Source organism: Streptomyces anulatus (assembly GCF_014650675.1).
Classification (GTDB): Bacteria; Actinomycetota; Actinomycetes; order Streptomycetales; family Streptomycetaceae; genus Streptomyces; species Streptomyces anulatus.
The window spans coordinates 523,537-581,207 of sequence record NZ_BMVK01000002.1 but is presented as its reverse complement, the minus strand read 5'-3'; the positions used below and the strand labels follow the sequence as shown (position 1 = coordinate 581,207).

Genomic DNA, 57,671 nt, shown 5'->3' with positions numbered 1-57,671 from the left:
AAGCGGTTGGTCTTGGTGAGTACCTCGAACATCGCCTGCGCCGCTGGGTCGGCGGCGATCGCGACGCGCAGGTCGGCCGGCACCTCCGCTTCCGATGACGGCGCATAGGCGGCCGTCCACCGCCCGTCGGCCTTCGCGGCGTCCACCGCGGCGCGGCCGGCGGGCAGCATCAGGCCGGCCGCCTCCAACCGGGCCACGTTGGCGACGTTGCGCTGGGACCAGACGCTGCGCGGTCGGCGCGGGGTGAACCGCCGCCAGGAACTCCCCTCGTCGCGCTTGCGGGCCTGCCCGTCGATCCAGCCGAAGCACAGTGCCTCGTCGACCGCCTGCTGCCAGGTCAGCGTCGTAACGGAGCCGCCCTTCCTGGTCAGGGCGAGCCACACGCCAGGAGAGGTGGTGTGGTTGTCCAGCAGCCACGCGCGCAGCGCCGCGCCGTCAGCAACGATCAACTCATCCAGCTCGGTTCCGGTCACCCACCGCAGGTTAGTGGCTGCTCACGCGTGGTGGGACAGGCAGGGCCGCCCGGACTTCGAGCGGTTCGGTCTGACCGTGAGTCGTCAGGGGCAACGAGCGTGGCTCGACTCCCCGGACAACTCAGTCCCCCTCGTGCGGTGACCACCCCGGCATATCCCGTCCGGTCAGTCGGCGTGGTCGGGCATCGGACATGCCGAGCCCCCGGCCCGGCCTCGGAGACGGCAGCCTGCGGCCGGGCCCGCGCGCCCATACCCGGGGCACGCGGGCCCGGCCCCGCCGCTCACCCCTCGCCCGAGGAGACGGAAGGGCACAGATCGAACTCAGATCGAGAACCGCTCCTTCGCCAGCAGCGGCCGCACCCGGCTCCGGAAGCCGCCCGTCCGGAACGGCTGCTGGAGCAGGCCGGGGCGCAGCTCCTGGGCGAGGGCCGCGACGATCATTCCCTGGTCGAGCGCGAGCATGAAGTCGCTGACCCGGCCCGTGGACACGTTCACCGAGTCGCGGAAGCCGAGCCCGTCCTCGTACGCGCCGAAGTCCCGCTCCAGCGCCCGCAGGTTGGCCATCGCCTCCCGGCCGGCGTACGGCAGGGCCAGGAAGGAGGCGTGCGGGGTGACGACGCCATTGGTGAACGCCGACGGCGGCGGCAGGGGTTCGCCGTCCGTGGTGTGCGTGCGGTCGGTGTTGGAGGCGTATCCGTCGACCGCCATGCCGAGCGCGTCGACCCCGTACTCCTGGTAGCCGTCCTCGGGGACGTTGGAGGGGGAGAAGCCCCAGTAGCCGTACTCCGCCTCCCGCAGACCGTGGTCGATCTGGCCGCGTACGTAGCGGTGGTGGGTTACACCCCAGGCGCGCGGCGACCACTGCTGCTCCGGCACGAACAGCGGCACCATCAGCGCCTCGAACATCGAGCCGCCCCAGGTGGGGACCACCTTGCGGCCGCGGTGGGTGTAGTGCCCGTTCCAGACGCGTACGCCGTCGACCGTGACGTATCCGCCGCCGGGCTTCTGCTCCTGCTCGTGCTCCGGCAGCATCGTCCGCAGCAGGTGCCAGTAGTGGTCGCCGGGCAGCGAGCCGTCCGCGATGCCGAGGTAACTGGCCATGCGCGGCTCGGTGTTGAGCGCTCCGTAGTGGTGCGGTGTCGGCTCGTCCGTGTCGGTCCAGACGCCGCCGCGCAGTTGGCCGGGGCCCGCGACCGGGTCGGCGGGGTCGTAGGGGGTGTAGAAGTACGACCAGTCCGCCGTGGCCAGGATGCGGTGGATGCGGGGGCGCAGCGAGGGTGCGGCGTCGGCGGCTATCCGCAGGCCCGTCACCAGCCAGGCGTTGTCGACGGAGGACAGGAACGGGCGGACCGGATCGCCGGTGCCCGGCCACTGGGTGAGTACCGAACCGTCGTGCGCGTCGTACCAGTTGAGCCAGAAGCCGTGATGGCGCTCCAGCTTCTCGACGGCGGCGACCGTACGGGTCAGGGCCCGGATCATCGCGCTCTCGCGGATCACGCCGAGGCCCGCGGCGGCGACCGTCGACCACAGGCCGCAGCCGATGTTGGTCGGCGAGGTCTGGGCGGACTGGGCGGGGGCGCCCGGGCCGCTGAGGTCGATCTTGTCGGTGACGAGGCCGAAGTCGGTCGTCATCGCCTCGATCGAGCGGTACGTGTCACGGAACCAGGTCTTCAGAAGGCGTGGGTCGGTGGGGGCGGCGACAGCCGCCGGGGCGGTTACGGCTCCGAGCGACAGGGCCGCGGCCCCGGTCCCTGCGGCGGTGAGAAACGTGCGACGGTCCATCGTTCCGGCTCCTGGTGGCAGAAGGGGGAGGGGGAGGGCAAGTCGTGGTGTTCGGCCGTGCGGGGTCGTGCGGGGCGTGCGGGGCATGCAGGCATGCAGGCATGCAGGCATGCGGGGTCGTGCAGGGCGTGCGGGGTAGTGCAGGCATGCGCGGTAGTGCAGGGCGTGCCAGGTTGCGCGATGGCGCGTGGGGGCTTGGTGGGGTGGGCCGGGGCCGGCGGTCGTCAGGATCCGCCGGCCCCGGCCCACCCGAGGGAGCCGTCAGGAGGCTCCCCGTACAGGGGGGCAGCCCCGAGGGTGAATCAGGCTGCTGTGCGCGGGAGTTCGCGGGTGCGGCCGAGCGAGCCCAGCCATTTCGCCGAGTCGCGCGGGGTGCGCTCGAAAGTCTCCCAGTCGATGGCGATCAGGCCGAACGTGGCCTTGTACGTGCCCCACTCGTAGTTGTCCAGGGCGCTCCACGCCAGGTAGCCCCGGATGTCGATGCCGTCGGCCAGCGCGGAGGCGACTTCGTCCAGCGCGCCCGCGTAGTAGTCGACGCGGCGGCTGTCGTCGTCGGTGGCGATGCCGTTCTCCGTGACGATCAGCGGGACGTCGCCCACCACAGCGGCCGTGTGGCGCAGCGCCTCGCCGACCGCCCTCGGGTAGTACTCCCACGACGTCAGCGTCCGCTCGACGTCGTCGGCCGCCGGGATCGGTCCGTCGGGGCCGATCCGCGTACGGGTGTAGGACTGCACGCCGATCCAGTCGTCGCCGCGCGCCGCCTCGATGAAGACGTCCTCGCGCGGGTGGCGGTAGGCGGCGGTGACGTTCTCCGCACCGGGGAGGGCCTGGTAGACCTGGTTGGCGATGGTCCAGCCGACCTGGATGCCCGCGTCCAGGGCCCGGACCTCCTTGACGGCCGCGTGGTGGGCGGCGATGACGGCCTCGGTCGTCTCGTCGTCGGGGGTGGGCAGACCGGCGGGCGGGAAGCTGTTGTCGCCGCGCTTGGCCTGACCCGCCATCACGGCGATCATGTTCGGCTCGTTGATCGTGCAGACGTGGCTGACGCCCTCGGAGATGACGGGGGCGCACGCCGCCACGTACCGCGCGAACAGCTCCACCGCGCCCTCGGCCGTCCAGCCGCCGCGCGCCTCGAACCACTGCGGGACGGTGAAGTGGTGCAGGGTCACCATCGGGCGCAGGCCGCGCTCGATCGCTCCCTCCACCATCCGCCGGTAGTGGGCGAGCTGGGCGCGGGAGAAGCGGCCTTCGACCGGCTCGATGCGGGCCCACTCGATGGAGAAGCGGTAGTCGGTGAAGCCGAGGGAGGCCAGCAGGTCCATGTCCTCGGACCAGCGGTGGTAGCTGTCGCAGGCGTCCAGGCTCGGCTCCGCGATGTGGGTGCCGGCGGCGTGCTCCTTGACCCACCAGTCGCTGTCGGTGTTGTTGCCCTCGATCTGGTGGGCGGCCGTGGACGCGCCCCAGAGGAAGCCTTCGGGGAACGGTACGGGGGTCTTCTGGTCCGGAGCAGGGGTGTGGGTCATCGCGACATGTCTTTCTGGTGGTGGTGAGGGGTGTGGCCGCGCTCGGTCACGGGGTGGGGTGCGGCCTCGTACGTGGAGTGCCCCGGCGGAGGCGTTACTTCATGCCCGCCGTGGCGATGCCCTGCGTGAAGTGCCGTTGCAGCGCGATGAAGACGACCAGCACCGGCAGCACGATCAGGAAGGCCCCGGCCATCAGCATCCCGTTGGAGCCCCCGGCCTTGTTGGGGTCGGTGGCGAAGGTGGCCAGGGCCACCGGGAGGGTGTACTTGTCGGGGTCGTTGGTCGCGATCAGCGGCCAGACGAAGTTGTTCCAGGAACCCAGGAACGTGAAGATCGACAGGGTCGCGAGGGCGGGCTTCACCAGCGGCATCACGATCCGCCAGAAGATGTACCACTCGCTCGCGCCGTCCATCCGGGCCGCTTCCAGCAGCTCGTCCGGGATCGACTGCATGAACTGGCGCATCAGGAAGACCCCGAAGGCCCCGGCGGCGAACGGCAGCACCAGACCGGCGTAGCTGTCGATCAGCTGGAGCTTGCTCATCAGCACGAACAGCGGCAGCAGCATCAGGTTGCCGGGCACCATCAGCGCGCCGAGCACCAGGCCGAAGATCTTGTTGCGGCCGACGAAGTTCAGCTTGGCCAGGGCGTAGCCGAGCATCGAGCAGAAGATCAGGTTCGAGACGGTCACCAGGACCGCCACGATCACCGAGTTCATGAAGTACAGCGGCAGGTCCAGCTTGTCGAGCAGCTGCCGGAAGTTCTCCAGGGTCCACTCGGTGGGGATCCACACGGGCGGGCTGGCCGACAGCTCGCTCTGCGTCTTGAAGGCGGAGAGCCCCATCCAGAGGAAGGGCGCCGACATGACCAGCAGGCCGAGCGAGAGCAGGACGTAGACCAGGGGGCGGGAGACGTTCCGCTTCCCGCCGTTGCCCTTCTTCCCGCCGTCGCCCTTCTTCCCCGAGGTGTTCTTCAGGGGCTCGACCGCCGCGGTGCTGCTGTTGGCGCTCATTTCGTGTTGTCCTTCAGCAGTCGGAGCTGGAGCACCGTGATGCCCATGATCACCACGAAGAGGACGTACGCCATGGCGCTCGCGTAGCCCATGTGGAAGAAGTTGAACCCTTCGCGGTACATGTTCAGCGAGACCGTGAGGGTCGAGTCGGACGGGCCGCCCTGGGTCATCACGAACGGCTCCTCGAACACGTTGAGGTAGCCGATCGTCGTGATCACCGTGGCGTAGAGGAGGGTCGGTCGCAGGAGCGGGACCGTGATGCCCCGGAACTCCTGCCAGACGCTCGCGCCGTCGAGCTTCGCGGCCTCCCGCACCTCGGTGGGGATCGCCTGGAGGCCCGCGATGAACAGCACCATCACCGTGCCGACGTTCCGCCAGACCGCCATGACGATCAGCGACGGCATCGCCAGCGTCTCGGAGCCGAGGAAGTCCGGGGCCGTCCAGCCCACTTCGGAGAAGAGGCCGGCGATCAGCCCGTCGCTCGGATCGAGGACGAACCGCCAGACGACGGCCACCGCGACGATGGTGGTGACCACCGGGGCGTAGAAGCCGACCCGGAAGAAGGTCCGCGCCCGGTCGATGCCGTTGTTCAGCAGAACGGCGACGACCAGCCCGATGCCGATGGTCAGCGGCACGCCGACGACGACGAAGTACCCCGTGTTGAAGAGGGACTTGAGGAACTTCTCGTCGCCGAAGAGGTTGACGTAGTTCTCGAACCCGATGAAGTTCGCTTCCCACGGGCGCGTCACGTTGCGCAGCCCGAAGTCCGTGAAGCTCATCACCAGCGTGGCGAGGATCGGGAACGCCATGAAGACGGTGAACAGGACGAGGAACGGGGTGGAGAACAGCCAGCCCGCCGCGTTCTGCACGCCCATCGACGGCTTACGGCCTCGGCTGCCCCCGGGGGCCGGGGACGGTGCGGCCCCGGCTTTCCGGGGCCCTCGGGCCTTCTCGGTCGTGGTGCTCATGGCTACTGCTTCACGAGACCTTCGATCTCGGACTGCGCGGTCTTCAGCGCGTCCTCGGCGGAAGCCTTGCCCTGCGTCACCTTGGCGATGGCCTGGTCCACCTTGTCGGTGATCTCGGTCCAGTTGGCCAGGGACGGCGAGGACTTGGCGGTGTCCATCTGCTTCTTGAAGGTCTGCAGGTCGGCGTCGTCGGCGAGCGTCCCGGACTCCCACGCGGAGGTGTTGGCGGGCAGGTCCTTCGTCCGCTCGTACCAGTCGGCCTGGCCCTTCGTGTCGGTCAGGTACTTGATGAACTCGGTCGCCGCGGCCTTGTGCTCGCTGTCCTTGGAGACGACGAGGGAGGAGCCGCCGGCCATGGAGGTGGAGGAGGCGTCCGCCGGAACGTTCGCGATGGCCCACTTGCCCTTGATCTGCGGCTGGCCCTCGTTGAGCAGCGTCACGTGCCAGGGGCCGCCGAAGAACATCGGGACCCGGCCGTTGCCGAAGTCCTTCACCACGTCGTAGCCGGGCTGCACGGACTTGTTGGAGAGGCCCTTGTCGAAGTACGAGCCGTACTCCTTCAGCGCCTTGACGGCCTCCGGGCTGTCGATGACGGCCTCGCCCTTGTCGTTGACGATCTCGCCGCCCGCCGAGTACAGGAAGGAGTAGAAGTTCTGCACGGTGTCCAGGCCGCTGGGCTGGATGGACAGCCCCCACTTCGTACCGGCCTTCTCCTGGTACGCGGTCGCCAGGTCCTTCAGGCCCTTCCAGTCGGTCGGAGCCTCGGTGACGCCGGCCTTCTCGGCCAGGTCCGTGCGGTAGTAGAGGACCCGGGTGTCGACGTACCACGGCACGCCGTAGGCGGTGCCGTCCACCTCGCCCTGCTCCCAGCCGGCCGGGAAGAAGTCCTTCTTGTCGAAGACCTTGGTGTCCACCGGCTCCAGCACGCCGAGCTCGGAGAACTCGCCCAGGTAACTGCCGCCCATCTGCGCCACGTCGGGCAGGGTGCCCGCCGCCGCTGCCGAGACGAGCTTCTGGTGGGCGACGTCCCAGCCGATCGGGGTCACTTTGACGGTGATGTTCGGGTTGGCCTTCTCGTAGACCTCGGCCACGTCGGCGAGCTTCTCGCCCTCGGCCCCCATGGCCCACACGGTGAGCGTCTGCTTCTCGTCCGCCGCGACGTCGCCGCCGCCGGAGGAGCCGCAGGCGGAAAGGGTCACGGCGAGCGCGAGCGCTATGCCGGCGGGAGCGGTTCTGGCGATGCGGGACATGGGAGGGCTCCTCCTTGAGCAATCCGGATGCTGCGCTATGTATGCGCTGCCTGTAAGCGCATACATCACTCTGCGCCAGTCATTCGGGAATCCGCAAGAGGGTGCTGGGTCACACTCGTGCAACGTGCTCGACATCCTGGCGCCTTGTAGTTGAACCGTAAACGCACTGTTTGTGGAACAACAGGCGATGTGACCGATTCGTCTTGAGGGGCCCGGGTCCGGGCTCGGGGTCGGGGTCTCGCACGGCGGGGCCGCGGTCGGCGTCTACCCTCGCGGCATGGCCCCATCCGTCGCGTTCCCGCACGACTTCGCGTTCGATCCCGCCTACGGGTACGACGCGCCGGAAGCCCTGCTGGGCATCCCCGCCCCGCCCGCCCCCGACGGGTTCGACGCCTTCTGGCAGGACCGCTGCGCGCGGGCCCGCGCGGTCGACACGCGCCCGGTCCTCGGCCCGGTCGAGGAGGAGCGCGACGGCGTCCGGATCCACGGCGTGACCTACACCTCCGTGGGCGGCGTCCGGCTCGGCGGCTGGCTCGCCCTGCCCGCCGAGGGGCCCGTGCGGTACGGATTCGTCGTCGGGCACGGCTACGGCGGCCGCCAGGAGCCCGGCCGCGACCTTCCGGCGCCGCTGCCCGGGGCCGCCGTGATCCTGCCGTGCGTCCGGGGCATGGGGGAGCGGGGCCGGGTCGACGGCATCCCGGACCTGGCCGCCGAGCACGTCCTGCACGGCATCGGCTCCCGCGACACCTACGTCATCGGCGACTGCGCGGCCGACCTGTGGTGCGCCGCCTCCGCCCTCACGGCACTCGTCCCGGAACTGGCGGAGGCCGGCCTCCCGGGCGGGCCCCGCCTCGGCTACCTGGGCGAGAGCTTCGGCGGCGGACTCGGGGCCCTCGCGCTGCCCTGGGACGACCGCTTCGGCGCGGCCCAGCTCACGGTCCCCACCTTCGGCAACCACCCGCTGCGCCTGACCCTGCCCTGCGCGGGCAGCGGCGAGGCGGTCCGGGCGCACCACCGCGAGCACCCCGAGGTCACGGATGTCCTCGGCTTCTTCGACGCGGCGACGGCGGCGACCCGGCTGACCCTGCCCACGCTGGTCGCGGCCGCGCTGTTCGACCCGTCCGTGCCGCCGCCGGGCCAGTTCGCGGTGCACAACGCGCTGGCCGGCGAGCGCGAACTCCAGGTGCTGACGGCGGGGCACTTCGCGTACCGGGGCATGGTGGCCGAGGCGGCGGAGCTGCACGCGAACCGGACGCGGTTCTTCGGGGAGCGGCTGCGGGCCGTCTGACGAGGGCGTCGGCGCGGCCGTGGCGGGAGCACCGGTCCGACGCCGTCGCCGGGCCGGCGGTCTGCCGGACGGCTCAGCCGCAGCCGCAGCTCGCGCGGCGGGTCACCGAGACCGGCAGCTCCAGCGAGACCGGGGCGCGGCCCGGGTCCGCCAGGCGCTGCACCAGCAGCTCCACCGCCTGTTCGCCCAGCCGTCGGATCGGCTGCCGGACGGTCGTCAGGGGCGGGCGGACGATCCGGCTCAGCGGGATTCCGTCGAACCCGGTCACGGCGATGTCATCGGGCACCCGCACCCCGCGCCGCTCCAGTGCCTGGAGTGCGCCGACCGCCATCTGGTCGTTGGCGAACAGCATCGCCTCCGGCCGCTCCACCCCCGTACCCTCCGACCGGTCCAGCAGGGCGCCCGCCGCCAGCGCGCCCTCGGCCTGCGTCATCATCCCGGCGCGCAGCTCCGGCCGGGAGGGCACCGGAAGGCCCGCGTCCCGGCACCCCGCCTGGAAGCCCCGGAACCGGGCCTGGGCGTCCGGCGAGTTCTCCTCGCCGCCGATGAACGCCAGTCTGCGCAGCCCGTGGTCCTCGATCAGGTGGCGGGTCAGTTCGCGTTCGCCCTCGGCGTTGGCCACCACGATGTGGTCCAGGTGGTCGATCTCGCGCGGTCCCGCGAGCATCACCACGGGCAGCCGGCGCGATATCACTTCCAGGTCCTCGGTCGGAACGGTCTGCGCCAGTACGGCGAACCCGTCGACCCGCCCCGCGACCTTCGCCACCAGGCTCTCCGGCCCGCCGTCCAGCGAGGCGGCGATCAGCAGGGCGTAGCCGTGCCGCCGGGCCGCCCGTTCCATGCCCCGGATGATCTGGTCGGAGTAGAGCATGACGGCCTGGTCGTCGTCCGCGTCGCTCGCGGCGGCGGCGGTCTCGGCGTCCGGGTCCGCGTAGTCGGGGAAGCACAGCCCGAGCACGCCCGTCGTCCGGCTGGCCAGGCCCCGGGCGCTGCCGGACGGCACGTACCCCAGCTCGCGGGCCGCCTCCATGACCTTCTCGCGGGTCTGGGCACGTACGGAATCGGGGTTCCGGTAGACCCGGGAGACCGTGGCAATGGAGACGCCCGACCGCTCGGCGACGTCGTACACCGTGGGGGCGCTCACTCGACCGACCGTCCGCTTCTTCTTTCGTAGCGCCGCGCCTGGCGCGTGTGCTGATACCGGGCCGGCGGCTCGCTCGCCTGCCGATGCGATCACGAGGCTCGTGAAAGCGCATTCACCCTAGATCGTGGGCCGCAGGGGGAGCAAGGCCATCCGGAGTCGCGCGGAACGTGCGCCGGATGTCACGGGGCCCGCAGGAGCGAAACGTTCCTCCGGCCGGGTGAGCTTGCGGCTCCCGCCCGCCGTGTCTGCGCCCCCTCGCGCGAGGGGGCGCTTTCAGTGGGCGGAAGGAATCAGTGTGATCAACTGCAAATGCCACCACATACGCACTATCCGGTCCATTCCGGTACGGGGTGGTCCGGGCCGGCCCCGGAGGTATCAGCCATGTCCCACGTCGGCGTCCCGCGCGGGACGGTTCGAAAGCGCCGATCGCTCGCGCTCCTCACGACGGGGGTGCTCACGATCCCGGTGCTGGCGGGCTGCAGCTCCGGCAGTGAGGAGACCTCCCGGGGCGTGCCCCAGGACATCGCACCCGCCGCCCGCCAGGCGGTCTCCGACGGTTCGACGGTGAACTGGGCGGTCGACGCGCTGCCCGCCACCTTCAACGCCTTCCAGGCGGACGCGGACAGCGCCACCACCCGGATCACCGGAGCCCTGCTCCCGGCCCTCTTCCCGATGGACGCGTCCGGGCAGCCGAAGCTCAACCCGGACTACCTGGAGTCCGCGAAGATCATCGAGCGCGAGCCGAAGCAGGTCGTGCTCTACAAGCTCAACCAGCAGGCGGTGTGGAGCGACGGACGGGAGATCGGGGCCCCCGACTTCGTCGCCCAGTGGCGGGCGCTCAGGGGCAAGGACTCCGCGTTCTGGACCGCCCGCAACTCCGGCTACGAGCGGATCGAGAAGATCGAGCGGGGCGCGGACGACCTCCAGGTGCGGGTCACGTTCTCCAAGCCGTACGCGGACTGGCGCTCCCTGTTCTCGCCGCTCTACCCGAAGGAGATCACCGGCTCGCCGGACGCCTTCAACGACGGGGCGCGCACCACCCTGAAGAACACCGCAGGGCCCTTCGTCCTGCGCAGCGTCAGCAAGGCCAAGGGCACCGTCACCCTGGCCCGCAACCCGCGCTGGTGGGGCGACAAGGCCAAGCTGGACACCCTCGTCTTCCGGGCGGTCGCCGCCGGGGACCGCACCCAGGCGCTCGCCGACGGCACGGTGGACGTCGCCGACATCGACGCGTCCACCGCCGACCGCATCGCGCTCGCCCGCCGCGACCGGGGCAACAACGGCCAGCCGCTCGCGCACGGCCCGGGCTCCGAGACCACGCCCGCCGCGGCCCTGCGCTCCTGGGCCCTGGCGCACGGCTCCGACGAGGAGGCCGCGGAGATCGCGCAGGCCGCCCGGGAGAAGAACCGCAAGGCCGTCGTCGCGTACACGGCAGAGCAGAAGGGCCTGCGCGACTTCGCGGTCCGCAAGTCCCTGGAACCCGCCTACACCCAGCTCGCGCTGAACGGCGAATCCGGCCCCCTCGCCGACGACCGGGTCCGGCGGGCGGTGGCCCGCGCCCTGGACCGCGAGGAGCTGGCCCGGACGGTGCTGGGGCCGCTGGGCCTCCCGGCGAAGCCGCTCGGCAGCCACCTCGCCCTCGCGGGGCAGCCCGGCTACAAGGACGGCAGTGGGGCGCTCGGCGACCAGAACACCAAGGAGGCCCAGGCCCTGCTGGCGGACGCGGGCTGGACCCGGGGCGGCGCGGTTCAGCCGCCCAAGGACACCAAGGCCGGCAGCGAGGCGGAGAAGAAGGGCGCCAAGGGCGACGCCCCGGGCACGGAGGAAGACGCGGAGAAGGAAGCCGCCGAGGGCACGAAGGACGACAAGGAAGCGAAGAGCGAGAAGGCGGAGAACGAGAAGAAGGCCGGACAGGCCGGCGAGGAGGAGAAGGCCGGGAAGAAGACCGAGCAGGACGGCGAGGGCTCCACGACCGAGGACTCCACGACCGAGGACTCCACGGCCGAGGGCGAGAAGGCCGACAGGGCCTCCGCCGACCGGGCCTCCGAGGACAGCGCCGCCTCCCGCGACGAGGGCCTCTACATCGTCGGCGAGGACAACAAGCCCGGCGCCCACGCCCCCGCCCAGGCCGTCTCCACCGGCGGCGTCTCCGCCGTCCACGTCCTGGCTCCCGCCCGGACGGCCGCCGCCCAGAGCGCCGCCCTGCTCCGCCAGGCGGGCGCCCTCGGCGAGGACGGCGCCGTCGCCGCCCAGGACAAGCAGCCCGGGGGAGCCGCCGGAGCGTACGCCCCCGTCGGCACCGCCGCCCCCGCTCCCGCCGCGGCCAAGGGGCAGCTCGGCAAGGACGGCAAGGCGCTGACCCTGCGCTTCGTGCTCCCCTCCGGGCCCGGCTCCCAGTCGCTGCGCAGCGTCGGCGACAAGATCGCGGTGATGCTGGAGAAGATCGGCATCGGCACGGAGATCATCAAGGTCCCCGACGAGAGCTACTTCAAGGACCACGTCGCCTCCGGCGCGTACGACCTGGCGCTCTACTCGTGGCCCGCCACCGCCTACCCGGCCACCGACGGACGCCCGATCTACGCCAAGCCGGAGCCCGCCACCGACGGGTCGCTCCTCGTGGAGCAGAACTACACCCGGGTCGGCACCGACCACATCGACCAGCTCTTCGACCAGGCCGCCGCCGAACTCGACGAGAAGGCCGCACGGGAGCTGATGAAGCAGGCGGACGCCCGGATCTGGGCCGCCGCCGGATCGATTCCGCTCTTCCAGCGCCCGCAGCTGGTCGCGGTCGACAAGAAGCTCGCGAACGTCGGGGCGTTCGGTTTCGCGGCCCCCCGGTACCAGGACATCGGGTTCAAGAACCGGCAAGCGGCAGGTTCCCCCGCAGACCGCAAGAAGTAGCGGTCAAATACCACACCCTCGCTCCGCCAAGCTCAGATGCACCTCAAAACCCTTGCCCGCCGGTTCCGCCGGCGGGCAGTGTGGTGTCTGCCCTTGACCCGGGCCGTTCATCGCTTCACCGCTCCTCACCCCCCACAGCTCCGCCTGGATCCGGCCACTCCCATGGCCCGGCAGCACCTTGACACCGGCTGAATATCGCCTGAATCACACGGGAAGACCGCGTCCGCGGATCGGTCCGGGAAGCCCGGTGGGCCCCGGGCCCGTACGATGGGACGAGCCGTGGCGTGCCGCCCGGCGGGCGTACGAGGACTCGAAGACCGACTGAGACGCCTGATCCCACGATCCGAGAGAAGCGCAAGCCACCCATGCCCACGCGCCACGACATCCGTAACGTAGCCATCGTCGCCCACGTCGACCACGGCAAGACCACGCTGGTCGACGCCATGCTCAAGCAGGCCGGAGCGTTCGCCGCCCACGCCGCCGAGCACCTCGACGACCGCATGATGGACTCGAACGACCTGGAGCGTGAGAAGGGCATCACGATCCTCGCCAAGAACACGGCGGTGAAGTATCACCCCAAGGACGGCGGGGACCCGATCACGATCAACATCATCGACACCCCCGGCCACGCCGACTTCGGCGGCGAGGTCGAGCGCGGTCTGTCGATGGTGGACGCGGTCGTGCTGCTCGTCGACGCCTCCGAGGGCCCGCTGCCCCAGACCCGCTTCGTGCTGCGCAAGGCGCTGGCCGCGAAGATGCCGGTCATCCTGTGCATCAACAAGACGGACCGCCCCGACTCCCGGATCGCCGAGGTCGTCGACGAGACGTACGACCTGTTCCTGGACCTGGACGCGGACGAGGACCAGATCGAGTTCCCGATCGTCTACGCCTGCGCCCGTGACGGCGTCGCCTCGCTGACCAAGCCCGAGGACGGCACCGTCCCGCCGGACAGCGAGAACCTGGAGCCGTTCTTCAACACCATCCTGTCGCACGTCCCGGCCCCGGAGTTCGACGCGGACGCGCCGCTCCAGGCCCACGTCACCAACCTGGACGCCGACAACTTCCTCGGCCGTATCGCGCTCTGCCGCGTCGAGCAGGGCGAGCTGCGCAAGGGCCAGACGGTCACCTGGATCAAGCGCGACGGCACCATGTCCAACGTCCGCATCACCGAGCTGATGATGACCGAGGCGCTCACCCGCAAGCCGGCCGAGGTGGCGGGCCCGGGCGACATCTGCGCCGTCGCCGGATTCCCGGACATCATGATCGGCGAGACCCTGGCCGACCCCGAGAACCCGATCGCGCTCCCGCTGATCACGGTCGACGAGCCGGCCATCTCGATGACCATCGGCACCAACACCTCGCCGCTCGTCGGCAAGGGCGGCAAGGGCCACAAGGTCACCGCCCGCCAGGTGAAGGACCGCCTCGACCGCGAGCTGATCGGTAACGTCTCGCTCCGCGTCCTGGACACCGAGCGTCCCGACGCCTGGGAGGTCCAGGGCCGAGGTGAGCTCGCGCTCGCCATCCTGGTCGAGCAGATGCGCCGCGAGGGCTTCGAGCTGACCGTCGGCAAGCCCGAGGTCGTCACCAAGCAGATCAACGGCAAGACCCACGAGCCGATCGAGCGCATGACGATCGACTCGCCGGAGGAGCACCTCGGCGCCATCACGCAGCTCATGGCGACCCGCAAGGGCCGTATGGAGACCATGACGAACCACGGTTCGGGCTGGGTCCGCATGGAGTGGATCGTGCCCTCCCGCGGCCTCATCGGCTTCCGTACGGAGTTCCTGACGCAGACCCGCGGCACCGGCATCGCGCACTCGATCTTCGAGGGCCACGAGCCGTGGTTCGGCGAGCTGCGCACCCGTCACAACGGCTCGCTGGTGGCGGACCGTTCGGGCTCCGTCACGCCGTTCGCGATGGTCAACCTCCAGGAGCGCGGTGTCATCTTCACCGAGGCCGGCACCGAGGTCTACGAGGGCATGATCGTCGGCGAGAACTCCCGCGCCGACGACATGGACGTGAACATCACCAAGGAGAAGAAGCTCACCAACATGCGTGCGGCCTCCGCGGACACCACGGAGAACGTGGTCCCGGCCCGCAAGCTGTCGCTGGAGCAGTCCCTGGAGTTCTGCCGCGAGGACGAGTGCATCGAGGTGACCCCGGAGACCGTGCGCATCCGCAAGGTCGTCCTGGACGCCAAGCAGCGTGGCCGCACGGCCTCGCGCGCCAAGAACGGCTGACACCGGGGCCCGTACACGGCTGACGCCAGGCCCGTACACGGCTGACACGTGGCCCCACGGGCCCGAGGACCGCCCGGACGCCCCCCTGGGGGCTTCCGGGCGGTCCTGTGCGTCCGGCCGGAGGGCCGGGAAACCCAGGAGTCCCGGGAGCCCCGTAGGAACCCCGCGCTCCCCGGAACCGCGCACTCCGTATGGGGAGACGCTCCGCACCCCCCGGGAGTCCGTCGGACGGTCCGTCAGTACAGGCATTGACAGAAGGTCCGGCCCACCACGGACACTGTGGTGGGCCGGACCTTCGTCAATCTCTTTTTCTGACCAGGGTGTCCGGATATCGGGGGTCGCTCTCCGGAAAATGTGTTAACAGTCCGTTTCGGGCGTGTCTGTCTGGGATCGCTTTGTCCGGATTTCGGGCACGCAGAGGGTGCTGATGTTGTCAAACCGAGACCCTTTAAGTGTGGTTTACAGCCCGCCCGTACTCAATAGTTGGCTCCATTGAGCTCGGGTCAATGGGTCACGCACTGTGGGGAGTGCCGACTCACGAGCACACTCGGGGCACTGAACGATCACCGTCAGGGGTGTCGGTGAATCTCTCCAGTGCCCCTCTTGTAGTCAAAAGTGGACTCATGAGGAGGAAACCCATGCGCGGTGCCAAGAGCGCCAAGTGGGTCGCGGGAGCGGCCGTCATCGCCCTGGCCGCGACTGCCTGTGGCGGAAGCGACAGCGGTGACGAGGGCAAGAAGAACACGTCGGGCCAGCCCGCCGGTTACGTCTCGATCGACGTCGGTGAGCCCCAGAAGCCTCTGATGCCGGCCGACACGAACGAGAGCAACGGCTCCTACGTCATCCAGTCGCTGTTCACCCAGCTGCTGGACTTCGACGACAAGGGCGAGATCGTTCTCACGAACGCCGAGTCCGTCGAGACCGAGGACTCCAAGACGTGGACCGTCAAGCTCAAGGCCGGCTGGAAGTTCCACAACGGTGAGGCCGTGACCGCGCAGTCGTACATCGACGCGTGGAACTGGTACGCCAACGTCGAGAACAAGCAGCAGAACGCGTTCTGGTTCTCCGACATCAAGGGCTACGAGGACGTCCACCCCGAGAAGGGTGCGCCCAAGGCCAAGGAGATGTCCGGCCTGAAGGCCGTGGACGACACCACGTTCACCATCGAGCTGGCCAACAAGGTCCCGTACTTCAACTACAAGCTCGGCTACGCGACGTTCGCGCCGCTGCCCAAGGTCTTCTACGACGACCCGAAGGCGTTCGGTCAGAAGCCGATCGGCAACGGCCCGTACACGTTCGAGAAGTGGACCCACAAGAAGCTCATCCAGGTCAAGGCCTGGGACGAGTACCAGGGCCCGAACAAGGCTGCCAACAAGGGCATCCAGTTCAAGAACTACTCGACCGTCGAGGCCGCGTACTCGGACGTCATCTCCGGCAACCTGGACATGATCCGTCAGGTCGGCCCGCGTGACCTCCCGAAGTACAAGACGGACCTCGGTGACGGCGCGATCGAGCAGCCCTACGCCGCGATCCAGTCGCTGAACCCGGCGTTCTACTCGAAGACGTTCAAGGACATCGACCCCAAGGTCCTCCAGGGTCTGTCCATGGCGATCGACCGTGACACCATCACGAAGACCGTCCTGAACGGCACCCGCACCCCGGCGACGAGCTTCACGCCCCCGCAGGTCAAGGGCAACCAGACGCTCGACTCCGACATCCTGAAGTTCAACCCGGCCAAGGCCAAGGAGCTCATCAAGGAGGGCGGCGGTGTTCCGGAGAACAAGATCTCGATCCAGTACAACGCCGACGGTGGGCACAAGGAGTGGGTGACCGCTGTCTGCGAGTCCATCCGCAACGCCACCGGGGTCGACTGCGTCGGCGACGCCAAGCCGGACTTCCCGACCGACCTCGAAGCGCGTGACAACAACGAGGTCAAGGGCTTCTACCGCGGTGGCTGGGTGGCCGACTACCCCGTCAACGTGAACTTCCTCAAGGAGCTCTACCACTCCAAGGCTGAGTCGAACAACGGTCGGTTCGCCGACAAGGAGATCGACGAGCTGATGGCGAAGGGTGACAAGGCCGACTCGCTCGAGGCCTCCGTCGCCGCCTACCAGGAGGTCGAGAAGGCCCTGGTGGACAAGATGCCCGCCATCCCGCTCTGGTACTACGCGATCAACGGCGGCCACGGCAAGAACGTCGACAACGTCAAGGTCGACTTCCACGGTGACCTCGAACTGACCGGCGTCACCACCAAGTAACGCCTGCGGGTCATTCCCCAACTGGCCGTCATCCGCCCGTGCTGCCCCTCAGCACGGCCGGAGGCGCGGGGGTCGTCTCTGCGAAGAGGCGGCCCCCGCGCCGCAGTTATCCCCACACGGAGGCACCCATGGGGCGCTATGTCGCACGACGACTGCTCCAGATGATCCCGGTCTTCATCGGGTCGACCTTGCTGGTCTTCCTGATGATGTACGCACTGCCCGGCGACCCCGTCAGAGCACTTGCCGGTGAACAGCACGTAGATGCTACGCAGATCGCCGCACTGAAGGCGGATCTGGGACTGGACCAGCCGATCTGGCAGCAGTATTTGAACTACCTGGGCAATCTGTTCCAGGGCGACCTCGGCACGCAGATCGGGACGCAGCGTCCGGTCGCCGAAGTCATCGCCGATGCCTACCCGATCACCGTCAGACTGGCGATCTTCGCCTTCGTCTTCACGGTCGTCGCCGGGATCTCGCTCGGCATCGTCGCGGGCCTCAAGGCCGAGTCCCTCCGGGACCGCGGTCTGCTCGGTCTGACCCTGGTGCTGATCTCCATGCCGTCCTTCGTGCTGGGCTTCCTCGTTCAGTACTTCTTCGCGTTCCAGCTCGGCATCGCCAAGCCCAACGTGAGCATCGAGCCGACGAACACCGAATTGATCATGCCGGCCATCGTGCTGGCATCCCTGTCGCTCGCGTACGTGGCCCGCCTCACCCGTACCTCGGTCGCCGAGAACATGCGCGCCGACTACATGCGTACGGCTGTCGCCAAGGGCCTGCCGCGCCGCCGCGTCATCGGCGTCCACCTGATGCGCAACTCGCTCATCCCGGTCGTCACCTTCCTCGGCACCGACATCGGCGCCCTGATGGGCGGCGCGATCGTGACCGAGGGCATCTTCAACATCAAGGGCGTCGGATCGCTCGTCTTCGAGGCTCTCGCCAAGCGTGAGGGTGCCACCGTCGTCGGCGTCGTGACGCTGCTCGTCGTCGTCTATCTCGTCTGCAGCCTGCTCGTCGACCTGCTCTACGCGGTCCTGGACCCGAGGATCCGGTATGCCTGACACCACCGCACTCAAGGGCACCGACGCTCCGGCCACCGCCGTCGACGCGCCGCCCGCCACGGACGCCGGGCCCGCGCCCGGCAAGCCGCGCAGCCTCTGGTCGGACGCCTGGCACGATCTGCGCCGCAACCCGCTCTTCATCATCTCGATGGTGCTGATCCTGTTGCTCGCCGTCATGGCGATCTTCCCGAGCCTGTTCACCAGCGCCTCGCCGCGGGACGCCAACCTGGCCGAGCACTACCTCCAGCACCCGAAGTGGGGCAACTTCTTCGCCCCCGACTGGCTCGGATACGACGTCCAGGGACGCTCGATCTACGCGCGTGTCGTCTACGGCGCCCGCGCCTCGATCACCGTCGGTGTGGTCGTGACCATCGCGGTCACCATCACCGGACTGGTGATCGGCATGATCGCCGGTTACTTCGGCGGCTGGATCGACACGATCCTGTCCCGCATCACCGACGTCTTCTTCGGTGTCCCCTTCATCGTCGGCGCCATGGTCATCCTGACCAGCTTCGAGGAGCGCTCCGTCTGGGTCGTCATCCTGTCGATGGCCTTCCTCGGCTGGACGTCGATCGCCCGAGTCGCCCGTGGCTCGGTCATCACGATCAAGCAGGCCGACTACGTCGTCGCCGCCAAGGCGCTCGGCGCCTCCACCACCCGGATCCTGACGCGGCACATCCTGCCGAACGCCATCGCTCCGGTGATCGTGGTCGCCACCATCGCGCTCGGCGGCTACATCGCCGCCGAGGCCACCCTGTCGTTCCTCGGCATCGGCCTCGCCGAGCCGACGGTCTCGTGGGGCATCGATGTGTCCGCTGCGAAGGACCAGCTCCGCAACGCGCCGTACGTCCTGGTCATCCCCTCGGTGATGGTCTCGATCACGGTGCTGTCCTTCCTGATGTTCGGCGATGCGGTCCGCAACGCCCTCGACCCCAAGATGCGCTGAGGGAGGCGTTCGTGACCACCATCGACAAGACGGCTCACGTCCCCGCACCGCGGGAGTCCGTGAGTGGCGACGGTCCACTGCTCGACGTCCGTGACCTGCACGTGGAGTTCCACACCCGCGACGGTGTGGCCAAGGCGGTCAACGGTGTGAACTACACCGTCAGCGCCGGCGAGACGCTCGCCGTGCTCGGCGAGTCCGGCTCCGGCAAGTCCGTGACCGCGCAGACCATCATGGGCATCCTCGACATGCCGCCGGGGAAGATCACGCAGGGCGAGATCCTCTTCCGCGGCCAGGACATGCTGAAGATGTCCAACGAGGAGCGCCGGAAGATCCGCGGCCAGAAGATCGCGATGATCTTCCAGGACGCGCTCTCCTCGCTGAACCCGGTCCTCTCCGTCGGCTACCAGCTCGGCGAGATGTTCCGCGTGCACCAGGGCCTGTCCAAGAAGGCGGCCAAGGCCAAGTCCATCGAGCTGATGGACCAGGTCAAGATCCCGGCGGCGGCGGCCCGTATCTCGGACTTCCCGCACCAGTTCTCCGGCGGTATGCGCCAGCGCATCATGATCGCCATGGCGCTGGCCCTGGAGCCGGACCTGATCATCGCGGACGAGCCGACCACCGCGCTCGACGTGACGGTGCAGGCCCAGGTCATGGACCTGCTGGCCGAGCTCCAGCGCGAGTACAACATGGGTCTGATCCTGATCACCCACGACCTCGGCGTCGTCGCCGACGTCGCGGACAAGATCGCCGTGATGTACGCGGGCCGCATCGTGGAGACGGCCCCGGTGGACGAGCTGTACAGCCGCCCGGCGCACCCGTACACCAAGGGTCTGCTGGACTCGATCCCGCGCCTGGACCAGAAGGGCCAGGAGCTCTACGCGATCAAGGGCCTGCCGCCCAACCTCACGCGTATCCCCGCGGGCTGTGCCTTCAGCCCGCGCTGCCCCAAGGCACAGGACATCTGCCGTACGGACGTCCCGCCGCTCGCCCCGGTGACCGAGCAGGACGGCCTTGAGCTCGTCGGCCGCGGCAGCGCGTGCCACTTCTGGAAGGAGACGATCCATGGCTGAGCTCAAGAAGGAGCCCGTGGACGCCACCCCGAACGTCTCCGACGTGGAGACCGTGGACGTCGCGACCGAGGCGGAGGCCGTAGCCGCCATCGACGCGCCCGTCAGCCAGGGCGAGCCGATCCTCCAGGTGCGGAACCTCGTCAAGCACTTCCCGCTCACCCAGGGCGTGCTCTTCAAGAAGCAGATCGGCGCGGTCAAGGCCGTCGACGGGATCTCCTTCGACCTGTACGCCGGTGAGACCCTCGGCATCGTGGGGGAGTCCGGCTGTGGCAAGTCCACGGTCGCCAAGCTCCTGATGACGCTGGAGCGGGCCACCGCCGGCGAGGTCTTCTACAAGGGCCAGGACATCACCAAGCTGTCCGGCCGCGCGCTGAAGGCCGTGCGCCGCAACATCCAGATGGTGTTCCAGGACCCGTACACCTCGCTGAACCCGCGTATGACGGTCGGCGACATCATCGGGGAGACCTTCGAGATCCACCCCGAGGTGGCCCCGAAGGGCGACCGGCGCCGCCGCGTCCAGGAGCTCCTGGACGTCGTCGGGCTGAACCCGGAGTACATCAACCGGTACCCGCACCAGTTCTCCGGCGGTCAGCGCCAGCGCATCGGCATCGCCCGCGGCCTCGCGCTCAACCCGGAGATCATCATCTGCGACGAGCCGGTCTCCGCGCTCGACGTGTCGGTGCAGGCGCAGGTCATCAACCTGATGGAGAAGCTCCAGGACGAGTTCAACCTCTCCTACCTCTTCATCGCGCACGACCTGTCCATCGTCCGGCACATCTCCGACCGGGTCGGCGTGATGTACCTCGGCAAGATGGCCGAGATCGGCACGGACACGCAGATCTACGACCACCCGACGCACCCCTACACCCAGGCGCTGCTGTCGGCGGTCCCGGTCCCCGACCCGTCGGCCCGCGAGGGACGCGACCGGATCATCCTCACCGGTGACGTTCCGTCACCGGCGAACCCGCCCTCGGGCTGCCGCTTCCGCACCCGGTGCTGGAAGGCGGAGGAGCGCTGCGCGACGGAGGAGCCCCTGCTGGCGATCCCCGAGCGCTTCGTCGCGGGAGCCACGCCCGCCACGCACGAGTCGGCGTGCCACTTCGCAGAGGAGCGTGACGTCGTGCACGCGGCGTAGTCGCTCGACGTTCCTGAACGGCAGATGCCCGGTTCCCCGCAGGGGACCGGGCATCGTCGCGTCTGCCCGCGCCCCCGCCCGTACGGGGTAAGCCCACATGCGGTACATGGCGTTATGGGGTGATATGAGGCATTGAGCTACTCGATGACTCTAGGAGGCACTTCATGCGCGGAGCCACACAGGTCAGGTGGGCCGCATGTGCGGTGGCCGTCGCCCTGGCAGCGACGGCCTGCGGCGGCGGTGACGGTGACGGCGGCGGCAGCAGCGGCGCCGACGGCATCGTCAGCTCCTCCTGGGGAGACCCGCAGAACCCCCTGGAACCCGCCAACACCAACGAGGTCCAGGGCGGCAAGGTCCTCGACATGGTCTTCCGCGGACTGATCCGCTACGACCCGAAGACCGGCGAGGCCAAGAACATGATCGCCGAGTCCATCGACTCGACGGACTCCCAGAACTTCACGATCAAACTCAAGGACGGCTGGACGTTCTCCAACGGCGAGAAGGTCACCGCCAAGTCCTTCGTCGACGCCTGGAACTACGGCGCCGCACTGAAGAACAACCAGAAGAACGCCTACTTCTTCCAGTACATCGAGGGCTACGACAAGGTCCACCCGGAGTCCGGCTCCGCCTCCGCCGAGACCCTGTCCGGCCTGAAGGTCGTCGACGACCTGACCTTCACCGCCAAGCTCACCCAGAAGTTCTCCCTGTGGCCCGACACCCTCGGCTACTCCGCCTTCGTCCCCCTGCCCAAGGCGTTCTACGACGACCACGACGCCTGGCTCTCCAAGCCCGTCGGCAACGGCCCGTACACCATCGAGTCGTACGCCAAGGGCTCCTCGATGAACCTGCGCAAGTGGGACGACTACCCGGGCGACGACAAGGCGAAGAACGGCGGCGTCGACCTCAAGGTCTTCACCGACAACAACACCGCCTACACCGACCTGACGTCGGGCAACCTCGACCTCGTCGACGACGTGCCCGCCTCCCAGCTCCGCAACGTCGAGGCGGACCTCGGCAACCGGTACATCAACACGCCCGCCGGCATCATCCAGACCCTGGCCTTCCCCTTCTACGACGCGGAGTGGGACACCGACGACGCCCGCAAGGTCCGCCAGGGCCTCTCCATGGCGATCAACCGGCCGCAGATCACCGACCAGATCTTCCAGAAGACCCGCACCCCCGCCTCCGACTGGACCTCCCCGGTCCTCGGCGACGACGGCGGCTTCAAGAAGGGCCTCTGCGGCAAGGAGTGCACGTACGACAAGGCCGCGGCCAAGAAGCTGATCGACGAGGGCGGCGGCATCCCCGGCGGCCAGCTGAAGATCTCGTACAACGCGGACACCGGCTCCCACAAGGAATGGGTCGACGCCGTCTGCAACAGCATCAACAACGTCATGGGCAACAACAAGGCCTGCGTCGGCGGCCCCGTCGGCACCTTCGCCGACTTCCGCGCCCAGGTCTCCACCCAGAAGCTCACCGGCGCCTGGCGCGCGGGCTGGCAGATGGACTACCCGCTGATCCAGAACTTCCTCCAGCCGCTCTACTACACCAACGCCCCGTCCAACGACGGGAAGTGGAGCAACCAGGAGTTCGACGACCTGATCGACAAGGCCAACGCCGAGAGCGACAAGGCGAAGGCCGTCACCACCTTCCAGGACGCGGAGAAGATCCTCGTCACGGAGATGCCGGTCATCCCGCTCTGGTACCAGAACGGCAGCGCCGGCTACTCGGACCGGGTGGACAACGTCGCGCTGAACCCGTTCAGCGTCCCGGTCTACGAAGAGATCACCGTCAAGTGACGCGCTGAGACGCGCACGGCCGGGACGCCCGACACGCGCCCCGGCCGTCCGCGCACCACCACCCGCCCGGAACTGCTGGACCCGACCCCCGGAGCCCCTCATGGGACGTTATGTGATCCGGCGGCTGCTGCAGATGATCCCCGTCTTCTTCGGCACCACGCTGTTGATCTTCCTCATGGTGAACGTGATGGGCGACCCGATCGCGGGCCTCTGCGGCGACCGCCAGTGCGACCCGGCCACCGCCGCCCAGCTGCGCTCGGAGTTCGGCCTCGACAAGCCGGTCTGGCAGCAATACCTCACCTACATGGGCAACGTGTTCACCGGCGACTTCGGCACCGCGTTCAACGGGCAGAAGGTCACCGAGCTGATGGCCACGGCCTTCCCCATCACGATCCGGCTCACCGTCGTCGCGATCGTCTTCGAGGTCGTCATCGGCATCAGCCTCGGCGTCGTCACCGGCCTGCGGCGCGGCCGCCCCGTCGACACCACCGTCCTCATCCTGACCCTGGTCGTCATCGCCATCCCGACCTTCGTCACCGGCCTGCTGCTCCAGCTCCTCCTGGGCGTCAAGTGGGGCATCATCAAGCCCTCCGTCTCCGCCGACCCCACCTTCGACGAGCTGCTCGTCCCCGGACTGGTCCTCGCCTCCGTCTCGCTCGCCTACGTCACCCGGCTCACCCGGACCTCGATCGCCGAGAACGCCCGCGCCGACTACGTACGCACCGCCGTGGCCAAGGGCCTGCCCCGCCGCCGGGTCGTCGTACGGCACCTGCTGCGCAACTCGCTGATCCCCGTCGTCACCTTCATCGGCACCGACGTGGGAGCCCTGATGGGCGGGGCCATCGTCACCGAACGGATCTTCAACATCCACGGCGTCGGCTACCAGCTCTACCAGGGGATCCTGCGCCAGAACTCCCAGACCGTCGTCGGGTTCGTCACGATCCTCGTCCTCGTCTTCCTGGCCGCCAACCTGATCGTCGACCTCCTGTACGCCGTACTCGACCCGAGGATCCGCTATGCCTGAGCCGCAGTCATCGGACGGAGCGATCTCCCCGGCGGGAGCCGGCGGCCCCATGGACCTCGCCCTGGAGGAGGGCGCCAGCCTGGAGAAGAACCCGGCCGGCCCCGACGGCACGGGCCCGGCAGGCAAGCCGCGCAGCCTCTGGTCGGACGCCTGGCGGGACCTGCGGCGCAACCCGGTCTTCATCATCTCCGCCCTGGTCATCACCTTTCTGGTGATCATCTCGATCTGGCCCTCGCTCATCGCCAGCGGCGACCCCCTCCAGGCCAATCTCGACGACGCGCAGAAGGGCTCCGAGCCCGGCCACCCCTTCGGCTTCGACCCGCAGGGCCGCGACGTCTACACCCGGGTCGTCTACGGCACCCGGACCTCGGTGACCGTCGGCGTCTGCGCCACCCTCGGCGTCGCGATCCTCGGCAGCCTGTTCGGCGGACTCGCGGGCTTCTTCGGCGGCTGGTGGGACTCGATCCTCTCCCGCCTCACCGACGTCTTCTTCGGCATCCCCGTCGTCCTCGGCGGCCTGGTCTTCCTCTCCGTCGTCACCAGCTCCACCGTCTGGCCCGTCGTCGGCTTCATCGTCCTGCTCGGCTGGCCCCAGATCGCCCGCATCGCCCGAGGCTCGGTCATCACCGCCAAACAGAACGACTACGTCCAGGCGGCCCGCGCGCTCGGCGCCTCCAACTCCCGCATGATGCTGCGCCACATCACCCCGAACGCCATCGCCCCGGTCATCGTCGTGGCGACCATCGCGCTCGGCACGTACATCTCGCTGGAGGCGACCCTCTCCTACCTCGGGGTCGGCCTGAAGGACCCGGCCGTCTCCTGGGGCATCGACATCTCCGCCGCCTCCAACTACATCCGCAACGCCCCGCACATGCTGCTCTGGCCCGCCGGAGCGCTGGCGATCACCGTGCTCGCGTTCATCATGCTCGGCGACGCGGTGCGCGACGCCCTCGACCCCAAGCTGCGCTGAGGAGCCGGTTGCCATGTTGCTCGAAGTGCGCGATCTGCACGTGGAGTTCCACACCCGCGAAGGCGTCGCCAAGGCCGTCAACGGGGTCAACTACTCGGTGGCCGAGGGCGAGACGCTCGCCGTCCTCGGCGAGTCCGGCTCCGGCAAGTCCGTCACCGCCCAGGCGATCATGGGCATCCTGGACATGCCGCCCGGGAAGATCGCCGGCGGGGAGATCCTCTTCAAGGACCAGGACCTGCTGAAGCTCAAGCCGGAGGAGCGGCGGAAGATCCGCGGCCAGGAGATGGCCATGATCTTCCAGGACGCCCTGTCCTCGCTCAACCCGGTCCTCACCGTCGGCCAGCAGCTCGGCGAGATGTTCGTCGTGCACCGCGGCATGTCCCGCAAGGACGCGAAGGCCAAGTCGGTCGAGCTGATGGACCGGGTCCGCATCCCGGCCGCCAAGGAGCGGGTCGGCAACTACCCGCACCAGTTCTCCGGCGGAATGCGCCAGCGCATCATGATCGCCATGGCGATGGCCCTGGAACCGTCCCTGATCATCGCCGACGAGCCGACCACCGCCCTCGACGTCACCGTCCAGGCCCAGGTCATGGAACTCCTCGCCGAACTCCAGCGCGAGCTGAACATGGGCCTCATCCTGATCACCCACGACCTCGGCGTCGTCGCCGACGTCGCCGACAAGATCGCCGTCATGTACGCGGGCCGCATCGTCGAGACCGCCCCCGTGCACGACATCTACAAGGCCCCCGCCCACCCGTACACCAAGGGCCTCCTCCAGTCGATCCCGCGCCTGGACCAGAAGGGCCGGGAGCTCTACGCGATCAAGGGCCTGCCGCCCAACCTCACGCGCATTCCGCCCGGCTGCGCCTTCAACCCCCGCTGCCCGATGGCCCAGGACGTGTGCCGCAGCGATGTGCCGCCGCTCTACGAGGTGGACGAGCAGCGCCGGAGCGCCTGCCACTTCTGGAAGGAGACGCTCGATGCACGCTGACCGCGACGAGAGTGCGGGGACCGGCGGTGGCGCGGCCGGTTCCACCCTGCTGTCCAAGGCGCGGGAGGACGCCGTCACCCCGTACACGGAGGGCGACCCGATCCTTCAGGTCCGCGACCTCGCCAAGCACTACCCGCTGACCCAGGGCATCCTCCTCAAGCGGCAGATCGGCGCGGTCAGGGCCGTCGACGGCGTCGATTTCGACCTGTACGCGGGCGAGACGCTGGGCATCGTGGGGGAGTCGGGCTGCGGCAAGTCGACCGTCGCCAAGATGCTCGTCCACCTGGAACGCCCCACCGCCGGCGCGATCCGCTACAAGGGCGAGGACATCGCGAAGCTGTCCGGCCGGGCGCTGAAGGCCGTGCGCCGCAACATCCAGATGGTGTTCCAGGACCCGTACACCTCGCTGAACCCCCGCATGACGGTCGGCGACATCATTGGGGAGCCGTACGAGATCCACCCCGAGGTCGCCCCGAAGGGCAGCCGGCGGCAGAAGGTGCAGGACCTCCTGGACGTCGTCGGGCTCAACCCGGAGTACATCAACCGCTATCCGCACCAGTTCTCCGGCGGCCAGCGTCAGCGCATCGGCATCGCCCGCGGCCTCGCCCTCAACCCGGAGATCATCGTCGCCGACGAACCGGTCTCCGCGCTCGACGTGTCCGTCCAGGCCCAGGTCGTCAACCTGCTGGACCGGCTCCAGGCGGAGTTCAGCCTCAGCTTCGTCTTCATCGCGCACGACCTCTCCATCGTCCGGCACATCTCCGACCGGGTCGGCGTGATGTACCTCGGCCGGATCGTGGAGATCGGCTCCGACGCGGAGATCTACGACCACCCCACCCACCCGTACACCCAGGCGCTGCTCTCCGCCGTCCCCGTACCGGACCCGACGGCCCGCGCCCACCGGGAGCGGATCATCCTGCACGGCGACGTGCCCTCGCCCGCCAACATCCCCTCGGGCTGCCGCTTCCGCACCCGGTGCTGGAAGGCGCAGGAGCGGTGCGCGCTGGAGGTCCCGCTGCTGGCGGTCCCCGCGGAGTTCCGGCTCGTCGACACCCCGGCCCGGCACGACTCCGCGTGCCACTTCGCGGAGGAGAAGCGCGTGGTGCCGCCGGAGGGCGAGCTGGAGGTCCCGGGCCCGACGGAGCCGGCGCCCGAGAAGCCGGGGCGCACGGGGCCGGAGACCGAGGAGAAGCCGGGGACCACCGAGGGCGAAACGTCATGAATCAGCGTCAGATTCGTTAACAAGCAGGCAACTTCACCGTCGCCGCACCGATATACGAACGTTCCATGCTGGACAGCGTACGGCCGTGCGGGTGCCGTGGTCCGGCCGGAGCGTCGTCCTGGCGCTCCGGCCGGTCGCCCGCCGCCACGGCCCCACCCCCGAGGGCACTTGTTCATCCGTTCGGGGCAATGGAGTATCGCCGGGTGACACTTACACGGGGAGCAAGAATCACCGGCGCCGTTCTGTGCGCGGTGCTGGCACTGATGGCCGTCGCCTGGATCGTGCGGGACATACGGGCCGCCGACGGACCGGGGCCGGTCTGGGAGTACTGGTCGGGCACCGCGAGCCTCCGGGACATGGTGCGGCCCACCACCACCTCCACCAGCCTCGTCCTGCTGCTGGCCTATGCCGCCGCCGTTGTGGCGGCACTCCGCTCGGCCTCCGCCGCCTCGGTCCTGATCGTGACCGGCGTCGTGACCTTCGTCCTGCGACTGCCCGGCGTCTGGACCGTCGCCGACACCCCGGCCCCGGAGGAGCTCCGTGACCGGGCGCTGCTCACCACGTACGCCGCGCTGGTGGCCGGGCTCGCCCTGATCGTCGTGGGGGCGGCGGGCCGCCGCCCCGTGCCGCAGGGCGAGGAGCGCCCGGCGGGTCCGGGGCGGGGTGCGGGGGTGGCCGTCTTCCTGCTCCTCGGTCTTCAGGCGGTGATCTTCACTGCCTGGGAGATCCGGCAGCCGTTCGTCTTCCCGTCCGGGTTCTATCCCGAGTGGTTCATCGGCGGGGCGCCCCTGAGCACCCCGCTCATCGAGGGGCCGCCCGGCTGGGTCACCGTGGCCATCATCCTGATGTCCCTGGTGGCGGCCCTCGGCGCGGTCGGCGGGGCGGCCCTCGCGCGACCGCTCGGCCTGATCGCGGGCGGGTTCATTCTCGCCACCGGCGCGCTGGGCCTGGCGCGCATCATCCACTTCGAGCTGTACGAGCGGTTCACCGACCTCGACATCGAGGGGCAGCTCACCCTGGTGAGCCAGATCTGCTCGCTCCTCATCGGGCCCGTCGTGATCGTCCTGCTTGCCCGCAAGGGCGTCGCACGGACCCCCGCCGCAGGCCCCTGGGGCGGCGGCGGCCCGTGGGACGGCGGCGGGCCGTGGGGCGCCCAGCAGCCCGGCTACCCGCCTCCGCAGGCGGCGCCCGGCCAGCAGCCGCCGGCCCCCGGCTTCGGGCCCCCGCCCTCCTCCCCGCCGCCCCGCTGGTGAGCGGGTGACGGGGAGGACGGACCGGGGCTGCCGGGCGCCGCTCAGGCCCCGGTCATCCCCAGCGACCGCTTGAGGAAGTCCACCTGGAGCAGGAGCAGGTTCTCCGCGACCTGCTCCTGCGGCGTCATGTGGGTCACCCCGCTCAGCGGCAGCACCTCGTGCGGACGCCCGGCCGCCAGCAGTGCCGAGGACAGCCGCAGGGCGTGGGCGACCACCACGTTGTCGTCGGCCAGGCCGTGCACGATCATCATCGGCCGGACCTCGTCGGCGGGCTCGGAGAGACCGTCGTCGGTGAGCAGCGAGTTGTACGCGTACACCTCGGGCTGCGTCGCCGGGTCGCCGAGATAGCGCTCGGTGTAGTGGGTGTCGTACAGCCGCTGGTCCGTCACCGGCGCGCCCACGACCGCCGCGTGGAAGACGTCGGGCCGCCGCAGCACGGCGAGCCCCGCCAGGTAGCCGCCGTAGGACCAGCCGCGGATCGCCACCCGGGACAGGTCGAGCGGGAACCGCCCGGCGAGCCCGTGCAACGCCTCGACCTGGTCCTCCATGGTCAGCACGAGGTTGTCCCGCACCGCCTTCTCCCAGGCCGGCGAGCGGCCCGGCGCGCCCCGCCCGTCCGCCACGACCACCGCGAAGCCCTGGTCCGCGAACCACTGCGAGGTCAGATGCGCGTTGTGGGCGGCGACCACCCGGCGGCCGTGCGGACCGCCGTACGGATCCATCAGGACCGGAAGGGGACCATCCGCCTCCTGGTAGTCCGAGGGGAGCAGCACGGCGCACGGAATTCGGTGTGCGCCCCCCTCGGTGAGCGTCACGCGGGGGGAGAGCACCGGCTCCTGGGCGAAGGTCGGGATCCGGGTCAGCCGCTTGCCGTCCCGCACCACCCACGCGGCGGCTCCGGGCTCCTCGGGGACGGCCGAGACCACCACCGAGAGATCGCCCGAGCGGACCGCGGAGTGCACACCCACCCCTTCGGAAATCCGCTCGATTCCCAGCTCGTTCACCCGGTACACATGGATCTGCCCGATCTCCGGCTCGACCGCGTCCTCACCTGCCACCGCCGAGACCAGGATGTCGGACTCCCCGATGTCCAGCACCGACTGGACCTGCAGCTGCGACCCGGTGAGCAGCCGGTCCCCGACCGCCAGCACCCGCGCGCCGCCCTCGTCGACGATCCGCACCAGCCGCCCGTCCGGCGCCCACGCGGGCACCCCGGGGAAAAGATCCAGCCACACCGGGTCCTCGTCGACATGCACGATCCGGGTCGCACCGGTCTCGGTGTCCACCGCCAGATACTGCTGGCTGCGCTGGTCCCGGGCCTGCACCAGCAGCAGCGGAGCACCCGCGGAGGACCAGTGCACCTGGGCGAGGTACGGGAACGCGGCCCGGTCCCAGACCACTTCCCGGCGGGCGCCCTCCAGGTCCATGACGAAGAGCCGCACCTCGGCGTTGGGCGTGCCCGCCGCCGGGTAGGCGATCTCGGCGGGCTTGCGCTCGGGGTGCGCGGGATCCGCGATGTACCACCGCTGTACGGGGCTGTCGTCGGCCCGCGCGACCAGCAGCCTGTCCGACTCCGGCGACCACCAGAAACCCCGGTAGCGGTGCAGCTCCTCGGCCGCGATGAACTCGGCCAGACCGTAGGTGACATGGGAGTTCTCCGGCTCGGCCAGCGCCCGGTCGCCCTCGCCCCCCGCGCCCACGACCCGCAGCGCGCCCTTGGCCACGTACGCGACGTGGCGGCCGTCGGGGGACGGCCGGGGGTCGATCACCGGGCCCGGCACCGGCAGCGCCCGCGCGGTCCCGGCCCGCAGTTCGGCCACGTACACCTTTCCGGACAGGGCGAACGCGGCCAACTCCGCCGCCGCGTCGACCGCGTACGAGACGATGCCCGACGAACCTTCCCGGGTCCGTTCGCGCCGGGCCCGCTCCTGCGCCGACAGCTTCTCCGCCGAACCGCCCAGCAGGACTTCGGGATCGGCGGCGATGCGCTCCTCACCGGTCGCCGGGTCGAGCACCCAGAGCCGGGTGGTGCGGTCCGTTCCGGACATCGACCGGAGGAAGATCACACGCGTCTCATCCGGTGAGACGGTGAAGGCGCGAGGTGCGCCGAGAGTGAAGCGCTGGGTCCGTGCTTGCTGGCGGGGAAAGGACAGCTTCTGCGAGGTCATGACCCCGAACTTAGCCGCGAACTCGGCCGCGCCGCACGGTTCGTGCGCCCCTCGTGCTGCTGTGCCCCGACCAATGCGTTGGCACGGATAGTTATGATCCGTAGCGCTCGGTGGGTAGGAACCTGCTGGCTCCGCGTGTGCTCCTGTCCCGACCGTACTGATGGAGGTGAACCGCCGTGGCGCTCTCGATTTCGGCGGTAGTGCTGCTGGCGATCATCGTCTTCCTGCTGATCCGGAAATCCGGGTTGAAGGGAGGACACGCGGTGGTCTGCATGCTGCTCGGGTTCTACATCGCGAGCTCGTCCATCGCGCCGACCATCTCCGATCTGACGACCAACGTGGCGGGGATGATCAGCAGCATCAAGTTCTGACCCCGCACCCGGGAGCCCGAGGAGGCGCGGGGCACGGGGGCGCGGAGGCACGGGGGGCCTCCGGGCTCGTAGGGTGGTCCCCATGAAGGACCTCCCCGCCCGTCGTCTGCTGCTGGTGCACGCGCACCCCGACGACGAGTCGATCAACAACGGCGCCACCATGGCCAGGTATGCGGCCGAGGGCGCCCACGTCACCCTGGTCACGTGCACGCTCGGCGAGGAGGGCGAGGTCATCCCGCCCTCGCTCGCCCGCCTCACCGCCGACCGGGACGACGCGCTGGGACCCCATCGGGTCGGCGAGCTGGCCGCGGCGATGAAGGAACTCGGCGTCGCCGACCACCGCTTCCTCGGCGGCGCGGGCCGCTACCGGGACTCCGGAATGATGGGCGCCGAGCAGAACGGCCGCCCCGGCTCCTTCTGGTCCACCCCGGTGGACGAGGCCGCGGCCCACCTCGTCGAGGTGATCCGCGAGGTCCGCCCCCAGGTCCTGGTCACCTACGACCCGGACGGCGGCTACGGCCACCCCGACCACATCCAGGCCCACCGCGTCGCGATGCGCGCCGCCGACCTGGCCGCCGACCCGGCGTACGGCTCCGGCGCACCGCACGCCGTCGCGAAGATCTACTGGAACCGGGTGGAGCGGGCCGTGGCCGAGGCCGGCTTCGAGCGGCTGCGCACCACCGCCCCCGGCGCCTTCCCCGGCATCGCCGCCGTGGACGACGTCCCGGGCGTGACCGACGGGGAGCGGATCACCGCGGAGATCGACGGATCGGCGTACGCCGGGGCCAAGTCGGCGGCGATGCGCGCCCACGCCACGCAGATCGCGGTCGACGGCCCGTTCTTCGCCCTCTCCAACGACCTCGGCCAGCCCCTGCTGACGACCGAGTACTACCAACTGGTGCGCGGCGTACCGGGCGTGCCCGGGGGGACCCGCGAGAGCGACCTCTTCGCGGGCCTGCGGGCCACCGAGGACGGTACGGGCGCCGCGGGAGGCACGGCATGAGCGCGAACCCCGGAAAGGGCCGCGGCCGCGCGGGCTCGTCCCACGCGCCGCGGCGGAACGCGCCGCCCAGGGAGCCCGAGCCCACCGGTTTCGCGGCCCGGCCGAACGCGGCCCGGATCGCCGCCCACTCGGGCTTCGCCGTGCTCGGCGTCCTGGTCGCGATCGCCGGAACCCTCGTCCAAGCGGCGTGGTTCCCGGGCGGGTTGATCATCGCGCTGGCGGCCTCCGCGGGTCTCTTCTACGGCGGCCGGATTCTGACCGGCACCCAGATCGGCGCGCTCGCCCCGGCGGCCGGCTGGTTCATCACGGTGTTCCTCCTGCTGAGCGGGCGGCCGGAGGGCGACTACGTCTTCGGCGACGAACTCGGCCTGGTGCTGTTCATGCTCGGCGGGACGGCCGCCGCTGTGATGTGTGCCACCACGTCCAAAGTGCCGCAATCAGCCATCCGCAGCGGCCGGTCCGGTACGTGAAGTGCCAAGTACGGGTCCGCAGAGACCCCCACAGGTGTGATGCGCGGGTGGAGGTTTCACCCGGTCGCGGAGTGTCCGACGGCGGCGGCCAGTATGGTGGTGCGCGCGCCGAGCCGTCCCCTGGCCTGCGGCATGGGGGAAGTACGGGCGGCGGAGCCAATCGGGAGAACCTGCTTTGAGTCGTGAAACTGACAGTTCGTCCTCCGGCCCCCAGGGCCGCGGCGGAGCCGCGTACCCCTCGGGTACGCCGCCGTACGGATCCCGCCAGTATCCGTCGCTCCACCCGTCGCAGGACGGCTCTGACGAGAACCCGGAATCCGTGGCTCCGCCCCGGCCCGAGGAACCGAAGACCGAGACGACGCTGACGACGCGCATCCGGATCAACATCCCCGGGTCGCGTCCCATCCCGCCGGTCGTGATGCGTACGCCGATGGCGGAGAGCGACATCGCCGGCGGCCGCTCCGACGCGGAGCGGACCGGCGGCACCCCGCGCCCCGGCACACCGCCGCCCGCACCCGGAGCCGGACCTTCGGACCGCTCCGCGGGCCCGAACGGCGCGGCGCCCGCGGACCGGCCCCGGGACGGCGGCCCGGCCGCCGACCCGACGCCCGCGGACAAGCCGGGCCGGGAGAAGAGCGGCAGCGACTGGTTCGCCCCGCGCAAGACCCCGGCCACCGGGCCGGGAGCAGCCGCCCAGGGCACCGGTGCGCCCGGCGCCCCCGGCGGCGCTCCTTCCGGTCCCGGCGGCGCCCAGGGCCCCGGCACGGGCGGCCCGAGTGCGGGCGGCCCCGGTGGTCCCGGTGGCGGGTCCGACGGCGATGCGGGCCGCTCACGCCCCGACCTGCCGTACTTCTCGGACGCCCCGCAGTCCGGCGGCGGACCGGGCGCGCCCGGCCCCGGCCGCAGCGCGCTCGACGGCTACGGCACCGAGCCCCCGGGCGGAGGCCCCCGTTCCACCCCCGGCCTCGGGGTGCGCCCGCCCGGCCCGTCCGGTCCGTCCGGCCCCACCACGGGACCGGTCACCGGCAGTTCCTCGCTGACCCCGAACCTCGACGGCGTCCCGGGCCTCGACGGTGTTCCCGGCCTCGGTGGCCCCGGACCGATGGTCCCGGGCGTCCCCGGCGGCGTACCGCCCCGGATGTCCGACGACACCGCGATCCTCACGCCGCAGGCCCCGGCGCCCGAGCCCGGCCATGTCTCGGGCGACACGCTGACCAGCGGCATCCCCGTGGTGCCCAGCGAGCCCCGCGCCGCGTTCCCGGGCGGTCCGGGCATCCCCGGCGGCCCGGTGGCCGGCGGACCTCAGGGCGGCCCCGGCGGCCCGGGTGGACCCGGCGTTCCCACGCCCGGCCCCGCAGCCCCGCGCCCCGCGTCCCAGGCAGCCGCCCCCGCCCCCGCGAAGAAGGGCCGCTCCAAGCTGGTCCTCCTCGGGGTGGCCGCGGTCGTGCTGCTCGGCATCGCGTACGGGGCGGGTCTCCTGCTGAACCACTCCGAGGTCCCCAAGGGCACCACGGTGCTCGGCGTCGACATCGGCGGCGGCACGAAGGAGGAGGCGGTCACCAAGCTCGAAGCCGCCCTCGGGGAGCGGGCCAAGACGCCCCTCCAGCTGTCGGTGGACGGCAAGGAGGAGAAGCTCGACCCCGAGAAGGCCGGTCTCACCCTGGACAGCCAGGAGACCGTGCGCGGCGCGGCGGGCAGCGACTACAACCCCGTCTCGGTGATCGGTTCGCTGTTCGGCGGGGAGCGCCCCGCCGACCCGGTGATCCCGGTCGACGAGGAGAAGCTCGGCGTGGCGCTGACCGACCTGGCGGGCGTCTCCGGCTCGTCCAACGACGGCACGATCCGCTTCGAGCCGAACAAGGCCGTGGCGGTGCCGGGCAAGCCGGGCAAGACGCTGGACGCCGGCCAGTCCCTGATCTCGGTCCGGGACGCCTACCGCGCCCAGGTGCAGACCGGGCAGGCCCGGCTGGTCGAACTCCCCGTCACCACCAGCGAGCCCACCATCACCAAGACCGAACTGGACCGGGCGATGAAGGAGTTCGCCGAGCCCGCGATGTCCGGCCTGATCACCATCAAGGCCGGTCCCAAGGAGATCCAGTTCGGCCCGGCCCGGTCGCTGCCGCAGATCCTCTCCATGAAGCCCGTGGACGGCCGACTCGTCGACGTCTACGACAAGCAGGCGATCGACAAGCTCCTGGACGGCGTCTTCGACGGCATCATGGCGGTCAAGGGCGACGGCAAGAAGCACCAGGTCGGCGCGGACGACGTGGCCCAGGCGATGAAGACCGCCCTGGCCGGGAAGACCCCCGCCGAGCGCACGGTCACCATCGACCTGACCGGCCAGGGCTGACGCCCGACCGGACAGCAGCTCCACCCCTCCGCCCCCGCCCGGGAACGCATCCGGCCGGGGGCGGAGCCGTCGGCGGGCGGGTTCCGGGCCGGTTCCCCGCCGGTTCCGGGCGGGGCTTCTCCCCAACTTCCCCATCTCGTAAGAACTTTCAGAAACAACCTGGAAACCGTTGCAGACGTCTTGACGTGTCCATCCCCGAGCGGCAGGCTCCGAACTCCCCCCACGGCAGCCAGGCGCGTGGCTGCCCACGCCGGGCACGGGCGAACGCCCCGTACCCGCGACCGAAGGAGCCGCAATTGAGTTCCCGCGCCGCACGCGCAACCCTGGCGGGCCTGCTCGCCGCCGGTGGCCTCACGGTCCTCGCCCCCTGGCCCTCCCAGGCGACCCCACCGGGCGAGAAGGCCGTCACCGCCACCCTCTTCGAGTGGAAGTACGACGCGGTGGCCACCGCCTGCACCGACACCCTGGGCCCGGCCGGCTACGGCTACGTCGAGGTCTCGCCCGCCACCGAGCACATCCAGGGCGACCAGTGGTGGACCTCGTACCAGCCGGTCAGCTACCGGATCGCGGGCCGTCTCGGTGACCGGGACTCCTTCGCCGCGATGGTGGAGAGCTGCCACGCGGCCGGGGTCAAGGTCGTGGCGGACGCCGTGATCAACCACATGGCCGCCGGCTCCGGCACCGGGACGGGCGGCACGTCGTACACCAAGTACGACTACCCCGGCACGTTCCAGGACCAGGACTTCCACACCTGCCGCAAGGACATCGCGAACTACGGCGACCGCGGCGACGTCCAGAACTGCGAACTGGTCGGCCTCGCGGACCTGGACACCGGCAGCGACGCCGTACGCACGACGATCGCCGCCTACCTCTCCGACCTCCGCTCCCTGGGCGTCGACGGCTTCCGCATCGACGCCGCCAAGCACATGTCCGCCGACGACGTCGCCGCGATCAAGGGGAAGATGAGCGACCCGGGGTTCTGGGTCACCGAGGTCATCCACGGCGGGGGAGAGGCGGTCCAGCCGGAGGAGTACACCTCGATCGGGGACGTCGACGAGTTCCGTTACGGCGGCCACCTCAAGTCCGCCTTCCAGGGCGGCGGCCTGCCCGGCCTGAAGTCGATCGCCGACGGCAAACTGGCCGGCGCCTCCGCCCGTACGTTCGTCGACAACTGGGACACCGAGCGCAACGGCTCCACCCTCACCCACAAGGACGGCGCCGCCTACACCCTGGCCAACGTCTTCATGCTGGCCTCGCCCTACGGCTCCCCGAACGTCTTCTCCGGCTACACCTGGACCGACAAGGACGCCGGCCCGCCGAACGGCGGCGCGGCCGACTGCGGCTCCGGCGCGTGGACCTGCACGCACGCCCAGCAGGCGGTCACCGGCATGGTCGGCTTCCACAACGCCGTCGCGGGCGCGGAGCTGACCGACTGGTGGGACGACGGCTCCTCCGCCCTCGCCTTCGCCCGCGCGGGCAAGGGCTTTGTCGCCGTCAACAACGGCGACGCGGAGCTGAACCGCACCTTCACGACGACGCTGCCGGCGGGCACGTACTGCAATGTGGTCGCCGCGGCCCCCGACTCCTGCGACGGCAACGGGACCACGGTCGCGGACGACGGCACGGCGACGATCACGGTCCCGGCGCGCGGAGCGGTGGCGCTGCACACCTAGGGGGTGTCTGACAATTCCGCGCGGGCGGGCGGCGTCAGGCGCCCCCTAGGCCGTGGACAGCGGAGCGGGGCCCGGCGCTCAACAGCAGCCGGGCCCCGCTCCCGTACGACTCCCGCGTCGGGGACTACGGGAAGTTCACGACCTGGGAGGGGATCGTGTCCGGGCCGGACGTGGGGGATCCGACGTCGTTGATGACGTGCTCGTACTGGCCGTTGCCGCCGAGCGAGACGACGATCAGGCTGTGGAACTTCACGCCGGGCTTCACCGGCGCCTTGAAGCCGTGTTCCTGGATGATCGTCGGGTCGACGTTGTAGTAGCAGTAGCTGCCCATGCCCCAGCCCTCGTGCTGTTCGACCGAGTCGTCGACGCGGTAGGCGGCGTAGCCCTTCGTGTCGCCGTTCTGGATCGCGGCCTGGTTCGGGGCGTCGTACGCCTTCTCGTTCTGGAAGAAGATCGTGCGGCCGCGCTCGCCGTACCACTCCACGTCGTACTTGTTGAAGTGCTCGACGAACAGGCCGGTGGCCAGGACGTCGTCGCCGTTGACGCGGACGCCGTAGTCGGCCCGGTTGGTCTCCCAGCCCCAGCCCTCGCCGTGGTCGGCCCGCCACACCCAGGTGTGGTCGATGATCGTGTCGTCGCTGTTGACGACGATGCTCGTGGTCGCCTTGCCGGGACCCGCGCCGCCGATCCGCACGAACACGTCCTGCAGCGAGGTCGGGTTCGCCGAGTGGTCCGCCGAGGCGTTCTCCGGGCCGACCTCGATCAGGGTCTCCGAGTTCACCGGACCCGCGTCGACCAGGAGACCCGCGAGCTTCACACCGGACACGTCACCGACCTTGATCGCGGTCACCCCGTTGTCCGGGATGATCGTGGCCAGGCCGAGGCCGAGGGCCACGGTGTCCGCGCGGTCGATGTTGATCGTCTGGTCGATGTGGTAGACGCCGGGCGTGAACAGCAGGTGCAGGCCCTGCTCCACCGCCGCGTTGATGGTGGCGGCGTCCGCCCCCTCCTTCACGACGTAGAACTGGTCCAGCGGAATCGACTCGCCCGCCGGCGTCCCGTTGCCCCAGGAGATGCCGCGCGCGTTCTCGCGCTTCTCCGGGACGAAGACCTTGTAGTCGTCGCCGTCGAGGTAGAGGAACGGCTTCTCGCGCGAGATGGGCGTGGTGTCCAGGGTGGTGTACGGCGGCTCCGGGAAGCTGTTGGCCGGGGCGCCCTCGACACCCGAGAACGTCATGTTCCAGACGCCGTTGCCCCAGCCGCCCACCGAGCTGTCGCGGGTGTACCACTGCTGCTGGGAGTACGGTCCCACGGTGCCGTCGATCTTGCTGTCGGCGATGTAGCCGCCGCTGGCCCAGCCGTAGCCGTCGGGGGCCAGGTTCAGCCCGCCCTTGACGTGCATCCGGCGGAACGGGGCCGCCTGGGAGACCGCCCAGCGGTTGGTTCCGGAGACCGGGTTGAGGGTCAGGTTCTCCGCCGAACGCCAGAAGTTCTGCGTGGCGTTGCCGTCGAACCAGCCCGCGTCCACGGTCACATCACCGTTGAACGTGGTGTCGTTCGGGTTCAGCCCGAGACCCGCGATCTGCGTGTAGAAGCCGATCTGCGCGTTGATGTCGTCGTACGTGCCCGGCTTGAACATCAGCGCGTAGCGGTCGGTGCCGAACTGCGCGGACTCCTGCTTCTTGAAGATCTCGTCGACCTTGCCCTGGATGTCGGGCGTGGACGGGTCGAAGACATGGACGTTGGGACCGAGGTCACCGCCGCCCGGCACCGCCTGGACCTCCTCGCCGAAGGCGGTCTGCGCGGTGGGTACGGACATGAGCATCGCCACGGCGAGCGCGGCGAATCCGAGGGCCCGGGTGCGGCGGCGGGCGCGTGGTGCGGTGGGGGGAGCATGCATGAGGTACGTCTCCTGGGTCGTGGTACGTGTGCACGACGAACGGACGGGAGAGCTTTGGGGGGAGGCTGCGGGAGAGCGCTCTCTCGTAACGGTGATGTTTCCCCCGTGGACCTGTACGCGTCAAGAGGTGTGCATCAGGAGCCTCAGGAGATGCCACTGAATCCAACAACTGGCGTCAAGTGTTGGGGAATTGGCGGTTGCTGCGCGGTGGGGGCGGCCTCTGGCTTCAGAAGCTGACGTCGTGCCTGGTCGTGGGGGTGGACAGGCGGGCGCGCCGGGCGCGGGGGACCATGGGGCCATGAGTTCCCCCGCCGGTCCGGAACGCCCGCCCCGCGAAGCCGATCAGATCAAGGTCTGGTTCCGCTTCGTCCCGCGCGAGGGCTGGCTGCCCTACGACACCGAGGGGTTGTGGGCGACGCGCCTCGGCCCGGACACGGCGCGGGTGGACAACGTGCCCTTCCTCCAGGACGGGGTCGCCGAGGGCGAGACCGTACGGTTCCGCACGGACGACGAAGGGGTCCACTGGGCCGTCGGCCGCGTGGCCGACTCGGGCAACTGCACCGTACGGGTGCTGCCGTTGCCGGACGGACCGCTCGGGCGCGACGCCCGGGCCGTGCACGAGCGGCTCGCCGTCTTCGGGCTCACGGGCGAGGTCTTCAGCGCGGAGTTCCCGCTGGTCGCCCTGACCGTGCCGGGCGGCGCGGACCTGCGCGGGGTCAAGGCGCTGCTCGCCCGCGGCCGGGACGAGGGCTGGTGGCACTTCGAGGTCTCGTGCGTCACCGACGCCTGGCGGGCCGCGTAGCGCGCGGGGCGCCGCGCGGGGCGGCCCGCGCCGAACCGGGGTGCCGCGCCGGCGGGCTGCCCGGCATCCGAGGTGCTGCGGCCGGCGGGCCGCCCGCACCCGAGGCGCTATGGCCCGGCGGGCAGCGGGAAACCGGGGTGCCGCGCCGGCGGGCCGCGGACCCCGGGGTGTCACGCCTGCGTCTCGCCGATCTTCCGGATCACCCGGGCCGGATTGCCGACCGCCACCACGTTCGCCGGCAGGTCCTTCGTGACGACCGCCCCCGCCCCGACCACCGTGTTCTCGCCGATGGTCACCCCGGGGCAGACGATCACCCCGCCGCCCAGCCAGACGTTGTCGCCGATGGTGATCGGCTGCGCGGCCTCCCACTTGGCGCGGCGCGGCTCGGGGTCGATCGGGTGGGTCGGGGTGAGCAGCTGGACGTTCGGGCCCATCTGGACGTCCGCGCCGATGGTGATGCGGGCGACGTCCAGGAGGACCGCGCCGAAGTTGATGAACGTCCGGGGGCCGATGGTCGTCTGGTAGCCGTAGTCGACCCGCAGCGGCGGCCGCACCTCCACGCCCTCGCCCAGCTCGCCGAGGAGTTCGGCCAGGGCGGCGCGCCGGGCCTCGGGGTCGGCGGCCGAAGTGGCGTTGAAACGCTCGCTGAGCACGGCCGCGTGCTGCGCCTCCGCCGCCAGTTCGGGGTCGTCGGCGATGTAGAGCTCGCCGGAGAGCATGGCTTCCTTCTGGCTGGGCCTGGCGTTGTCGCTCATGTGGTCTCTTCCGTGCGGGGTGTACGGGACGCTCGTGGTGATCCGTCCGCTACCGGCAGTCTGCCCCCGACGTCCCCGGACCGGTCACGCAGTCCCGGGGCCAGCGCCAGTGTCACCGCCACCGAGAGTCCCGCGACCGCCGCCATGCCCGTGGCCGGGGAGGTCAGCTGGGCGATACCGCCCGCCACGGCCGCCCCCACCCCCTGCATCGCGAGCATCCCCGAGGAGCTGAGCCCGAGCGCCTGGCCGCTCAGCTCCTGCGGGGTGAGGGCCATCAGCCGTTCCTGGAGCAGCAGACTCGCGGCGAAGCCCACGCTCGCCAGGACGACCGCCGCCAGCGCGAGGGGCAGCCCCGGGCGCAGTGCGAAGAGCAGATAGGGCGCGGCGAGCAGCAGCCGGAGCGGAGCCCCGAGCCGCGCCCGCCACCGTGCGGTGACGAACCGCCCGACCAGCGTGTCCCCGGCCAGCATGCCCAGGGCCCCGCCGGCGAAGAGGAGCCCGGCGTGCCCGGGCGCGTACGCGACGTACAGGGACTCGGCCCCGACGACGAGCCCGTTGGGCACCCACAGCGCCAGGAACACGTACCGGCGCGGCGTGGACGACCAGAGCAGCGCGTTCGTCCGCCGGGTCTCGCGGACCGACGGGCGGCCGGTGGCCCGGGGCGGCCGGGCGGTCAGCCCGAACCGGGTCACGGCCGCCGCGACGACGTACAGCCCCGCCCCGATCAGCAGCGTGCCGCGCGCCGAGAACACCGTCACCAGCAGCCCGCCCACCGCGAACCCGCAGATCTGCATGGCGCCGCCCGTCATGTTCAGCACGGAGCGACCGATCAGGAATCCCTCGCGCGGAACGATCTCGTTGAGCAGCCCGTACCGGACGCCCCCGCCGGGCGACGAGGCCGCGCCCCACACCAGCAGGACGGCGAACGCGGCCCACAGCGGCAGTCCGGGAGCGGCCTGGACGCAGGCGGCCCCGGCGGAGAGCAGCGCCAGGCCGGTCAGCGCGGCGCGCGGCGGCAGCCGGTCCGCCGCCGACAGCAGGGTGAGCGCCCCGGCCACCTGGGCCAGTGACGGGCCGAACATCGCCAGCGCCGACAGCAGGGGTGAGCCCGTCCGCGTGTACACGAGGGTGCCCAGTGCCAGGCCGGTCGCGGTCTGGGCGGCCGTCTGCACGGAGACGGCGGCGAAGAAGGGGGTGAACTCCGGGGTCCGGAACAGTTCGCGGTAGGTGCGCATGGGGTGGAGTCTCCGGACGCCGTCGCCGGGACCGTTACTGTTTCGCGCGGACGCGAAAGCCCCGGGGCAGGCAGGCAGGACAGGCAGAGACAGGCACGGCCGGAGAACAGGGGGGTGGGGGCGCGTGGGCTGGTGGCAGGTCGGTGCGGACACGCTCGCGAACAGCCGGTTCGTCGTCTCGCCGCTCGCGGAGGCCGTCGCGAGCCTGCTGGTCCTGGAGCGGACCGCCGCCGCGCACCCGGGTGAGCGCGCCTGGCTGGAGACCCACCTGCCCGCGTACCGGCGGTGGAAGGCCGACGACCCGGTCTCCGCGCTGGTGATCGGCGCCGCCCTCGCGCCCCGGTGGATCGCCGACTTCCTCGTCCCCGTGCCGGACCCCGCCCCGCCCGGCCAGGCCCCGCCCTCCTTCGCCGACGAGCTGACGCCCGTCCGGGCCACCCCGCCCGACCGGGCCCGCGCCGACCTGGCCGAGGCGGTGCGCGGGCCGTTGCCCGCCGCGCTGGACCGGGACGACCTGGCCCGGCGTGCCGCCGACGCCCTGGAGTGGGTCTGGACGCACACCGTGCTGCCCGACTGGCCGAGGCGGCGGCGGATCCTGGAGGCCGATGTCGTCGCCAGGTCCGCCCAGTTGGGGCGCGGTGGCTGGGCCGACGCGCTGAACGGCATGCGCCCCGGCATCCGTTGGCTGGGCGACAGCCGGCTCCAGATCAACCCCCACGACAACCCGCCCCGCGAGCTGGACGGCGCCCAGCTGCTGTTCGTCCCCGTGACCCCGTACCAGTCCTGGGTCTGCTGGGACATCCCGCACCGGTACGGGCTGGTGTACCCGTGCTCCGGCGCGCTCGCCGAGGCCGGGCGCATCCCCGTGCCCGCCGCCCTGGGGGCGCTGATCGGCCCGGCACGGGCGGCCGTCCTGCTGCTGCTCGCCTCCCCGCTGAGCACGACGCAGCTCGTCGCGCTGACCGGCCAGGGGCTGGGCTCGGTGGGCCGCCATCTGCGGATCCTCCTGGATGCCGGCCTGGTCCGCCGCCGGCGCGCGGGCCGCTCCGTGCTCTATTTCCGTACGGAGGCGGGGGACGTCCTGGTGCACGGCGCGGGCTGAGGCAGGCGTGAGAGCGCCCCGCGCACGCCCCCGCACGCCCCCGGCCCGCACCCGTCCAGGGCTGGGCGACAAGCGGATACCCATCAGTACGCGGTGCGCTCCGCATGGTTGGCGCGCATGTACGAGTCGTGACAACAGTGACTATGGGCGCCACGCGTCGTTGTGACAATTTCTCTCTCGCCACGAAAGAACCGAGCGAGGGGACCGTGCGTGAATCCGGAGTACGCCGCGTACTGCCAGGCGGACCGCCGCTTCTACGACGCACCCCACCGTTCCCCCGGACCGGGCGGAGCCGCCGACGAGGAGCGCTCGTTCTACGCGCCGCTCCGTGGCGCCGTACCCGACGGCTGGACCCGCTCCCGGCGCGGCGACTGGCTCGCGTACAGCCCCGACGGGCTGCGGCTGCCGCCCCAGGGCTGGAAGATCCACGTCTCGGCCGCACTCGACAACGCGGCCTCCGTGCTGGAACGGGTCGTCGCCCACTGTCTGGAACACCGGCTGGCCTTCAAGTGCGTGCCGAACGCCGGGCTGTTGGCCCTGCGCAACGCCAAGTACGCGGACCGGGCGGGCAGCGGGAAGTTCATCACCGTCTACCCGCCGTCCGACGAGGCGTTCCCCGAGGTGTGCACCGCCCTGACCCACCTGCTGGAGGGCGAGCACGGCCCGTACATCCTGAGCGACCTGCGGTGCGGGAACGGGCCCGTGCACACCCGGTACGGTGCGTTCGCCGCCCGCTTCTGCTCCGGCCCGGACGGGCGGCCCGTGCCCGCCGTCGCCGATCCGCAGGGCCGGCTCGTCCCGGACGACCGGGGCCCGTCCTTCCGCGTCCCCTCCTGGGTGACCCCGCCCGGCTTCCTGATGCCGCACCTCGAAGCCCGTGCCGCCGTGGGCCTGGCCGACCTCCCGTACACCGTGGAGAAGGCGCTGCACTTCTCCAACGGCGGCGGGGTCTACCTCGGCCGCGACACCCGCACCGGCGAGCAGGTCGTCCTCAAGGAGGCGCGGCCGTACGCCGGTCTGGCCGCCGACGGGGCGGACGCCGTGGCCCGGCTGGAGCGCGAACGGGCCGCCCTGGAGCAACTGGCCGGACTGGACTGCGTACCGGCCGTCCGGGACGTCTTCGAGGTCGGCGACCACCACTTCCTGGTCCTCCAGTACATCCCCGGCACCACCCTCAACACCGTCTTCGCCCGCCGCTTCCCGCTCGCCCGGCAGCACCCGTCACCCGAACTGCTCGCCGAACACGCGGCCTGGGCGGCGGAGTTGTACGGGCAGGTCGAGCGCGCCGTCGAGGCGGTGCACGACCGGGGCATCGTCATCAGCGACCTGCACATGAGCAATGTGATGGTCGACGAGGAGAACGCGCGCATCGTCCTGCTCGACTTCGAGGCGGCCTCCCCGGCCGCCGAACGCCGCCGCCAGATCGTCGCCAACCCGGCCTTCGTCGCCCCGCCCGACCGGCGCGGCGCCGACATCGACCGCTACGCGCTCGCCTGCCTGCGGCTCGCCCTGTACCTGCCGCTCACCACGCTGTTCGGCATCGACCGCACCAAGGCCGCCGGCCTCGCCCGGGACATCGCCCGCGTCTTCCCGGTCACCGAGGAGACGCTGTGGCCCGCGGTCGCGGAGATCCTGCGCGCCACGGGGGAGCCCGCCCGCCGGGCCGCTCCCGCCTCCCTCCAAGCTCCCCCTCCCGCTTCCGTTCCCGCTCCCGCTCCCGTGCCCGACCCCGGCGACTGGCCGCGCAGCCGCGACGCGCTGGTCCGGGCCATCACCGCCTCCCGCACACCGGAGCGCGAGGACCGCTGCTTCCCGGGGGACATCGCCCAGTTCGCCACGGCCACCGGCGGCCAGTCCTTCGCGTACGGGGCGGCCGGAGTGCTCTACGCCCTCCACGAGACGGGCGCCCCGCCGTGCGAGGAGGCCGAGGAGTGGCTCCTGCGGCACGCCAAGGACCCGGCGTCCGGCAGCCCCCTCGGCTTCTACGACGGGCTCACCGGCATCGCCTGGACCCTGCACCGGATCGGCCGCACCGCCGAGGCCGCCGACCTCCTCCGGATCATCCTCGACCAGCCCTTGCAGGGCCTCGCGCCCGGCCTCCACAACGGGTACGCGGGCATCGGCCTCGCCCTCGACGACCTCGCCCGCACCGCCTCCGCCACCGACGCCCCGGCGCTGTCCGCAGCGGCCGACCGCTGTACCGCCCTCGCCGTCCGCGCGCTCGTCGACGGCCCGCCGTCGCCCCGCACCGGACTGCTGCACGGTGCGAGCGGCATCGCCCTGCTGCTGGTGCGCCGGTACGCGACCACCGGCGACGCCGCCCTGCTCGACCTGGCGGCCACCGCCCTGCGCCGCGACCTGGAACGCTGCCGGGCCGGGGACGACGGCGAACTCCTCGTCGTCGAGGGCAAGCGGCTGATGCCGTACCTCGGTTCGGGCAGCGCCGGCATCGCGGCCGTCATCGACGCCTACCTGGCCCACCGCCCGGACCCCGCGCTCGAAGCGGCGGGCCGCGCCCTCCTGCCGGCCGCGCTCTCCGCCTTCTACGTCCAGCCCGGACTGCTCCGGGGCTCGGCCGGACTCCTCATGCACCTCGCCGCCACTCCGCTGTGCGACGAGGCCGACCGGCAGCGCGCCATCGCCCGCCACACCGACCTGCTGGGCAGTCACGCCCTGGCGTACGGAGACGGACTCGCCTTCCCCGGCGAGCAGTTGATGCGCCTGTCGATGGACCTGGCCACCGGGACCGCCGGCGCTCTCCTCGCCCTGGGCGCCGCGCTCGGCGGCTCCACCGGACTTCCCTTCCTGCCCGCCGCTCCGGCGGTGGGCCCCGGCCGCGCGAGCGGCCCCACGGACCGGCCCCGCCAGGGGTCGTAGCAACACACCGTTCAGCACCACCAACGTCCCCGAAAGGACATCATCATGGCGCTTCTCGACCTTCAGGCGATGGACACCCCGGCCGAGGACTCCTTCGGCGAGCTCGCCACGGGCAGCCAGGTCTCGCTGCTGGTCTGTGAGTACAGCTCCCTCAGCGTGGTCCTCTGCACCCCGTGACCCGCACCGGCCGGCCCATCGGTGATCCTCACCGATGGGCCGGCCGGCCACGTGCCCCCAGGGGCAGAAAGGCCACCCCGTGCGGCTGCACCCACGCCCGGGCACGGAATCCGGCACCCGGCGGCTCGCCCGGCAGTACCCGGCGGCCCTCCTCGGGCTTCTCCTCTGCTCCACCGGCGGGGCGCTCGCCGCCCTCGCCCTGCCCGCCGCCCTCGGCCACACCGTCGACCGGCTCGTCGCCGGCGGCCCCGTGCCCTGGTCCCTGCTGCTGCTCTGCGCCGCCCTGACCCTCGCCGAGACCGGGTTCGACGCGGCGGCCGCCGTGACCGGCACGAGCACCACCGCCCGGCTCACCGCGTCCCTGCGCACCCGCACCGCCGCCCGGGTCCTGGCCGCCGAACCCCGCCGCGCCCTCGCCCTGCCCACCGGCGACCTCACCGCCCGGCTCACCGCCCGCACCGCCGACGCCGCGTCCGCGCCCGTCACCGCCGCCGGAGCCGTCTCCGGGGTCCTGCTCCCGCTCGGCGCGCTCGTCGGCCTCCTCCTCATCGACGTCTGGACGGCCGCCGCCCTCCTCCTCGGTGCACCCCTCCTCGTCGCACTGCTGCGGGCCTTCACCCGCCGGACCGCCGACGCCGGGGCCGACTACCAGCGCGCCCAGTCGCTCATCGCCCACCGGCTCACCGAGGCCCTCGACGGCGCCGACACCATCCGCGCCGCCCGCACCGGCGCACACGAGCACCGCCGCGTCCTGGAACCCCTGACCGCCCTCGCGGAACACGGCAGGCGCACCTGGGCCGTGTACGGGCGGGCCGTCGGCCGCAGCGGCCTCCTGCTGCCCCTGCTCATGCTGCTGGTCCTCGCGGTCGCCGGACTGCGCCTCGGCACGGGTGCGATCGGCGTCGGCGACCTGGTCGCCGCCTCCCGCTACGCGAGCCTCGCCGTCGGGATCGGCGCCCTGACCGGCGCGCTCGGCGCCCTCGCCCGCAGCCGCGCCGCCGCCCTGAGCCTGGAGCCCCTCCTGACCCTCGCACCGCTTTCGCACCGTGGCCTGGGCCCGGTGCCCGACGCCCCCGGACACCTCGAACTCCGTGACGTCGGCGTCGAACAGGACGGCGGCCCGCTGCTGACCGGCGTCCACCTGACCGTCCCCGGCGGCACCTCCCTGGCCGTCGTCGGGCGCTCCGGCTCCGGCAAGTCGGTGCTCGCCGCGGTCGCCGGGCGACTGCTCGACCCGGACACCGGCAGCGTGCTGCTGGACGGCGTCCCGATGGACGGCATGGAACCGGACCGGCTGCGCCGCGAGGTGGCGTACGCCTTCGCCCGCCCGGCCCTCCCCGGCACCACCGTCGAGGACACGATCGCCTACGGGCCCTGGACCGCGTCGCCCGAAGCCGTACGCGACGCCGCCCGCGCCGCCCGCGCCGACGGGTTCCTCGCGCTGCTCCCGTACGGCTACGCCACCCCGGTCGCCGACGCCCCGCTCTCCGGCGGCGAACGCCAACGCCTCGGCCTGGCCCGCGCGTTCGCTCACCCCGGCCGTCTGATGATCCTCGACGACGCGCTGTCCAGCCTCGACACCGTGACCGAGCACCATGTCCGGCGCGCCCTCGACGAGCGGGCCGGGCACTGCACCCGGGTCATCGTCGCCCACCGGCTGTCCTCGGCCGCGCGGGCGGACCGGGTCGCCTGGCTGGAGGACGGCCGGATCCGCGCGACGGGCCGCCACGACGAACTCTGGTCGGACCCGGACTACCGGGCGGTCTTCCGCACGGACGCACCCGCCGAGGGCTCCGTGCCCGCGAGCCGTACGCCCGTCACGCCGGCCGCCGGAGCGGAGGCCCGGTGAAGCCCGACGGAGCACACCCCCGGCGCGGCGAGCCGCACGAGGCTGACCCCGGGCGCGACGGGCAGGACAGGGCGCACACCCGGCGCGACGCCCAGCTTGAGGATCACTCCCGGCGGGACACCTCGCTGCGCCGGGTCGGCCGCGAGGCCCGGCCCTTCCTGCGGGCCCGGACCGGCGTGGTCCTGCGGCTGGCCGGCTGGTCCCTGCTGGAGTTCGCCCAGACCTTCCTCGGCGGGTTCGGGGTCGCCCGCGCGCTCGACGACGGCTTCCTCGCCGGACGTCCGCCGACCGGTCTCCTCTGGCTGGCCGTCGCCGCGGTCGCCGTGCTGCCCTCCGTGCCCGCAGCGCGCGGAGTGTTCGGCCGGCTCGCGGACCTCGTGGAGCCGCTGCGCGACGGACTGGTCCGGCGCGCCGTGTCCCGGGCGCTGTCCGGCGCGCTCGACCGCTCCGGCGACGTCAGCACCCGGTCCCTGTCACAGGTCACTCATCAGAGTGAGATCGCCCGGGACGGCTGGGCCGGACTCGTCCTGACGCTGCGCTCGTTCGTGTTCACGGTGGCCGGGGCCGTCACCGGCCTGCTGGCTCTGTCGCCCGCCCTCCTCCTGATCGTGCTTCCCCCACTGGTCCTGGGGTCCGCCCTGTTCCTCGGCACGCTGCCACCGATGGCCGCCCGCCAGCGCGACTACCTCGCCGCCGACGAGGCGTACGCCGCCCACGCGGGCCGGCTCGCCGCCTCCGTACGCGACATCGCCGCAGCGGGAGCCGCGGGGCGGACGGTGGCCGAGTCCCGGGCGCTCGCCGACGCACAGCTCGCCGCCTCCCGCTCGCTGGCCCGCTGGTCGGGCGTACGGGTGCTGGCGCTCGCCGTCTGCGGCCGGTTCCCCCCGCTCCTGCTGCTCCTGGGAGCGCCCTGGCTGCTGCGGAACGGGCTCACGCCGGGCGCGCTGGTCGGCGCGCTGACCTACCTCACCCAGGCGCTCGCCCCCGCCGTCCAGGCGCTGATGACCATGCTGGGCACCGTCGGGGGGCGGCTCGTCGTGGTCCTGGACCGGTTCACCGACGCGCCGCCCCCGCCCGCCGAGGACCCGCCGCCCTCCCGGGACGCCGCCCCGCCGCCGCGCGGAACCCCGGTCGCCGAGCTCCACGAGGTCAGCTTCGCGTACGGGCCGGGCGCCCACCCCGTCCTGGACCGGCTCTCCCTGACGGTCGGGGCGGGGGAGCACCTCGCGGTCGTCGGCCCGAGCGGCAGCGGCAAGTCGACCCTGGCCGCCATTCTCGCCGGGACCGAGCGGCCCACCGGGGGAGCGGTGCGGTGGCGGGGGCGTCCGGTGCGCCCGGCCGACGCCACCTCCGTACGCGTCCTGCTGCCCCAGCACGCCTACGTGTTCAGCGGCTCGCTGCGGGACAACCTCCGCTACCTCCGCCCCGACGCTCGCGACCGGGAGATCGTGGCCATGGCGGACGCGCTCGGCCTGGAAGCGCTGCTCTCCCGCCTCGGTTCCCTCGACGCGGCCGTCGAACCGGACTGGCTCTCCCAGGGCGAACGGCAGCTGGTCGCCCTGGGCCGGGCCTACCTCGCCGCCCCGCCGCTGCTGATCCTCGACGAGGCGACCAGCCGCCTCGACCCGGCCGCCGAGACCCGCGCCGAGCTGGCCTTCGGGGCCCTGCCGGGCGCGCTGGTCGTCGTCGCGCACCGGCTCAGCTCGGCCCGCCGCGCCGGGCGGATCCTGGTGATGGACGGCCCGCGCACCCAGTGCGGCACCCCCGACGAACTCCTGCGCTCCTGCGCCCTCTACCGGGACCTGGCCGGCCTCTGGGAGCCGGAGGACACGGGGGAGCCGGAGGGAGCGGGCGAGCCGGGCGAGCGGCACGTGGCGGGGGAGCCGGAGGAGCCGGGCGGGGCCGTCGGTATCGGGCGGGGGAAAGGGCGCGGCATCAGATCCACCCCGCCTCCTTCGCCCTTCTGATCGCGTCCAGCCGATTGCGCGCCCCGGACTTCCGTATGGCGGCGGCCAGATAATTGCGGACCGTCCCCGGCGTCAGGTGCAGCCGACCGGCAATCCCGGCCACGGTGTCACCCCCTTCGGCCATCGAGAGCACACTCAATTCCCGCGGGGATAACGGCATGTCGGCCACCTGGAGGAGGCTGAAGGCCAGCGACTCGTCGATATGCCGCCCCCCGTCCGCCAGTTTGTGCATCACCTCGGAAAGGTCGTCCACCGGACGGTACTTGTCGATGTAGCCGAGCGCCCCCGCCTCGAACGCCCGTCGCAGGCCGCTCGGCCGATCGCTGCGGGTGAGCACGGCGAGCGGACACGGTCCGCCGTGCGGCGCGGTCATCGTCTTCACCTCGTCGAGGACGTCCAGCGCGCCCGGACATTCGAGGTCGGTGAGGAGCACATCGGGACACGGCCCGCTCAACGCGGCGCGTATCGCACCGTGTTCGGCGGTGCGGACCTCTATCCCCCGCCCCGTGCCGAGGAGCGACGCCAGCGATGCGCGCCACAACGGCACGGTGTGGACCAGCAGCACGGTTGTCATCAGTCTGCCCTCAGCTTTTCTCTTCCGGCCCGCCCAACGCGGAATGCGACGGGCTGTACGCATCCGGTGACGGGTATCCAGTTGAGCGCATGGGCATTCGCGTACGCCGACAAACGGGCCGAATACCGCGCCCGTTGGGCGCGGAAGGGGGCGTTCGGATGTAAAGCGGGAGCGCACATCGCTCACGGACCCATCCGTCTCGCCACCGCGGGGGCGGCCGAAGGGCCGCTGGCGGGGCCGGTTTCCGCGGATTCCCCGCCGGGCGGCCGGTTCAGTTCAGCAGGGCGCGCGCGGCGTGGGCCTTGCGCCGGATGTTCTCGGCCGTCGTCGGCTCGATTCCGTCGAGGATCTCCGCATATTCCTCCATCTCCGCCGCCCCGCGCAGGAATTCACCGCGCTGGACGAGGAGCTGGGCGCGCTCGAAGCGGAGCCTGGCCGGATGCGAGGGCAGGAGCAGCGACAGCTCCACCGCCCACAGGGCCACGTCCGTGCGCTCGGGCCGGGCCGCAGCCCACGCCCGGACGTTGTTCAGGATCCGCAGCACGATCTCCAGAGGGCGTGCGGGCGTCATCATCGACGGTTCGAGGGCCGCCCCGGTCGCCCCCGTGACCAGCAGCTCCGCGTCCTGACCGGTCAGCGGCGCGCCCCCGGCGAACGGATCGGCCAGCACCGGGTGCTCCCGATCACCGAAACCGACCACGAAGTGGCCGGGCAGCGCCACCCCGTACACCGGTGCGCCCGCCCTCCTGGCGACCTCGATCCAGACGACCGACAACAGGATCGGCAGACCCCGGCGGCGCCGCAGCACCTGCTGGAGGAGTGAGGAGTCCAGCCGCTGGTAGTCGACGGAGGAGCCGCCGAACCCGCAGCGTCCGCCCAGCAGTTCGGCCAGCGCCGAGGCCCAGGCGGCGGGGGAGCGGGAGCCGTACGGCAGCAGTCCCGCCAGCCGGTCCAGCTCGATCTGCGCGGCGTCGATGCCGTACGGGTCGGGGACGGCCTCCCCCGGAGTCACCGGGCGGACTTCGGCCGGGCCCACCGGTCCGGCCTCCGCGCCCAGCAGCAGACACAGGAGGGCGAGGTCCGGCCGCTCGGACCGGGCCTCCTCGGCGAACTGCCGCCGCCGCTCGGCCGTTCCGGAATCCAGCGCGCTCATATGCGACCCATGTCCCTGTCCCCGCTCCTGTGCGTCGATCCACCGGAGGGCCCGGCGCGGGGGCCACCGGTGCCCGTCACGCCGAGCGGTAGTGGTGGTAGCGGTGGTGGGCCGCGAAGCCCATGCCGTCGTACAGCGCCCGCGCCCCCTCATTGTCCTCCTCGACCTGGAGCCAGGCCGCCGAGGCGCCCTCGTCCAGCGCCCGGCGCGCCAGCGCGGCCATCACCGTGGTGCCGAGGCCGCGCCGCCGCTGCTCCGGAGCGACCTCGACGGCCATGAACCCCGCCCACCGCCCGTCCACGACACACCGCCCGATCGCGGCCGGCGGGGCGTCCGGATCCGCGTCCGCGCCCGCGTCTCCGGTGTCCCCGGTGGCCCCCGGCACCGTGGCGAACCAGACCGAAGGGCCGCTGCCCAGCACCCGCAGCACATGGGGACCGGGGGTGGAGAAGCGCTGGTAGCGGGCGAGCCAGGCCGCGTCCGGTTCGCGGGTCAGGCGGACCGCCCGTACATCCGCCTCCAGGTCACCGACCGGCGCCAGTGCGGCGATCCGCACCTCCGCCGAGACCTCGCGCCGCCAGCCGTGCCGCTCCAACTCCGCGCACAGCAGCTCCTGCGTGCCCTCGGCCCCGGTCGCCGTCTGGACGTACGCGGGCAGGCCCCGCTCCTCGTACCAGTCCCGGACCCGTCCGAGCGCCTCGCCGACCGGCAGCCCCGGATCGCCGAGCGGCAGCGCGGAGTTGGCGCGCCGCGTGAAGCCCCCGGCGGCGCGCAGCCGCCAGTCGCCCAGCGCTTCGCTCTCCACGGGCTGCCAGGCGCGCGCCGTGACGGAGGCCAGTTCCCCGAAGGAGGCGGCGGGGCCACGACGGCGGGCCGGGGCGGCGGGGACGACCTTGCCCGCGACCACGGAGGATTCCACGATGTGGACGGATTCCCCGCTCTTTCGTGTGATCGAGAGCACACCGTTGTTCCATGATGTGAGCACCCCGACCACATCGGTGAACTCCGCGCCCGTGCCCCCGCCGTCCGTCCGGCGTCGAACGGACACGCGTTTGCCCACGTCAGCGGGTGTGATGCGGACTTCCAGCCGTCCGCCGATGGTGAATTCCACAGCTCTGTCCGCCCCTCCTGTTCGGATCGTGCCCGAGAACGGAGATACTAGAGGCGGGCATCGACGACGCCGCGCTCCCGCGCGAGAGCCAACGCCCTACCGAGGAGGAACGACAGCGTGACCTACGTCATCGCGCAGCCTTGTGTCGACGTGAAGGACAAGGCCTGCATCGAAGAGTGCCCCGTCGACTGCATCTACGAGGGCCAGCGGTCCTTGTACATCCACCCGGACGAATGCGTCGACTGCGGAGCCTGTGAGCCGGTCTGCCCGGTCGAGGCGATCTTCTACGAGGACGACACTCCGGAGGAGTGGAAGGACTACTACAAGGCGAACGTCGAGTTCTTCGACGACCTCGGCTCGCCGGGCGGTGCTTCCAAGCTCGGTCTCATCGAGCGCGACCACGCGTTCATCGCCGGACTGCCGCCGCAGAACCAGTAAGCGGCGGCACCACGCGCGCGGCCCGGTCCCGTACGGCTTGTCACCGTGCGGGGCCGAGGCGTTTCCCCGTGCGGCCGGGATCCGTCACCGGATCCTGGTCCCGCCGGGATCCGTCACCGCGCGTCCGATCCGCCGCCCGAACGAGAACACCCGAGAAAGCAGAGCGCCGTGTCCGCAGTCTCCTCCCGCCTCCCGGTCTTCCCCTGGGACAAGCTCGCGCCCTACAAGTCGACGGCCCAGGCCCACCCGGACGGCATCGTGGACCTGTCCGTCGGCACCCCGGTCGACCCGGTCCCCGAGCTCATCCAGCGGGCGCTCGTCGCCGCCGCGGACAGCCCCGGCTATCCGACGGTGTGGGGTACCGAGGCCCTGCGGGACGCGCTCACCGGCTGGGTGGAGCGGCGCCTCGGCGCGGTCGGCGTGACCCACGCCAACGTGCTGCCGGTCGTCGGCTCCAAGGAGCTGGTGGCCTGGCTGCCGACGCAGCTCGGGCTCGGCGCGGGCGACAAGGTGGCCTACCCCCGGCTCGCCTACCCGACGTACGAGGTCGGCGCCCGGCTCTGCGGCGCGGAGCCCGTCGTCTACGACGACCCGACCGAGCTGGACCCGACGGGGCTGAAGCTGCTCTGGCTCAACTCGCCCTCCAACCCGACCGGCAAGGTGCTGTCCAAGGACGAGCTGACCCGGATCGTCGCCTGGGCGCGCGAGCACGGTGTGCTGGTCTTCAGCGACGAGTGCTACCTGGAGCTGGGCTGGGACGCCGAGCCGGTATCGGTGCTCCACCCCGACGTCTGCGGCGGTCACTACGACGGCGTCGTCGCCGTCCACTCGCTCTCCAAGCGCTCCAACCTGGCCGGATACCGGGCCGCGTTCATCGCGGGTGACGCGGCCGTCCTGGGCGAGCTGCTGCTCATCCGCAAGCACGGCGGGATGATGACGCCCGCCCCCGTGCAGGCCGCCGCCGTCGCCGCGCTCGGCGACGACGTGCACGTGTCCGAGCAGCGCGCCCGCTACGCGGACCGGCGTCTCGCCCTGCGCGCGGCGCTGGAGGCGCACGGCTTCCGGATCGAGCACAGCGAGGCGAGCCTCTACCTGTGGGCGACCCGCGACGAGGAGTGCTGGGAGACCGTGGCGTACCTCGCGCAGCTGGGCATCCTGGTGGCGCCCGGCGACTTCTACGGCCCGGCGGGCGCGCGTTTCGTCCGGGTGGCGTTCACCGCGACCGACGAGCGGGTCGCCGCGGCGGTCAAGCGCCTGTCCTGACGCCTGTCCTGAACAGGGCCGCCGCGACGGCGGCATGACGCGCCGAGGGCCTCGGGAGTGCGCACTCCCGAGGCCCTCGGCGCGTTGGTCGGTGCTGCGATGGATCAGCCGCCGATCGGCAGGCCGCCCAGCGGGAGGCCGCCCTTGGTCAGGGAGTCGGTGGGCAGGCCGCCGCCGAGCGCGTCCGTGGGGAGGCCGCCGCCCAGCGCGTCGGTCGGCAGGCCGCCGCCGGCTGCCTCGGCCACGCCGCCCACGGCCTGGCCCGCGTTGCCCGCGGCCTGGCCGGCGGTCTCCTGGGCGGCCGGGACGGCCACCCCGGCGGACTTGCCGACGGTCTTGCCCGCGGCCGGGACCGCCGTGCCGACGAGCCGGCCGCCGGTGTCGCCGGCCGCCTGGGTGCCCTGCTGGACGGCGCTGTCCACGGTGTCGCCGAGACCGGCGCCGTCCAGCGCGGTCAGTCCGCCGAGGTCCGGGGTCGCCGGGAGATCTGCGGCGCTTGCGGCGCCGGCCGCACCGACCACGGGGGCTGCGCCTGCGGCGATCAGCAGCGCGGCACGAGCGATCCGACGGGTCAGGGGGAGGGACATGATGCTCCTTCAGCGGGTTGTGCACGAATCTGTCTGTCCGGTGATCGGACGCACTGACAACCGCTTCGGGGGAGGGGGAGGTTGCGGTGGGCAAAGGTAAAGACTGAGTAATGCGTCCGATTATCCGCAGCGGAAGAACCCGGGCAAACAATCCATACCGCCGTGGTCCGATGAACCGTCACTTCCCTTGGGCGGCAAGGGAATCGGAGCAGGTCCGCGAAGGTGCGGGGAGTCGCGCGGAAAACATCCGGGGACATGGCCCCCAGGGTCCGTACGGGTGACGGGGCGTACTACTGAACGACCTGGATCCTGACCGCCGTCGTGTCCGTTTCCTTGTCCTTCGCACGTTCCGTCCGCCAGCCGGAACCGGCGTCCCAGACCCGGTCCGCGTAGCTCACGCGCTCGATCCGCAGGGCCTCGGACTGCGCCACGGCCCAGTGCGCCAGCTCCCAGCCGCGCTGCGCGGCCTTGTCATCCGACTGCGCCGCGGCCGCCGGAACGGGCACCGAGACGGTCGACGCGGCGGACGCGCCCGCGGCCACCGCGTCGGGCAGCACGCCCTTGCCGAAGGCCCGCACCAGCTCGGCCCGCACCTGGGCGGAGTCTCCCGGACCGTCCGCCGTGGCCGTCGACGGGGTGCAGTTCAGCGCGGCCGGCCTGCGCCCGGTCAGCGCGGCGGCCAGCAGCGCGGCGTCCGGCTCGTGCTTCGCGTACGCCTGCGGGAACCCGCTCCGCTGCACACGCTGCGCCGCCACGGTCAGCGGCAGCCGCGAGTAGCCCGGAACCTCGGCGAGATGGTCGTAGAACTCACCGGAGGAGTAGACCGGGTCCATGAGCTGCGCGGGCGTGCCCCAGCCCTGCGACGGGCGCTGCTGGAACAGCCCCAGCGAGTCCCGGTCCCCGTAGTCGATGTTGCGGAGCGTGGACTCCTGGAGCGCGGTGGCCAGCGCGATCGTCACCGCCCGCTCGGGCATGCCCCGGGTGGTGCCGACCGCGGAGATCGTCGCCGCGTTCACCGCCTGGGCCAGGCTCATCTCGTACGTGTGTGACGTCCCGCCCTCACCGTCGGAGGCCTCCACGACACAGCGGGGCGGGTTCTTCGAGCCGGAGGAGTCGTACTGCACGGCCAGATAGCCGCCCAGGGCAGCGAGCACGGCGAAGGCCGCCGCGAATCGGATGAGGCGGCTGCGACGGGCGGGGCTGGCTGTCCGGGGCACGAGCCCACCGTACTGGAGGGCCCGGCCGGGGCCGATACCCAAGTCCCTTAGGGTCGGGTCCATGGCCGACAGCACCCTTGACCTCACCCTGGACGGACCGGCGCTCACCGCCCGGCTCGTCGACTTCCCTTCGGTCAGCGGGGAGGAGAAGGCCCTCGCCGACGCGATCGAATCGGCCCTGCGCGCCCTGCCCCACCTCACCGTCGACCGCCACGGCAACAACGTCGTCGCCCGGACGGACCTGGGCCGCGCCGAGCGCGTCGTCCTCGCCGGGCACATCGACACCGTGCCGATCGCCGACAACGTCCCCTCCCGCCTCGACGGCAACGGGATCCTCTGGGGCTGCGGGACCTCCGACATGAAGTCCGGCGTCGCCGTCCAGCTCCGGATCGCCGCGACGGTCCCCGAGCCCAACCGCGACCTGACCTTCATCTTCTACGACAACGAAGAGGTCGCCGCGCACCTCAACGGCCTCGGCCACATCGCCGACGCCCACCCCGACTGGCTCGCCGGAGACTTCGCCGTCCTGCTGGAGCCCTCCGACGGAGAGGTCGAGGGCGGCTGCCAGGGCACCCTGCGGGTCCACCTCCGTACGACGGGGGAGCGGGCGCACTCCGCACGCAGCTGGATGGGGTCCAACGCGATCCACGCCGCCGCCCCGATCCTGGCGAAGCTCGCCGCGTACGAGCCCCGCCGCCCGGTCATCGACGGCCTCGAATACCACGAGGGCCTCAACGCGGTGGGCATCGAGGGCGGCGTCGCCACCAACGTCATCCCGGACGCCTGCACCGTCGTCGTCAACTACCGCTACGCCCCGGACCGCAGCGAGGAGGAGGCCATCGCCCACGTCCGCGAGGTCTTCGCCGACTGCGGCGTGGCCGAGATCGTCATCGACGACCACTCCGGCGCGGCCATGCCCGGCCTCTCCCACCCCGCCGCCCAGGCGTTCATGACCGCGGTCGGCGGCACCGCCCGGCCCAAGTTCGGCTGGACCGACGTCTCCCGCTTCGGCGCGCTCGGCGTCCCCGCGGTGAACTACGGACCCGGCGACCCGATGTACGCCCACAAGCGCGACGAGCACGTGGCGGTCGCGAAGATCACCCACTGCGAGGACCGGCTGCGCTCCTGGCTCACTGGCTGACCGGCAGACGCACGGCATTCCCCCGCACGTAACCTCCGCCGATCTACGCTGGCCGTACGCAGTACGACACGACCCAGCGCGACGCGGGTCGGTGGAGGGAGCGGAACATGGGCAACGCCGAAGACGCACGGATCCCTGAGGGTGCGGAGGTTCCCGAGGGCGCGGTCGGCCCCGAGGAACAGTGGCTGGGCCCGGTCCTGCGCCGCAGGGAGCAGGTCCAGCCCGGCACGACCGATCAGCGACTGCTGGACTCCGAGGGCGACTCCGAGTGGGTGCACACCGACCCCTGGCGGGTGATGCGCATCCAGTCGGAGTTCGTCGAGGGCTTCGGCGCGCTCGCCGAACTGCCGAGCGCGATCAGCGTCTTCGGCTCGGCCCGCACCCCGGACGGATCGCCGGAGTACGAGGCCGGCGTCCAGATCGGCAAGGCGCTGGTCGAGGCGGGCTTCGCGGTGATCACCGGCGGCGGTCCGGGCGCGATGGAGGCCGCCAACAAGGGCGCCCGCGAGGCGAAGGGCGTCTCGGTCGGCCTCGGCATCGAGCTGCCCTTCGAGTCGGGCCTCAACCCGCACGTCGACATCGGCGTCAACTTCCGCTACTTCTTCGTCCGCAAGACGATGTTCGTGAAGTACGCCCAGGGCTTCGTGGTCCTGCCCGGCGGCCTCGGCACCCTGGACGAGCTCTTCGAGGCGCTGACCCTCGTCCAGACCGGCAAGGTCACCCGCTTCCCGATCGTCCTGTTCGGCACGGCCTACTGGGGCGGCCTGATCGACTGGCTCCGCGACACGGTGGTGGCCCAGGGCAAGGCCTCGGAGAAGGACCTGCTGCTCTTCCACGTGACGGACGACGTGGAGGAAGCGGTGATGCTGGTCACGAAGGAGGTCGGCCGCTGACCTCGAGCCCGCCACCTCAAGCCGGTCCGGCCACTTCAAGCCCGCCCGGCGATTGAGGACATCTTTCGACCGGCACGTCCCGGCCCGCGCCGGCCGAACTCAGCCCGCCCGGCGTTTGAGGGCATCATTTCGGCCGGTCCGGCCACACTCAGCCCGCCCGGCGATTGAGGGCATCGGTACCAGCCCCTCCGGCGCTTGAGGAGCGGGGTCCAGGGGCAGCGCCCCGGACCCCGCCCGCCGCGGGCAGGCGGCCCCTACGCCAACCCCCGCCGCGCCACGGCCGGCGCCCGA

Annotated in this window: 46 protein-coding genes (2 of these 46 only partly in view); 29 read left to right on the top strand and 17 right to left on the bottom strand. The window is 71.5% G+C overall.

The window, feature by feature from the left end; all coding sequences use genetic code 11:
- The 6 genes from IE272_RS07280 to IE272_RS07255 form a co-directional block, all read right to left on the bottom strand.
- A protein-coding gene (locus IE272_RS07280) for a YdeI/OmpD-associated family protein (protein ID WP_056700803.1) crosses the window boundary here: on the bottom strand, nt 1-473 show its 5' portion. The gene continues 139 nt to the left of window position 1, outside the view; only the first 473 of its 612 coding nucleotides appear in the window; its start codon is at nt 471-473; its stop codon lies beyond the left edge, outside the window.
- Between the two features lie 321 nt (nt 474-794).
- Nucleotides 795-2,255 carry a glucoamylase family protein gene (locus tag IE272_RS07275; RefSeq protein ID WP_057665613.1) on the bottom strand — a complete coding sequence of 487 codons (1,461 nt, stop codon included), beginning with the start codon at nt 2,253-2,255 and terminating at the stop codon, nt 795-797.
- A 302-nt stretch (nt 2,256-2,557) separates the two neighbouring features.
- Nucleotides 2,558-3,778, bottom strand: coding sequence for a glycoside hydrolase family 1 protein (locus IE272_RS07270; RefSeq protein ID WP_056700800.1), 1,221 nt, complete (start codon nt 3,776-3,778; stop codon nt 2,558-2,560).
- Nucleotides 3,779-3,872: 94 nt separating this feature from the next.
- Nucleotides 3,873-4,787, bottom strand: a complete 915-nt coding sequence (locus tag IE272_RS07265; protein ID WP_229897225.1) for a carbohydrate ABC transporter permease — start codon at nt 4,785-4,787, stop codon at nt 3,873-3,875.
- Nucleotides 4,784-5,755, bottom strand: a complete 972-nt coding sequence (locus tag IE272_RS07260) for a carbohydrate ABC transporter permease (protein ID WP_050360604.1) — start codon at nt 5,753-5,755, stop codon at nt 4,784-4,786. Before IE272_RS07260 ends, IE272_RS07265 begins: the two co-directional genes overlap by 4 nt.
- 2 nt (nt 5,756-5,757) lie before the next feature.
- Nucleotides 5,758-7,005: a sugar ABC transporter substrate-binding protein gene (locus IE272_RS07255; protein ID WP_057665616.1), complete on the bottom strand. Its 1,248-nt coding sequence runs from the start codon at nt 7,003-7,005 to the stop codon at nt 5,758-5,760.
- Nucleotides 7,006-7,282: 277 nt separating this feature from the next.
- Between IE272_RS07255 and IE272_RS07250 the strand changes: the two genes are divergently transcribed.
- A complete protein-coding gene (locus tag IE272_RS07250; RefSeq protein ID WP_190006479.1) occupies nt 7,283-8,293 on the top strand; it encodes an acetylxylan esterase in 1,011 nt (336 codons plus the stop codon).
- Nucleotides 8,294-8,366: 73 nt separating this feature from the next.
- Here IE272_RS07250 and IE272_RS07245 read toward each other — a convergent pair whose 3' ends face one another.
- Nucleotides 8,367-9,437, bottom strand: a complete 1,071-nt coding sequence (locus tag IE272_RS07245; RefSeq protein WP_050360602.1) for a LacI family DNA-binding transcriptional regulator — start codon at nt 9,435-9,437, stop codon at nt 8,367-8,369.
- A gap of 381 nt (nt 9,438-9,818) precedes the next feature.
- Here IE272_RS07245 and IE272_RS07240 point away from each other — a divergent pair, with 381 nt between their 5' ends.
- From IE272_RS07240 to IE272_RS07180, 13 genes are all read left to right on the top strand, one after another.
- Nucleotides 9,819-12,338 (top strand): ABC transporter family substrate-binding protein, encoded by a 2,520-nt coding sequence (locus IE272_RS07240; RefSeq protein ID WP_190006478.1) that lies wholly within the window; start codon nt 9,819-9,821, stop codon nt 12,336-12,338.
- Nucleotides 12,339-12,703: 365 nt separating this feature from the next.
- Nucleotides 12,704-14,578: a translational GTPase TypA gene (typA, locus tag IE272_RS07235; protein WP_050360600.1), complete on the top strand. Its 1,875-nt coding sequence runs from the start codon at nt 12,704-12,706 to the stop codon at nt 14,576-14,578.
- 638 nt (nt 14,579-15,216) lie between these two features.
- Nucleotides 15,217-16,836 (top strand): peptide ABC transporter substrate-binding protein, encoded by a 1,620-nt coding sequence (locus IE272_RS07230; protein ID WP_190006477.1) that lies wholly within the window; start codon nt 15,217-15,219, stop codon nt 16,834-16,836.
- Nucleotides 16,837-16,964: 128 nt separating this feature from the next.
- A complete protein-coding gene (locus IE272_RS07225; protein WP_050360598.1) occupies nt 16,965-17,894 on the top strand; it encodes an ABC transporter permease in 930 nt (309 codons plus the stop codon).
- Nucleotides 17,887-18,840 carry an ABC transporter permease gene (locus tag IE272_RS07220; protein WP_057665626.1) on the top strand — a complete coding sequence of 318 codons (954 nt, stop codon included), beginning with the start codon at nt 17,887-17,889 and terminating at the stop codon, nt 18,838-18,840. The genes IE272_RS07225 and IE272_RS07220 overlap by 8 nt, the downstream gene beginning before the upstream one ends.
- 11 nt (nt 18,841-18,851) lie before the next feature.
- Nucleotides 18,852-19,910, top strand: coding sequence for an ABC transporter ATP-binding protein (locus IE272_RS07215; RefSeq protein ID WP_050360596.1), 1,059 nt, complete (start codon nt 18,852-18,854; stop codon nt 19,908-19,910).
- Nucleotides 19,903-21,045 carry an ABC transporter ATP-binding protein gene (locus tag IE272_RS07210; protein WP_050360595.1) on the top strand — a complete coding sequence of 381 codons (1,143 nt, stop codon included), beginning with the start codon at nt 19,903-19,905 and terminating at the stop codon, nt 21,043-21,045. The genes IE272_RS07215 and IE272_RS07210 overlap by 8 nt, the downstream gene beginning before the upstream one ends.
- Before the next feature lie 164 nt (nt 21,046-21,209).
- Complete coding sequence (locus tag IE272_RS07205; RefSeq protein ID WP_190006476.1) at nt 21,210-22,844, top strand: peptide ABC transporter substrate-binding protein; 1,635 nt, start codon at nt 21,210-21,212, stop codon at nt 22,842-22,844.
- Nucleotides 22,845-22,944: 100 nt separating this feature from the next.
- Complete coding sequence (locus IE272_RS07200) at nt 22,945-23,868, top strand: ABC transporter permease (protein WP_050360593.1); 924 nt, start codon at nt 22,945-22,947, stop codon at nt 23,866-23,868.
- Nucleotides 23,861-24,838, top strand: a complete 978-nt coding sequence (locus IE272_RS07195; RefSeq protein ID WP_050360592.1) for an ABC transporter permease — start codon at nt 23,861-23,863, stop codon at nt 24,836-24,838. The genes IE272_RS07200 and IE272_RS07195 overlap by 8 nt, the downstream gene beginning before the upstream one ends.
- Before the next feature lie 13 nt (nt 24,839-24,851).
- Nucleotides 24,852-25,829 carry an ABC transporter ATP-binding protein gene (locus IE272_RS07190; RefSeq protein ID WP_050360591.1) on the top strand — a complete coding sequence of 326 codons (978 nt, stop codon included), beginning with the start codon at nt 24,852-24,854 and terminating at the stop codon, nt 25,827-25,829.
- Nucleotides 25,819-27,051 carry an ABC transporter ATP-binding protein gene (locus IE272_RS07185; RefSeq protein ID WP_190006475.1) on the top strand — a complete coding sequence of 411 codons (1,233 nt, stop codon included), beginning with the start codon at nt 25,819-25,821 and terminating at the stop codon, nt 27,049-27,051. The genes IE272_RS07190 and IE272_RS07185 overlap by 11 nt, the downstream gene beginning before the upstream one ends.
- Before the next feature lie 203 nt (nt 27,052-27,254).
- Nucleotides 27,255-28,304: a hypothetical protein gene (locus tag IE272_RS07180; protein WP_229897224.1), complete on the top strand. Its 1,050-nt coding sequence runs from the start codon at nt 27,255-27,257 to the stop codon at nt 28,302-28,304.
- 41 nt (nt 28,305-28,345) lie between these two features.
- Here IE272_RS07180 and IE272_RS07175 read toward each other — a convergent pair whose 3' ends face one another.
- Nucleotides 28,346-30,472 carry a S9 family peptidase gene (locus tag IE272_RS07175; protein ID WP_050360588.1) on the bottom strand — a complete coding sequence of 709 codons (2,127 nt, stop codon included), beginning with the start codon at nt 30,470-30,472 and terminating at the stop codon, nt 28,346-28,348.
- Nucleotides 30,473-30,648: 176 nt separating this feature from the next.
- On the opposite strand from IE272_RS07175, the gene IE272_RS07170 reads away from it, so the two are divergent.
- From IE272_RS07170 to IE272_RS07150, 5 genes are all read left to right on the top strand, one after another.
- On the top strand, nt 30,649-30,843 hold the full coding sequence (locus IE272_RS07170) for a hypothetical protein (RefSeq protein WP_010063247.1): 195 nt from the start codon (nt 30,649-30,651) through the stop codon (nt 30,841-30,843).
- Nucleotides 30,844-30,925: 82 nt separating this feature from the next.
- Nucleotides 30,926-31,846: an N-acetyl-1-D-myo-inositol-2-amino-2-deoxy-alpha-D-glucopyranoside deacetylase gene (mshB, locus tag IE272_RS07165; RefSeq protein ID WP_190006474.1), complete on the top strand. Its 921-nt coding sequence runs from the start codon at nt 30,926-30,928 to the stop codon at nt 31,844-31,846.
- A complete protein-coding gene (locus IE272_RS07160; protein WP_098892092.1) occupies nt 31,843-32,316 on the top strand; it encodes a DUF6113 family protein in 474 nt (157 codons plus the stop codon). The genes mshB and IE272_RS07160 overlap by 4 nt, the downstream gene beginning before the upstream one ends.
- 175 nt (nt 32,317-32,491) lie before the next feature.
- Nucleotides 32,492-34,666, top strand: coding sequence for a hypothetical protein (locus IE272_RS07155; protein ID WP_190006473.1), 2,175 nt, complete (start codon nt 32,492-32,494; stop codon nt 34,664-34,666).
- Nucleotides 34,667-34,962: 296 nt separating this feature from the next.
- Entirely contained in the window at nt 34,963-36,339 is a 1,377-nt protein-coding gene (locus IE272_RS07150) for an alpha-amylase (RefSeq protein WP_190006472.1), read from the top strand.
- A 124-nt stretch (nt 36,340-36,463) separates the two neighbouring features.
- Here the strand turns inward: IE272_RS07150 and IE272_RS07145 are convergent, their stop codons facing one another.
- The gene (locus tag IE272_RS07145) at nt 36,464-38,239 is read right to left on the bottom strand and encodes a pectate lyase-like domain-containing protein (RefSeq protein ID WP_190006471.1); all 1,776 of its coding nucleotides are present in this window, start codon (nt 38,237-38,239) and stop codon (nt 36,464-36,466) included.
- 298 nt (nt 38,240-38,537) lie between these two features.
- Here IE272_RS07145 and IE272_RS07140 point away from each other — a divergent pair, with 298 nt between their 5' ends.
- A complete protein-coding gene (locus tag IE272_RS07140; protein ID WP_050360583.1) occupies nt 38,538-39,041 on the top strand; it encodes a DUF4265 domain-containing protein in 504 nt (167 codons plus the stop codon).
- A 170-nt stretch (nt 39,042-39,211) separates the two neighbouring features.
- Here the strand turns inward: IE272_RS07140 and IE272_RS07135 are convergent, their stop codons facing one another.
- Complete coding sequence (locus tag IE272_RS07135) at nt 39,212-39,796, bottom strand: sugar O-acetyltransferase (RefSeq protein ID WP_057665639.1); 585 nt, start codon at nt 39,794-39,796, stop codon at nt 39,212-39,214.
- Nucleotides 39,793-41,031: an MFS transporter gene (locus tag IE272_RS07130; RefSeq protein ID WP_056700773.1), complete on the bottom strand. Its 1,239-nt coding sequence runs from the start codon at nt 41,029-41,031 to the stop codon at nt 39,793-39,795. The genes IE272_RS07135 and IE272_RS07130 overlap by 4 nt, the downstream gene beginning before the upstream one ends.
- A gap of 124 nt (nt 41,032-41,155) precedes the next feature.
- Here IE272_RS07130 and IE272_RS07125 point away from each other — a divergent pair, with 124 nt between their 5' ends.
- From IE272_RS07125 to IE272_RS07105, 5 genes are all read left to right on the top strand, one after another.
- On the top strand, nt 41,156-42,133 hold the full coding sequence (locus IE272_RS07125; protein WP_050360580.1) for a winged helix-turn-helix domain-containing protein: 978 nt from the start codon (nt 41,156-41,158) through the stop codon (nt 42,131-42,133).
- A 210-nt stretch (nt 42,134-42,343) separates the two neighbouring features.
- Nucleotides 42,344-45,010, top strand: coding sequence for a class III lanthionine synthetase LanKC (gene lanKC / locus IE272_RS07120; RefSeq protein WP_190006470.1), 2,667 nt, complete (start codon nt 42,344-42,346; stop codon nt 45,008-45,010).
- A gap of 45 nt (nt 45,011-45,055) precedes the next feature.
- Nucleotides 45,056-45,187, top strand: coding sequence for a SapB/AmfS family lanthipeptide (locus IE272_RS07115; protein ID WP_003966507.1), 132 nt, complete (start codon nt 45,056-45,058; stop codon nt 45,185-45,187).
- Nucleotides 45,188-45,266: 79 nt separating this feature from the next.
- Nucleotides 45,267-47,036 carry an ATP-binding cassette domain-containing protein gene (locus IE272_RS07110; RefSeq protein ID WP_190006469.1) on the top strand — a complete coding sequence of 590 codons (1,770 nt, stop codon included), beginning with the start codon at nt 45,267-45,269 and terminating at the stop codon, nt 47,034-47,036.
- Nucleotides 47,033-49,003 (top strand): ATP-binding cassette domain-containing protein, encoded by a 1,971-nt coding sequence (locus tag IE272_RS07105; RefSeq protein WP_190006468.1) that lies wholly within the window; start codon nt 47,033-47,035, stop codon nt 49,001-49,003. Before IE272_RS07110 ends, IE272_RS07105 begins: the two co-directional genes overlap by 4 nt.
- Here the strand turns inward: IE272_RS07105 and IE272_RS07100 are convergent.
- From IE272_RS07100 to IE272_RS07090, 3 genes are all read right to left on the bottom strand, one after another.
- Nucleotides 48,972-49,577 carry a response regulator transcription factor gene (locus IE272_RS07100; protein ID WP_050360577.1) on the bottom strand — a complete coding sequence of 202 codons (606 nt, stop codon included), beginning with the start codon at nt 49,575-49,577 and terminating at the stop codon, nt 48,972-48,974. The two genes, IE272_RS07105 and IE272_RS07100, sit on opposite strands and share 32 nt — an antisense overlap.
- Nucleotides 49,578-49,848: 271 nt before the next feature.
- The gene (locus IE272_RS07095; protein WP_050360576.1) at nt 49,849-50,730 is read right to left on the bottom strand and encodes a transglutaminase family protein; all 882 of its coding nucleotides are present in this window, start codon (nt 50,728-50,730) and stop codon (nt 49,849-49,851) included.
- 76 nt (nt 50,731-50,806) lie between these two features.
- A complete protein-coding gene (locus tag IE272_RS07090; protein WP_190006467.1) occupies nt 50,807-51,841 on the bottom strand; it encodes a GNAT family N-acetyltransferase in 1,035 nt (344 codons plus the stop codon).
- A 117-nt stretch (nt 51,842-51,958) separates the two neighbouring features.
- Here IE272_RS07090 and fdxA point away from each other — a divergent pair, with 117 nt between their 5' ends.
- Complete coding sequence (gene fdxA, locus IE272_RS07085; protein ID WP_007446848.1) at nt 51,959-52,279, top strand: ferredoxin; 321 nt, start codon at nt 51,959-51,961, stop codon at nt 52,277-52,279.
- Nucleotides 52,280-52,447: 168 nt separating this feature from the next.
- Nucleotides 52,448-53,542, top strand: coding sequence for a bifunctional succinyldiaminopimelate transaminase/glutamate-prephenate aminotransferase (locus IE272_RS07080; RefSeq protein WP_056700761.1), 1,095 nt, complete (start codon nt 52,448-52,450; stop codon nt 53,540-53,542).
- 104 nt (nt 53,543-53,646) lie between these two features.
- On the opposite strand, the gene IE272_RS07075 is transcribed toward IE272_RS07080, so the two are convergent.
- Together IE272_RS07075 and IE272_RS07070 are read right to left on the bottom strand one after the other, a co-directional pair.
- On the bottom strand, nt 53,647-54,129 hold the full coding sequence (locus IE272_RS07075) for a hypothetical protein (protein ID WP_056700760.1): 483 nt from the start codon (nt 54,127-54,129) through the stop codon (nt 53,647-53,649).
- Nucleotides 54,130-54,419: 290 nt separating this feature from the next.
- Nucleotides 54,420-55,346, bottom strand: coding sequence for a hypothetical protein (locus tag IE272_RS07070; RefSeq protein ID WP_169808547.1), 927 nt, complete (start codon nt 55,344-55,346; stop codon nt 54,420-54,422).
- A 61-nt stretch (nt 55,347-55,407) separates the two neighbouring features.
- Between IE272_RS07070 and dapE the strand changes: the two genes are divergently transcribed.
- Nucleotides 55,408-56,487 carry a succinyl-diaminopimelate desuccinylase gene (dapE, locus tag IE272_RS07065; protein WP_056700756.1) on the top strand — a complete coding sequence of 360 codons (1,080 nt, stop codon included), beginning with the start codon at nt 55,408-55,410 and terminating at the stop codon, nt 56,485-56,487.
- A 107-nt stretch (nt 56,488-56,594) separates the two neighbouring features.
- Nucleotides 56,595-57,380 (top strand): LOG family protein, encoded by a 786-nt coding sequence (locus IE272_RS07060; RefSeq protein ID WP_056700754.1) that lies wholly within the window; start codon nt 56,595-56,597, stop codon nt 57,378-57,380.
- A 254-nt stretch (nt 57,381-57,634) separates the two neighbouring features.
- On the opposite strand, the gene folP is transcribed toward IE272_RS07060, so the two are convergent.
- Nucleotides 57,635-57,671: the 3' end of a dihydropteroate synthase gene (gene folP / locus IE272_RS07055; RefSeq protein ID WP_056700751.1), read on the bottom strand. The gene runs 836 nt beyond the window's last position; 37 of the gene's 873 nt are visible here — the last part of the coding sequence; its start codon lies off the right edge, out of view — the gene reads right to left on this strand; the stop codon is at nt 57,635-57,637.

What these genes read in the sequence shown, in the direction of transcription:
- IE272_RS07270 (WP_056700800.1), bottom strand. Translation starts at nt 3,778, where the DNA reads ATGACCCACACCCCTGCTCCGGACCAGAAGACCCCCGTACCGTTCCCC.
- IE272_RS07195 (WP_050360592.1), top strand. Translation starts at nt 23,861, where the DNA reads ATGCCTGAGCCGCAGTCATCGGACGGAGCGATCTCCCCGGCGGGAGCC.
- IE272_RS07160 (WP_098892092.1), top strand. Translation starts at nt 31,843, where the DNA reads ATGAGCGCGAACCCCGGAAAGGGCCGCGGCCGCGCGGGCTCGTCCCAC.
- mshB (WP_190006474.1), top strand. Translation starts at nt 30,926, where the DNA reads ATGAAGGACCTCCCCGCCCGTCGTCTGCTGCTGGTGCACGCGCACCCC.
- IE272_RS07255 (WP_057665616.1), bottom strand. Translation starts at nt 7,005, where the DNA reads ATGTCCCGCATCGCCAGAACCGCTCCCGCCGGCATAGCGCTCGCGCTC.
- IE272_RS07225 (WP_050360598.1), top strand. Translation starts at nt 16,965, where the DNA reads ATGGGGCGCTATGTCGCACGACGACTGCTCCAGATGATCCCGGTCTTC.
- IE272_RS07220 (WP_057665626.1), top strand. Translation starts at nt 17,887, where the DNA reads ATGCCTGACACCACCGCACTCAAGGGCACCGACGCTCCGGCCACCGCC.
- IE272_RS07260 (WP_050360604.1), bottom strand. Translation starts at nt 5,755, where the DNA reads ATGAGCACCACGACCGAGAAGGCCCGAGGGCCCCGGAAAGCCGGGGCC.
- IE272_RS07100 (WP_050360577.1), bottom strand. Translation starts at nt 49,577, where the DNA reads ATGACAACCGTGCTGCTGGTCCACACCGTGCCGTTGTGGCGCGCATCG.
- IE272_RS07145 (WP_190006471.1), bottom strand. Translation starts at nt 38,239, where the DNA reads ATGCATGCTCCCCCCACCGCACCACGCGCCCGCCGCCGCACCCGGGCC.
- IE272_RS07115 (WP_003966507.1), top strand. Translation starts at nt 45,056, where the DNA reads ATGGCGCTTCTCGACCTTCAGGCGATGGACACCCCGGCCGAGGACTCC.
- IE272_RS07185 (WP_190006475.1), top strand. Translation starts at nt 25,819, where the DNA reads ATGCACGCTGACCGCGACGAGAGTGCGGGGACCGGCGGTGGCGCGGCC.
- typA (WP_050360600.1), top strand. Translation starts at nt 12,704, where the DNA reads ATGCCCACGCGCCACGACATCCGTAACGTAGCCATCGTCGCCCACGTC.
- IE272_RS07095 (WP_050360576.1), bottom strand. Translation starts at nt 50,730, where the DNA reads ATGAGCGCGCTGGATTCCGGAACGGCCGAGCGGCGGCGGCAGTTCGCC.
- IE272_RS07275 (WP_057665613.1), bottom strand. Translation starts at nt 2,255, where the DNA reads ATGGACCGTCGCACGTTTCTCACCGCCGCAGGGACCGGGGCCGCGGCC.
- IE272_RS07240 (WP_190006478.1), top strand. Translation starts at nt 9,819, where the DNA reads ATGTCCCACGTCGGCGTCCCGCGCGGGACGGTTCGAAAGCGCCGATCG.
- IE272_RS07060 (WP_056700754.1), top strand. Translation starts at nt 56,595, where the DNA reads ATGGGCAACGCCGAAGACGCACGGATCCCTGAGGGTGCGGAGGTTCCC.
- IE272_RS07265 (WP_229897225.1), bottom strand. Translation starts at nt 4,787, where the DNA reads ATGAGCGCCAACAGCAGCACCGCGGCGGTCGAGCCCCTGAAGAACACC.
- IE272_RS07230 (WP_190006477.1), top strand. Translation starts at nt 15,217, where the DNA reads ATGCGCGGTGCCAAGAGCGCCAAGTGGGTCGCGGGAGCGGCCGTCATC.
- IE272_RS07135 (WP_057665639.1), bottom strand. Translation starts at nt 39,796, where the DNA reads ATGAGCGACAACGCCAGGCCCAGCCAGAAGGAAGCCATGCTCTCCGGC.
- IE272_RS07190 (WP_050360591.1), top strand. Translation starts at nt 24,852, where the DNA reads ATGTTGCTCGAAGTGCGCGATCTGCACGTGGAGTTCCACACCCGCGAA.
- IE272_RS07200 (WP_050360593.1), top strand. Translation starts at nt 22,945, where the DNA reads ATGGGACGTTATGTGATCCGGCGGCTGCTGCAGATGATCCCCGTCTTC.
- IE272_RS07205 (WP_190006476.1), top strand. Translation starts at nt 21,210, where the DNA reads ATGCGCGGAGCCACACAGGTCAGGTGGGCCGCATGTGCGGTGGCCGTC.
- IE272_RS07130 (WP_056700773.1), bottom strand. Translation starts at nt 41,031, where the DNA reads ATGCGCACCTACCGCGAACTGTTCCGGACCCCGGAGTTCACCCCCTTC.
- IE272_RS07210 (WP_050360595.1), top strand. Translation starts at nt 19,903, where the DNA reads ATGGCTGAGCTCAAGAAGGAGCCCGTGGACGCCACCCCGAACGTCTCC.
- IE272_RS07140 (WP_050360583.1), top strand. Translation starts at nt 38,538, where the DNA reads ATGAGTTCCCCCGCCGGTCCGGAACGCCCGCCCCGCGAAGCCGATCAG.
- IE272_RS07250 (WP_190006479.1), top strand. Translation starts at nt 7,283, where the DNA reads ATGGCCCCATCCGTCGCGTTCCCGCACGACTTCGCGTTCGATCCCGCC.
- dapE (WP_056700756.1), top strand. Translation starts at nt 55,408, where the DNA reads ATGGCCGACAGCACCCTTGACCTCACCCTGGACGGACCGGCGCTCACC.
- IE272_RS07175 (WP_050360588.1), bottom strand. Translation starts at nt 30,472, where the DNA reads ATGACCTCGCAGAAGCTGTCCTTTCCCCGCCAGCAAGCACGGACCCAG.
- IE272_RS07075 (WP_056700760.1), bottom strand. Translation starts at nt 54,129, where the DNA reads ATGTCCCTCCCCCTGACCCGTCGGATCGCTCGTGCCGCGCTGCTGATC.